This window comes from Burkholderia sp. MSMB1498 (assembly GCF_001526245.1).
Taxonomy (GTDB): Bacteria; Pseudomonadota; Gammaproteobacteria; order Burkholderiales; family Burkholderiaceae; genus Burkholderia; species Burkholderia savannae.
Window position 1 is genome coordinate 1 of the sequence record NZ_LOYJ01000016.1, and the last position, 54,833, is coordinate 54,833.

Consider the following 54,833-nt stretch of genomic DNA (forward strand, 5'->3'; position numbering starts at 1 on the left):
TGTCTCGTGTCTCGTGTCTCGTGTCTCGTGTCTCGTGTCTCGTGTCTCGTGTCTCGTGTCTCGTGTCTCGTGTCTCGCGCATTGAGCATCGAGCTTCAAACTTCAAACTTCAAACTTCGATGCATCGAACATCGTGACGCTCCACGCGGTTTACGCATTTTTTGCGTCGCACCACGGACTCTATACGCCGAATCTTCGCGCCGCTTTCTAGAATGCCCTTCATGTTCCAGACGAGATCTCCGCGACTCGAGCCGCACCGCGGCGCGGGGGCCAACGCATGAAGCCGCTCAGATTCCATTCCGATTCGATCGCCCTGCCTGCCTTCCACGCATCGCGCGCGACCGTTCATGATCGATCCGCGCCGATTCGCCCGCGCACCGCGCAGGCGGACTATCGCGTCCTGATGTCGATACGCGTCGGCACCGACAATCTGACCACCGTGCGGCGCGAGCTGCATCGGGTGCTCGGCTCCGCGCTCGACCTCTACACGGCGGTCATCGACAACAAAACCGGACAGGCGTGCCTCGAGCTGGAACTGGCGAGCACGCGCGTGCAGGATGCAATGTCGTCGATCATGCGCATCCTGCCCGAAGCCGAGTTCGGCAAGATCCGCCGCTCGGCGCGCGACCCCGCATCCCGCGCGCCCACGGCGCGCATGCGGACGTCGGATTGATCGTCGGCTGCCGGTCCCGCATCGCGACGGGACACCGCATTTTCACGGCAGCGGCAATTCGATACGTGGATTCGACATCGCGCGGCGGCAATCCAACGATTCGCGCCGCGCCGTCGATTCGCGTGTTTTGCTCCGGCGAGCGCGGGCAGCGCCGACGAGGCCGCCTCGAACATCGACGCGGCGCGTCGGGCGCCGTCCACGCTCGACGGTCGTCGTCTCCTTTCATCTCCCGAAACCCCCTATGAAGAAACGCATCACCCGCACGGTTTGCGCCGCGCTGCTCGGCGCAACCGCGAGCGCACACGCACAAAGCAGCGTCACGCTCTACGGCCTGCTCGACACGGGCATCGTCTACACGAACAATCAATCGGGCCACCCGGCATGGCAGCAAGGCAGCGGCCTGCTGTCGAACACGGTGTTCGGCCTGAGCGGCGCCGAGGATCTGGGCGGCGCATTGCACGCGATCTTCCGCCTCGAAAGCGGATTCAACCTCGACAACGGTTCGACATCCTACAAGAACGCCATGTTCGGACGCCGGGCCTACGTCGGCCTGCAGCACGACGATTACGGCACGTTGACGCTCGGCCGGCAGTACGATTCGGTCGTCGATTTTCTCGGGCCGATCGCGCTCGCGAACAACGGCGACGGCAACAATCTGGCGGCCCACCCGTTCGACAACGACAACGTCGACGATTCGTTCTACATCGACAACGCGCTCAAGTACGCGAGCCCCACGATCGCCGGGATGCAGTTCGGCGCGCTGTACGGATTCAGCAACCAGACGGGCTTTGCGAACAACCGCGCGTATAGCGTCGGCGTGTCGTACGGCAACGGGCCCGTCAATCTGGCCGCGGCTTACCTGCAGTTGAACCGCGGCGGCACGACGGCGAACGGCGCGCTGTCGGCCAACGACGGGCCGAACTTTCCCGCCGCGCGCCAACGCGTGATGGGCGCGGGCGGCAGCTATTCGTTCGGCCCGGCGACCGTCGGCGCCCTGTGGACCCACACGATGCTCGACGATACCGCGTCCGCGTCGGCGCCGGGCGCGACGCGCGCGCTGCGTTTCGACAACTACGAAATCAACGCGCGCTACGCACTGACGCCCGCGATTTCGTTCGCCGGCGCCTATACGTTCACCGACGGTCGCTACGACGGTGCCGCCGCGGGCCGCCCCAAGTGGCATCAGGTCACGCTGCTGGCCGATTACGCGTTGAGCAAGCGCACGGACGTATACGCGCAAGGCGTGTACCAGCATCAATTCGGCGTGCCGCCGGATGCGGCGCTCGGCTTCGCGTCGATCAACGGCCTCGACGCATCGTCGACGAACACGCAAGTCGCGGCGACCGTGGGGATTCGGCATCGGTTCTGACGTTGCGCCGACGGCGCAACGTCGTCCATGGCCGGCACGCATGCTCGCGCACGGCCGCTGCGTCGAATCGCGCCGCGCTTGCGCGACGCATCGGCGTCACGCATCCGGCAAGCGGCTTCGCTTGCCGGACGACGCGCGTGCGTCGCGGCGAGCAAGCATCCGGTGCATCGCATCTCGTTCGCAGCCGGCGGCAGGCACGGCGCGACGTGAAAGCGCAGCGCCGGCGCGCCATTGGACGATCGCCGGAGAACGCACCGTGCGCCGGCATCCGCCGCCGGCATCGCAAACGCATCGAACGCGGCAACGCGCCGTCGAATCGCCGGCGCGGCTTGCCGGTGCGCAGCGCCGGCTCGCGTTCGATGCAGTCGCCCCGAAACGCGATCGCGGCCCGAATCGCGCGATTCCTTCGCACGTCGCGATGCGTCGCGAGCCACGGCCCCGGCTTGGGCGAACTCGATCCGACGATCGCCGCGTAAGAAGCGGCGATGCCGACGCGACGTCTCTTACCGATACACTTCGGCGGTCAAGTACCTCAATCCCGAATCGATTGCGACGGTCGCGACCGTCGCCTCGGGCCCGAGGCGCTCGGCGACGCGCAACGCCGCGATGACGTTGAGCCCGGACGACGTGCCGGCGAAGATCCCTTCGTCGCGCGCCAAGCGCCTGCACATCTGCATCGACGCCTCGGTCGCGACCGACTGGACATCGTCGACTTCATTCGGCCGCCATCGAGGCGGCGCAAAGCCGATGCCTTCGATCCGATGCGAGCCTTTCGGCCCGCCGGACAGCACCGCCGACTCAGCCGGCTCCGCGGCGACGACGAGAAGCCCCGGGTTGCGCGCCCGCAGCCCATCGGCCACGCCGTGAAGCGAGTGCCCCGTGGAGCGCATCGCCGAGCAGGTCGGCTACGCGGACAGCGTCACGTTGCGCACGCCGCTGCGCAGGCGCTTGGGCAAAGGCGTGCGCGAGCCGCGCGGCGCGTAAGAGAAATGAGGCATCGGGACCTGGGCTGCGCCGCCGCATCCGGTCTCCGGCCGCGAGTCTCGCGCAGAATGGGTTCGATTCGGCCATCGTGCGGCCGCTTGCGCTCGCGGGAACGAAGACGTCCGGCAAACGCTTGCGGTTTCGAGGCGCGGCGGGCGAACTCGGTGCCGCCCAAAGGCGGGATGGTGCCGGGGACCGGAATCTAGAAGCGTGCCGAATCAAATACTTACGGCAGCATGGTGCGGATTTGTAGCAGGGAGAGAAATGCGATGCGCCGGACGCGCGGGAATCGAACCGGCGCGCATCATCATACCGGAACGCCGGATGACGGAACGATGGTCAGCGCCGCGATCACCCGCGCGATCGCATGATCCGTCACGTTCGGAAAAGGAAACGCCGCGCGGCCAATCTGCTGGATTGCGCCGGCGTGATGCCAGTCCGGCGGCAGATCCGGCACGATGTCGTTGCCGTTCTTGTACAGGCTGAGCGATACTTTCGCGAGCAGCGCCGCGACATCGCCGTTCGTACACACCCGCGGCGGCTCGAATCCGTAGACGGCCGCCGGCGGGTTGCCGCCGGCCACCATCGCCGAGGCGGCCATGATCGCGATCGCGGCGCCGAGCGAGTGGCCGACGAGCGTCACCGGCCGGCCGTCGATGGCGGCCAGCACCGGCACGGCGATGGCGCCCCACGCCGCCCAGAAACCGCGATGCACCTGGCCGACGCCGGGCACGTCGACTGGCATCACGTCCAGGTCCGCGCCGACGCTGTCGAGGTTGTCCGTACCCGGGAACGCGACGACCAGCCCGCCGGCCGTCTGCCGCACGATCGCGCGTGAGGCGCTGTCCGCCTTGCCGATGTCCGGCTTCGCGGAATACGCCTCCTGGGCGAGCAGTGCGAACTCTCGCGGGCTCATTTCAGTGGCTCACCCGCGAGCGGCGTCGACGCGGCCGCCGGTGCCGCCGCCGTCAGGAGCTGGTCGATGAGAGCCTGAACCATCGGACCGAACGTCTGGAGCCCGAGCAGGATGGCCTGCTGCTGCGGCAGCGCGGGCACCGCCTGCACGATCGTGATCGCGGCCGGCAGTAGCGAATCGTGGAGCGCTTTCAGGTCGGCGACGTACAGCTGCGCACCGACCTTGCAGATGGCCTGATTGGCCGGCAGGATCGTTTTCGAGATCGTGGCCTGCTGGTCGGCATTCAGCAGCGGCGACGTTGCGAGGATGGCGAGATCGCCGTTGACGATCGTGCAGCCGGTCTGGAACTGCTGTTGGACGGTCGGGAGGGAGTTGCAGGCGACGATGGCGACGGACGCGACGATGCCTGCCGCGAGCAGCATGAGCTTCTTCATGGGGGGATCCTTCGGGTGACGCCGCGGCGCGCGGCGGGAGGGTTACTGCTGGACGGCCTTGGCGGCCGCGCGTGCGACGAGCGCGTTGTAGGCCGCATGCAAGCCGGCGACGATCAGCGTCGCGACGAGCGACGACGCGCTGGTCGGCACGGCGCCGTGGAAGCCGCCGAGCGCCCAGTCGACGGTCGGAATGAGGTCGGTGACGCCGAGCGTGATGCCACCGCTGACGAGGCTGGATTTCATGGGCATGGCTTACTCCTGGTTGTGGTGGATGACTTCGACGTCGGAGAACTGGTAGCCCTCCTTCGCGTACTTCTGTGCTATCCACAGAGGGAACGGCATGGTGTGTAATCCCTCGTCCTTCCCGATGTGGTGCGCCTTGCAAAGCAACATGCCGTTCACGGTCATGTCGTCGACGAACTGGGTCCAATCGGTGAAGCTGGCCCAGTCGAATGCCTTGATGTGCTCGCCCCAGAAACCGGCCTGCGCGTCGAACTTGAAGCGCTCCCAGTCGATCAGCTCGGCGAGCGAGCGCTCAATCGGATGGTGGTGAGCCTCGAGCGGATGGCCGGATTCCTCGGCCGTCGCGTTGCAGATGAAGCAGCGGCCGCCCTCGCGCGCGATCAACTCCTTGCGCGTGCGCTCGAACAGCGCAGTCGTTTTCCGCTCGGCGTGCTCCGGAATGTTGACGGCCACCGAGAGCGTTTCCTTCTCGGTATGCGCGCGCGTCACGTGCGCGAGCCCCTCGGCCGTGCAGTGTTCGCACGGATGCTCGAGCGGCACGTCATGGCTGCATCGGGTCATGTCTGGTTCCAGAAACGAAAAAGCCCGGCGCGCGGCCGGGCGGGATTGTGGTGTGCGCGCATCAGGCGATGCCGAGCGCCTTCTTCGCCGCGCCGTACAGGTAAAGGCGCTGCGAATAGCCGTTCAGACCACCGTTGATCACGCGTGTGATCTGCTGGAATTGGCCGGCGTCGGCCAGTGCATTCAGGCCGTGCGCAGCCCACCACCAGGCAGCCGACGCGGCGGCATTCGCCGGCTCGACGAGCAGGTCGGGCTGCTGCACGAGCGGCAGGCCGAGCGCCACGGCGCACAGCTGGTAGTTGTCGTGGAACGTGATCTGCATCAGGCCGCGGCCGCGATACCGCCAGCCGTCACCGCTCGCCTCGTCACCGTTCCCGTACCGTCCGGCATAGACGCGATTCGCGATGGCCGGCGGCCGCCGCGCGTACTGCTGCGCCTCGGCCTCGGTGAAGTACTTCGGAAACGTCGCGAGCAGCCCCTCCGCGCTGTAGTTCAGGTTCTCGGCGATGGCGGACAGACGCGCGCTCTCGACGCCGACCTGCGCCAGAAACGCGGCCGCGCGCAGCGGCGTGCTGATCTGTTGTGCATCGCAGGCGGCCTGCAGCGGCCCGACCCACTGCGCCGCACGCGCTGGCGCAGCGCCGCACCCGGCGGCGACGATGGCTGCGGTCAGGTTCACTTGAAAAGCACCTCGAGCAGCTTCATCGCATTGGCCGGCCCGACCAGCACCGCAGCGGCGAGGAAGTACAGGATGTATTCGATGCGCTGCATCCGCTTGTCGCCGCGCTGGAGGCGATCCTGGATGCCCGCATAACGCTCCGCGCATACGGCCTCGTGGACCGCGATGCGCTGTTCGTTCTCAGCGATGTCTGCTTGCATATCGTCGTGACTCGTCACAGGTGATCCCCGAATTGAAAAAGCCGCCTCGACGGGCGGCTGGTCATAAAACGCACGTTTTCCCGGGAGGTGTAATATCCCGATCCATGCTTTTTCACTTATTCATTACAAAATGAAAAAAATCGTTGCAGTCGCACTGATGTGTCTGTCGGCCAGCGCATTCGCAGCCGAAGATCAATGCTTCATTCCGAATCCGAAATCGCCGCAAAGCTGCGTCGTAGATGCCGAAGCGCTAAACCGCTCGGTCCTGCAATACGGCGATGATTCGCGACTCTGGAAGGTGTTCAAAAAAGCCGAAGCCGGGAAACCGATCGTCATCGCAGCGATCGGCGGATCGATCACGCAAGGCGCATGGGCGACCTCGCCCGACAAGACCTATGTCGGCCGTGTCTTCGGCTGGTGGCAAGCCACCTTCCCGAAGAGCAAGATGAAACTCATCAACGCCGGTATCGGGCAGACCGATTCGAAGTTCGGGGAAAAGCGACTTCAGCGCGATCTGCTGAAATACAAACCCGATTTCGTCATCACCGAATGGGCGAATAACGACGCAGGCACGCCCGAAATGCGGGCGAGTTACAAGCGAGTCGTCGAGCGCATTCTGGCGGCGCCGAATCACCCCGCCGTGCTGATGCTTTTCACGATGGGCCGGGACTGGTCGAACTCCGAAGATAATCAAATTCCGATCGGACGAGAGTTGAATGTCCCGATGATCGCATTGCGCGAATCGATCATGCCTCTCGAAAAAGCAGGTAAATTCAACCCCGTCGACCGAACAGCCGACCCGGTTCACCCGAATGACCTCGGCCACCAGATCATTGCGCAGCTCGTCGCATATCGCCTGCAGTCCGGACTGAACAACATGCACGATTCGACGCAGGCGAGCGCGAAGTAATCAGCGCACGCGGCGCGCGCGCAAGAACCCGGCGGCGGAAACCGAGCCGCCGCTGAATACCGCTTCGCCGACCAGATAGACTGTCGTCGTGCTCGACACGTTGATGCGCGTGACAGGCGGAATCGCCGTGGCGGCGCCAGTCGCCGTGATCGATCCGCCGCTCTGAAAGTAGTTCCCCAGAGACGGCAGCGTCGCCGACGTCGTATTCACGCCGGCGATCCAGATCGTCGACGTCGCGCCGCTGCCCGACGTATATGTCGCGGCACCAGTCACATCCCAATCCCCGGCAGTCAGGCTGATGCTGGTCAGGTTCTGTGCTGTCCCGCTCGTCGTCATGTTGACGCTCGAGAAGGTCGAATTGACGAATTCGCCCACGCTGCCCGCGTTCGCGTTGTCCGCCGCCGCCGTGCCCTTGATCCCGGCGGTCGTCGATGGCGTGATCAGGCCGCTCGCGCTGAGCGTCGTGAAGCTGCCTGCGGCGGCCGTCGTCTGCCCGATCGCCGTACCATTGAGGCCCGTGCTGGTGATGTTCGCCGCCGTGCCGCCGTTGATGATGAAGTTGTACTGGCCGCCGCTCGGCTCGATGAAATTGAGCACGCCTGCGCTCGGCGAATACATCGCAACCGAGTACGTCGAGGCCGCTGAATACCACGTGAAGCCGGTCATCAACGGCATCGAGATCACATTCGCCTGACGCGTGCCGCCACCGGTATCAAGCGCCCCGTTCCCGATGACAATTCCGTTCTGGAACGTCTGCGGGTTCGGGACGATGTCGATCGCCGTCGTACAGCCACTCAGACCCGCCGTCGTCGATTGCCCTGTACCGCAATCGTAACGATGGGCGACCGTCTGGTTCGTCGCGTTGATGTTGAACGGATCTTCACCAGGCGGCGAACCCCACAGGCTGTTAATGGATTGCTCCATCTGGATATGCGGTCCAAAGCCAGCCGTCGCCGCTGCGAGGTTGTCCTGCAGATAAACGTTCTCAGCGGGATACCCAGTGTTGCCCCAGGAATCCAGGTACAAGAAACTCTGCAGCGGGAACGCAGCAGCCCCGCTCGTCGCGTCGGATGACCGCGCGCCAAGCGTCAGCGCGTAGCCGCCGGTCGGCGGCGATACGATCTGCGCGGCACTCGTAAGGCGGAAGTCCTGTCCAGCCGAAACTTGATTCAGCCATGCAGCCGAATTTCCCTGCGATGCTGAACCAACCTTCAGCGTCTGTGTGCCGACGTCGTTCGCGATCACCGATGATGTCGTACTGTAGCGCTGCTGACCGAATTGCACTGCTACAGCCGTCGAGTTCGTAGCGGTTGCCGGGCAGTTCATAGTGACCGTCGTACCTGAAATTGCGGTCACATAGGCTTTCGAATATGCGGCATTCGGCGTCGAGCATTCGTTGACGAACGACGCGTAGATCCCCATGCCGACCGCGATTCCGGTCGCGCTCGTGACCGTGATGCTCGTCGAGCCGTTTGTCGTCGTGGCAGTCGTGCTGATCGGCGCGACGATGGTCGGGAATACCGACGTACCGATGCTGGTCGGCGTGCCGAGGCCAGTCGTGCCAGTCGAAGAAAGCGTTGTGAATGAACCAGTGCTCGGCGTCACGTTGCCGACAGGGGTACTGTTAATGCCTCCGGCTGTTGACAAACTGCCCGAATCGGTAAGCGTCAGAATAGCAGTGCTATATCCGCTGTTGACTACTTGCAATTGGCCATTCTGCGAACGGATCGATTTGTTCGGTGTGGTCGCACCATTCCCATTCAAGCTGATGTTGGCGCCGTTTCCACCGGTATCCGTTACGACGAGCGTCCCGGTAGAACCTGACGTGGTGGCCGAAAGCGACGTGAACGCGCCGGTGCTTGGCGTTACCGCGCCAATCGGTGACGCGTCGAGGCCGGGCGAAATTGCCACTCTGCCGCCGCTCGCGCCGATGGTCGGATTCCCACCGTTCGAACCCGTGAGTGTGAGATAGCGAGTGGCTCCGGCAGTGTTGGAAACGACGGCCTGGGTGCCACCGCCGGTGTTCATCACGACCGCGCCAGTGCCTTTCGCGTTGGCATTCAGGTTGACGTTTGTGTCGCTACCCTGTGCAGAGATCGTGACACCATTGTTGGTCGGCGCCCCGGTCACTTGAAGATAGTTCACGGCGCCCGGCGTGTCCACGATAGACATTTGTGCGCGCGTAAGACTGCCTGTATAGAACCCGATCCCGTTCGTCCCTTTCGAACTGAGATTCAAGTTGACATTGGCATCGCTACCTGCCGCCGAAACACTAGCACCGTTGCCAGTTATATTGCCCTGCACTTGCACCCAATTGACTGCACTTGCGGTCGTTACTGCGCGCAGCGCTTCAGCACCTGCTGTGCCGCCGAGGCTAACCTGACCAGAAAATACGCCTGCCCCAGCAGTCACCGAACCGCCCGTGACCGTGAGGTTGCTCAACGTCGGCGACGGATACGACTGCGCCAGCGCGACCAGCGGAACAAGAAGAAAGGAAATCAGCAGTTTTTTCATCACGATTTCGAGAGAACCCCGCCGTTGTTCCAGAGGACGCCTGCGCTTGCCGGGAGCGTCGTCGGCAGGCTGTTGAACCATGCGAGGTAGAGCGTGCCGAAGGTCGACGTCGACATGCCCGTGATCGAGCTGTTCACGAACGCGGTAGTCGCGATCTGCGTCGTGTTCGTGCCGGTGGTTGCCGTCGGTGCGGCAGGCGTGCCGGTGAATGTGGGCGATGCGAGTGACGCGAGGCCCGTTGCACATGTGAAGCCCGTCCCGCTCGTATAGGTCAGCGCGTTGCCGGCCGCGCTACACGAAGGCATCGCGAACGCCGTCACGCCGGCCGTTGCCGATGTGACGTTCGCGAGCACGGTATTCGCCGCGATGTTCGCGAGACTGCTGATCGCGATGCCGCCCGGAAATGACGGCGGATTCGTGAACGTCGCGTTCGTGATCGTGGCCGTGCCGTTGACGGTCATGTTGTTGAACGTCGGGCTCGGGTACGTCTGGGCGAGCGCCACCAGCGGCGCGCAGAGCGCCGCGACGAGCAGTCGTTTCATTGTGGGAGACCTTTACGAAATGGCGACGACGCCTGCGTCGTTCCAGAGCTGGCCGGCGGTTGACGGCTTGTCGGTGGGAAGCGATGCCGCGAATGCGGACATCAGTTGGATCAGCGCGGCGAGCGGCATCGTGCATTCCGCCCAGTTGCCGTTCTGCATCTGTTTGATCGTCACCAGCTCGTTGCCGGTGAGCGGTTGCGGGAGTCCGTAGATCCCGCTCATCACGAGTACTCGTAGACGAGGACGATGCCGTTGAAGCCGGTGTTCCCCGCAGTTGCAGCAGCCCCTACGATTGCGACGCCAGCAGCACCCGCGCCCGGGCCGACGCCACCACCCGCAATCGGCGAGCCGCCGCCCGGACCACCGATCGCATTTGCCTGCCCCGACGGACCGAAGGTCGAACCGCCAATGCTCATCGAGCCAGGCTCGCCAGAGACATTCAGGATGTTCCCGCCCGTTGCCGTCGGCGGCGATTGCACACCCGATCCCGGAACGCCGAACACGGTTGATCCATTGGGGCCGAAGCCTTGTGTGCCGAAACCGCCTTGCGCCGTCATCAAAGAGCCGAAAGACGAATTTCCACCGTTGCCGCCGAGGCTGTTACCCACTGCGCCAGCCAGGCCGCCCGCGCCGACGGTGATCAGTTGCGACGATCCGATCGTTGCGGCTACGAACCGACCGACCGCCAGAGCCCCCGAGCAAGCTCCGCCCGAGATCGAAATTTGCGTTGCGCTCGCGGCCGACACGCCGCCCGTACCGCCGCCCGCTGCCTGGCAGGAAGCGATCACGAAGCTCATCCCCGGCGTCGGCGTGTATGTCGTCGAGCCGACCGTCGTGAACGTCTGAATCCCGATCAGCCGCCCCGGGTTGATCGATTGCATCTGCCCCGCCGTCGGCCCACTGAAGGCGAAATCGTTCGTCGACCATGCCTGCGCGGTCGTGCCCTCTTGCCCGCGCAATAGACCGCTGAGCGTCGCGCCCGAGATCGACGTCGCGTAGATGATTTCGAACTGTTGCTGCGTCGCGCGGTCGTTGAGCGTGATGACGAGCGCCGTGCTCGCCGGAATCGATGACGGCAAGTTCGCCGCGCTCGAGAGCGTCAGCGATGTTGCGGTGGACGAGATCGCCCCCGCCAACGTCGTTGCCACATTGTTGGCGAATGTGAAAATGGTCATGGTCGAGTGGTCAGTGCTACGAGATCGCGATCAAGCCGCCGTCGTTCCAGAGCTGGCCCGAGCCGTCGGTGCGCGGCGTCAGCGGGAGATTCCCGCCGCCCAATGCGAGCAGCTCAGGCGGGAAGGTGGTGCCGAAATACAGCGGGGGTGCCGTCGGATCGGGCGTCACGCCAGGGATGACAGAGATCGTTCCGCCGTTCCACCACACCGCGCCCGGCGACAGGCCGACCGGACTCGTCGGATAGTTGAATGGGAACTGCATCGTCAGCAGCCCGTCAGTGTTCGCGAACCGGACGAAATCGAACTGCAGCTGATACTCGAACGGGAACTGGATCGCGCCGTTCGCATAGCAGAGCTGCAACGCCTCGAAGCCGACGCTGTCGAGCGCCGTCACCGTGAAAAGCGTGCCCGCCACCGTGATCGACGGCGGATCGTTCAGCACGGGGTAATCGCTCCCGTTCACGCCATTGATGAACCGCGAGATGCGATTCTTCAGCCACTGCATCGTGAACTGCATGCCGTCGCCGCGGTACAGATGCCACGTCAGCACGCGCTTGTAGATGTCATCGCTCGCGACTGACGTCGTCTCGTTCGTCGAATAGTACTGTGCGTCGTATGCAATGGTGTCGTACGGATTGGCGTTATAGCCGGCCCGCCGCACGGTCGATTGCGTCGCCAGCACGGGACGCCGGATGCCGTACACACCTCTACCGATCCAGTCGAGCAACGCCCCAGTGATGAACGGCGATGTGTACAGGCCGAGGGGCGCCTGGTTGAACCAGTCGAGATACCCCTGCGAGAGGCCGTTGAAGCTATTGACGAACGCCTGCAGCGACGGATCGTCTTCGTATTCCTTGTAGAGGTACGACGGAATGACCTGCTGCAGCGGTTGCATGCCGAATGACTCGATCTGCATGCGTCACCCCTGCGTTACGGTCACGCCCGTCGCCGAGCAGAAAAAGTAGCTTTCCGGGTCCGACGTGATGATGTCCGTGCCGGCCGCCGGCGACACCGGCGTTCCGTTGATCGTCACCGAGAATTCCAACGTCGTGATGTTCGGGCCATCGATCACAGATGACACGGCATCGCGGAACGTCGCCACCATCTCGTTCAGGTTGATCGGCTGACCCGAGAAGATCGAATTGATGTACGCCTGCAGCGCGGGCGCCGCCAGTTGGTTCACCGAGCTACCGGCCGTGAAGTTCGGCAGTGTTGTGTTCCATGTGACCGCGAGCGTCACGACCTGTTGCGGCGGATTGACGAACGGGATGTTGTACGTGTTCGGGTTCTGGAACAGCGACACATTGACGTTGCGCGGATTCGACGAGAACGTCGCGCCACCCGTGTACGTGCCGAATCCGGTACCGTTCGTGCTCGTCGTGATCGACGTGCCCGAGATCGCGGCGACGGTATACGTGCCGTTGAACGCGCTCGGCGTCGCGCCGGTCACGGTGAATGTCTGCCCGACCGTGTAACCGGCCGCCAAGTTCGTCTGGATCACGACCGGATTCGCGTTCGTCATGCCGGTGATGCCGAGCCTCGAACCCTGCAACAGCGCGATGTCGGCGACACCCTGCAGGATCGCCGCGGCGACCGCGTAAGCGTCACCGCCTCCGCATACCACCTGCCAGCCCCCCGTCACTTGGTTGATCGAAATCAAGCGCTGCTGCACGCCGTTGATCTTCCCCAGCAACGTTTTCAGGAATGCCGGAGTTCCGACCGATGCAACCTGTCCGGCCTGAAGAACCCGGCCGCGATAGGTCTGCGGGCTTTCCGCGCTCGTTGCCGCAACGCCGGCGCCCGGATTGTTCACCGAGATCAGCCCGACATACTCGCTCGGCAGAGACGTGACGATCTGGTTGACCGTGTTGGCCGGGATCGCGAACGTACCGTTGTTCGTGGCGACCGCGTAGAGCTGCGCCGACTGGCCGGTCGACTGGATCACGCCGCCGTCCTGCAGCGCGTATTGATTCGATCCGTCGCTCACGACGAATCCGGGCGGCAGCACGTAGCCGGCCGGCCCGCTGAAAACGACATACACGTTTCCGTTCGCACTCGTACCTTGCGGCACGCCGAACTGTGCGCCGAGTTGCGCGAGCACGAAGGCGTTTGCGCCGTATGGCGTCACGCTGTTGACCGCTTCCACGCGCGCCTGATCGATCGTCGTCAGCGCGCCGACATCCGTCGACGCGACATCCTCGATCAGGCTGCCCGGCAGATTGGCCGTGTAATCGGGTACCTCGGCGGCGACATCATTGACCAGGTTCTGCCGCAGCGTGGCCGGATCGGTCGCAACCGGGCCGGCCGCAGTCATGACGAGGGGAATCTGGCTCATATCGCTACGGTCGCGTTCAGAAGCGCGCCGCTATGCGCGACGGCCTGGATGTTGTAGACGGGCGGAAAACTGCCGGGAGCGCGCACGATCGCGAGCGATGCGAAGTACGGCGCGAACTGCTGCTGCGTGACCATCGCGTAATAGTCGGGGAACACCTGCGTGACGACGGTCTGCTGCGCCGGTATTCCGTAATTCGCATAGAACGGCGATTCGCCAAGGTTCAGCTTCAGCACCTGACAAAGGGTCGTCAGATAGACGTTGTCGTTGTAGCCGTTGGCGTCTGTCGTGACGGAGACCCAGCGATACGAGCCGTCCGCGTTGTAGATCCTGCCCCACGTGCGCACGTCGTCGCTCCCTTAATTGATGGGCGGGTCGGTCTGCGTCTTCGACCCGGTGCCCGGGAAGTACCCGTGCGTGTGGTTCTCATAACTGTTGCCGTCGATCGACAGGCCGCTCGCGTCGAGCGTGATCGTGTGGCCGCCGAAGCTCATGACGATTCCGGCGCCCGTCACGGACAGCGAGCCGGATTCGAACGTGAGCGTCACGCCGCTCTGGTTCACGACACACGATGATGTCGGTCCCTGCGTCGTGCGCGCGATCATCCCGTTCGGGCCACACACCTGCGCGGCATTGGAATCGTCGGGCGCAGAACTGGCGTTGCTGACCGGCACGAAGACCAGCGCCGACAGGTTGCCGCGGCGCCGGAAGTCGGCCGTGCCGCCGCCGAGCCCCGAAACACCGCCCAAGTACGCATCGGCCGGCATCGTCACGCCCTTGTCGCCGACCTGCGTCGGCATGCGAACCCACGGGCTTTCGGCCTTCGGGATCCTCACCGGCGGCAACGTCCACGTGCCCTGCATCTCGAACTCGACGGTCACGATCGCGCCTGTGACCTTCGTCACGCGGCACGGCAGCGCATTGCCCGTGTCTTCGATCGCCTTCTGCGCGCGGTCGATTGCCAGCCGATTCAGCGACTTCTGCAGCGGCAACTTTGCGTAGTTGTCAGCCATTGCTCATCACCGCGCAGTTCGCGATCGTCACCCAGGACGCGCCGTCGAGCGCGCGGAAGTTGCCGATGTGTCGCTGCTCGATCACCGAGAACTTGCCCTGGAAGGCGCTTTTGTATTTCAGATTCGATGGCAATGCGGCTGCCGACGTCAGCACAATGTCAGGCGTGTTCTGCAGCCCCTGCGGCATCAGCAGTTCGGTGCCGAGCTGGATATCCGCGCGCATCACGAGCTTGACCTGCATCACGTTCGGCGCGATCCACGTCGGCTGACCGACGAAATCCGTGAAAGCGAGCTGTACCGTGTTCGGTTGATACGTGCTGTCGTAGACGACGATCTGGCCGGCCTGAATCGTGACCTGCACGCCCGCATAATCGGCGCCAAGAAAGTTTCCCTGCGTGATCTCGGAGAGCAGCTGCGCGAGCTGCTCGAGCGTCGAGCACCGATGCACTTCATCGTGCGACTGCACCAGCTTGTCGCTGATGTTGATCAGCGCGGAAAGCGTCGGATAGGCGATCGACAGCGTCTGCTTCAGCGCCTGCGCCAGCGGCATGTTGGCGGTCCAGTTCAGGACGATGTTGCCGGGCTGGTCGAGCGTGTACACCGCCGGGTTCAGCACCAGGTCGAGCGTCATCTCGGTGCCTTCCCAGTTGCCGAAGGACTGCCATATCTGGCCGGCCGCGAGCAGCCCGGCCTGCTTCGGATTAGCGAGCGGCAGGCCGGCCTGCATGCCGCCCTTCATGGACAGGTTCATGCCAGCGAACTGCTGTGCCTGAAGCAGATCCTCGAGCGGGACGCCTTCGATCAGGATCGACTGGCCGCCCATCGGCGTGCCGTACGTCGCGACCGGAATGTCGAATTCAACGTTCAGTGCGCCAGGATCGAACACGCCATTCTGGTGCGATGTCCAGCGTCGGAACGGCTTCGTCCCGCCTTCCGGCGTGATGGTGATGTCGTAGTAGCGCATCGATCAGGGGTTGACTTCGAAGTTGCCGCTGTCCTCTCGGTACAGCAGCGTCGAGGTCGAGAAGGCGCCGGGCGCGAGAGGAATGTCGTAGCCGAGCGGCGAGCCGACCATTCCACCCGACCATGCGACGTTGCCGTTTTGGTCGGTCAGCGTGACGTACCAGCGTTGGCCGGCGATGTTCCACGTCACGGACAGCGAATACGAGACGCCGTCGAGCGAAACGGTCGCCTGGAACGGCGGTGTCGTGGCGTTCGACGGCAGGAAAGCGATGAGCGTCGTCATAGCACGGGCTGCGAAAGGAACTGATTCACGACACCGGCCATATTGCCGACGCCCTCGAGCGCGCCCTGCACTGCTGAGCCGGCCGCCGCGACGGCGCCGGACCATGCCGGCGACGTCACCTGCTGACCACCCGCCAGCTTGCTCATCAGCGCGCCGAACGCGCTGCTCGCCGCCTGCTGCGTCAACAGCGGCTGCACGAAATCGAGCTGCCACTGGATCTGCTGCTGCTTGCCCTCGCCGCTCGTGACGTCGGTCATCGACGTCAGGATGCAGTTCGTGTAGATCCGCGCGGGCGTGGCGACGTGAAATGTGCCGCCCGCCGCGCAGTGCGCTTCGAGCGAGCTTTGCAGCGACGTGAAGATCGCCAGCTTCGTCAGGTAGCCGCCGGTGTCCTTCACCGGCGCGATCATCAGCAGCGAGACGTTCTTCGGCTGCATCACGATCGCGTTGCCGGCGACCTGCTGGTTCGCGAACGGATACGTGCCGACCGCGTTGTTGATGATCGTGCCGCCGGGCAGCACCACGAACCGCGCGAAGAAGTTGTCGAGGCTTACGCTGCCGCTCGACAGGATGCTCTGCGCGAGCGCGCCGAGCTGACCGACGAGGCCGATGATCGGCATCATGCCGCCGAGTGTGTTCGCGACGATCCCGCCGTTCAGGATGATCGGCGAGACCTGAAATGACAGGTCGTACGCCGAGCGAAAGCCCGAAGAGAGGTCGAGTCCAGCCATGTCACATTCCCGGTGCTGCTGCGTTGGCCTGCACGGCGACGCGCGCGGACGTGTTGTTGCTCACCTCGACCTTCACCTTGACGCCGGTTCGCTTCGCCATCTCGGCGGTGATCGACGCGATGTACTTGCGCGTCTCGGCCGGCAGGCCTTGCTCCCACTGCGCGCCGTTCTTCGCGATGTCCTTGTCGAGGTTGCCCTGCCCCCAATTGTACGCAGCCAGCGCTTTGCGAATATCACCCCGATACTTGCGCATCAGGTCGCCCATCATTCGGGAATTCGCGTCTGCCGAGTCGTGCAGGTTGAACGGATCTTTCAGGCCGTACTGCTCGGCGGCCGCCGGCATGAACTGGAACGGCCCTTTCGCACCGCGCGGCGATACCGCGTTGATGTCGCCGCGCGATTCGACCATCTCCTGCGCGTACATCAGGCCTGCGGGCAAGCCTTGCGCCTTCTCCATGCCGGGGAAATAGTTCGGCTCGCCGGTCAACTTCTGCACGCCGCCAGCCAGCTTGTCGACCGTCGTCGGCTGCAGCGCAGCCCATGCGGCGGCTTTCTCTGCATCCGTTTCCGGTCCACCGCCGCCGAAGAACTTCCCCACCTTCCGGATCGCGCCGACGATGTCGGCGATGCCATCCGCGAAGTCCTTCAGATCCTGCTTGAAGCCCGGCGAACCGAGGTAGGTCGTCAGGCTCGTGATGCCGTCCGACACCGCCTTCAGGTTCTTCGGCGTGAAGATATCGTTGATCAGCTGGTCGGCGTCCTTCGTCAGCGTCGTCACGAACGCGCGCAGCGACGGCGCGAGCTCGACCAGCCGATTCGTCAGCGACGTCTCGAGCGTGCGGCCGGCGAGCGTGATCTGGCGATCGAACTCGTACCACGCCTGCGTCGTGCCGTTGCTGACGTTCAGCGACCGCTGATCGCGGCTATATTGCGAGCGCGCGGCGTTCAGTTCCGACAGCGGCGTATTGCCGAGCCGGCGCATGTCTTCGAGTGTCAGGCCAGACTGCGTGAAGCCGGCAGCCGAGAGGTTCTCGGCGGTGCGCTGCGAGGCCGGTGTCTTCGTCCACCAGTCATGCGCGCGCGTGGCGAGCCGGATTGCGAGCTGATCGGGGCCCTGATTCGCGACGGCCTGCGACCCGAGGCCAGTCGCAAGACCGAGCCATACGCGGCCCTGGTAGCTGTTCTGCGCGTCGGCGACGTGCGACAAAATGCTCGGGTCGAGGAAGCGCCCGAAATCCATCCCGAACGCCTTGTACTGGCCCGGCGTCAGGCCGACGCCGCGCGCGCCGCGCTGCTCGGTCACAGCCGAATGCGCGAGATCGCGCAGGCTGATCGCGCCGAGGATGCCGCCCAGACCGGCGATCCCGCCACCGATGGCGCCGAACTTCAGCAGCCACTTGCCGATGTCGAAAACGGCCTTGCCGACGTTGCTGGCCTCCTTCGCCATCTTCGACATCGTATGCAGGCCTTCGCGCGCCATGACGTTGAATTGGCGCTGCGCCTCGGTCGACGACTGAATGCCGCTCGCGAGCGATTTCGCGGTGGCCGCGTTCCGGCGCATCGACGAATCGATCTGCTGCCACTCCTTCGGCATGCCTTGGATCTTCGACTCGAACTGTTCGAACAGTTCGTAGAACGCTTTGAATTGCGCGTCGTTGATCTCGATCGGAATGATCGACTTGTTAGCCACTGGCGCCTCTCAGGATGCGGATCAGTTCGATGAGGTTGCGGTCGCGGAAGTCGCGCGCGCTGCGGTGCGGGGAATCATGGCGCTCGAACGTCTCCCGAAACCCCTCACCTGCGACGAACTTCAGGACGGAACCGACGACACCACCGCCGGCGCCGAAGTCGCGCCCTTCGTCGAGGTCGGCAAGGAAGCGCTGAATTCCAAAGGCGGCAAGGACGTGATCGACCCCTTCAGCAGGGAAGCTGTGCGATTCGCGTGATTCTTCCGCTCCGCTTTGCTTGCCAGCGCATAGATGCAGGTAAAAAAAACGACTGCAGACTCGACCTCCGCCTGATCTTCATCATCGATCTTGCCGGCAGATACGGCGCTTTCGAGCGGCAGCAAATCCCAACCGGCGGCCGTCGGCACGAGCACCATCGTGAGGCGACGGATTTCGGCGAGGAGCGCCGGTGTCGCGAGATCGACCGGGGCGCCATCCTTATCGACGAGCCCGCGCGCAGCAGCCTCGCGCAGGCCTTCATCGCGCAGCGTGAGCGCCGCGATGAGGGGGCCAGCGTCCATCATGTACATGGCGCCCTTGCTCGTCAGCGACGCCTTCGTCGCCGCGAGCACCCGGTAGTTCGCCTCGAACACCGCGCGCGAGATCGGCGTGTGGTAGCCCCACACGCGTACACCGGCCTCGTCCGTCACGACCGGCACGACGAGGTTCATCGCCTCGTTGATCTGGATCACGTCATGCTCCACAGGTCATTGTTGGTGTAGTACGTGCCGCGCAGCACGAGCATACAGACTGCGTCCATGCCGTCGAACGCGTTCGGGTCGAAGTGACGGATCGCGGTGTCATACAGCGTGAACGAGTCGAACGCGGCGGAATCGCTGTTGATCTTGACCTGGCCGAGCACGCTATTCGCTTCCCACTGCGCGCGCCACGCCATCGACAGCGCCTGCGTGCGCAGGATGCCGACCGTGATCGTCGCCGGCACGTACGGCGCCGGCGAGTTCACGAGTCCCGTGCCGGTGCCGGTCTGATCGGTGAAGTCACCCTCGAACGCGATGCGCGCGAACGATTTCCCCATGTACGGCGCCGTGATGTTCAGAGACGTGAAGGCCGGTACGATGACCGAGCACCGAACGCGGTTCAGGGTGCCTTGGCTGACAAGCGGGTTTGCCATTTGTGGCTCTCCTTAGAACTGGACCGCGTCGACGTTGAAGGTGATCGTCAGGAACCCGTTCTGACCGACGACCGTCGCCGCGAGGCCGTTGTAAATGCCGGCCGCGTAATCGCCCGGGTTCTGCGTCGTGTACTGCTGGAAGCTCGTGGCCGTGATCGATACCGACTGCGCGCAGCCGAACGTGACCGCGCTCGAGCCGGCGCCTTCGGCAACCGATTCGACCGTGTTGATACCGGGCTGATCGTAGAGTAGCGGCGGATTGCTGTTCGAGCCGTTGATGATCGCGGCCGCGATGCGCTGCTTCGCCTGGATCTGGAACCAGTCGATCCCATACCACCAGCTCGCCTGATCGCCGCTCATCAGCGTGCCCTTGAACACGCATGCCGTCGAAATTCCGCCCTCCGCGCCCGTCAGCACGAGATTGCCGTAACCGCTCAGGATCGACGTGATCTGCGCGTTGTAGCCCTGCGCCGGCCACGCCGTGACGCCGAACAGGTAGCGGTAGGCCATCGGCGCGAGCTTGTTCGACGCGCCCGGCTGGTTCACCAGCCACTGGTAGAAGAACGCGGCCGCCGTGAATTCCGTCGACGGCGCGAGCGGGCTCGGCACCACTGCGAACACCGATTTCAGCGTCGAGTAGTTCGCGAGGTTCGTCGAGCTCGTCGTGACGAAGAAGTACGTCTTGCTGGTCGGCGACGAGTACAGGCTCGCGAGGATGTTCAGTGCCGATGCGAGGTTCGCCGTGGCGACCGCGCCGGTACCGCCGCCGCCCGAGAACGATACGGTCGGCGCCGCGGTATAGCCCGAGCCGGGATTCGTGATCGTGACTGCCGCGACCTTGCCGTTCTGGATGATGGCCGTGCCGGTCGCGGTCGTGCCCGACGTCGGCGCGGAGAACGTGACCGTCGGCGCGGACGTGTAGCCCGAACCGCCGTTCGTCACGACGACGCTGCCGACCTCGTCCTTCGAGTAGTCCCATGCCGCCGGCACGAGGTACGCGTAGAAGATGCCCGGGTTGTTCGAGATCCACGTCTGCAGCAGGCCGATGCCTTGATCGACGCCCGTTTCGACGCCGAGCTCGAGCACGTAGAAGCCGATGGCCGAGCCCTGCGCAAAGTGCGTCGCGGCCATGTTCGCGAGCTCGGTCGAGTTACCAGCGCCGCTCTGGATTGCCGTCAGATCGGACTGCAGTCCGATGTACTGATACGTGCCGGCCGTGAGGTTCGTGCCGCCCACCGAGACGATCGCACCGCTGCGCTGAAGCTGCGACGGCACGGGCGCCCGGGTGACGGTGACGTTCAGATTGACGATCGTCGAGGTGATGGTTTGCGCCATGGTGGGCGGTCTCCGAAGTTATGCCCAGGAAACGGACACGGTCCCGCCGGTCGGCGGAACGATGACGATCCCGGTTGAGGTCGGCATGCCATAGAACTGATACGTGCCGATGGCTTGCGGAATCACGCCGACTTGGTTGGCCGCCGCATTGCCGCTCGTCGCGGTGTTGTCGTAGACGCCGCCCGCCGCGCTACCGGCCGCGACGACGGAGACGGTGTAGATGCGCCCGGGCGCGCTCTTGATGACGGTCGTCGTCGTAATGTCGAGCGACGTGATATTGCCGCCGGGTTGCGGCGGGAAATACTGGGGCATGGCTTTACTCCTGGATGGTGGTGGTGATGCTGGCCGACAGGATCAGCCGCCGCGCGATCGCGTCAGCGGTTCCCTGGTAGTACGACGCGAGGATCGTCAGGGTCTTCTTCATCGCAAGCGCCGCAATCTCAACCTGCATGCGCTTCTCGTCGCGGATCGCCGGCGAATTGCAAAATCCGAAGTCGTCGGTGTTCAGCGAGTAGTCGACCAGCGCCGCGTAGAACTGGATCGCGCGCTGGTTCGTGAAGCCGTAAAACGTGAGCCGCACGGTATCGCGCATGAGCTGCGCGCTCGCCATCTGCTGCAGCGCCGTCGGCGGCGTCGGCGTGCCCGGCCACGTGTAGGTCGGGAACGACTGGATCGCGATCGTCTCGCCCGGCTCGATGTGCGCCGTCACATATGGCGGTTCGACGTTGTCCGGCACGAGAAACGACGGATACACCGGCGCGCCGGCGAGGCTCGCCAGCGATAGCCAGATCGGCAGGCTGTTCGATACGATCGGCTCGACCGGCAGGTCGGCCGCGCTCGCGACGAGCTGTGACGCCAGCGCCGGATACACCGCGAAGCCGCGGTAATGCCACAGGCCGGCCTGCTGGTAGTTCAGCCCGGTTTCGGAGAATGCGACCTGCAGCGTCGCACCGTCGACCTGCCACGTGCCGATCCACATCGTCCCCGGGGCGATTGTATTGAGCTGCGAAATCTCCTGCTCGGCCGTGAACAGCAGCTTGTTCGCGGCGATCGTCTGGTCTTCTTCCTGCCGACGGTCGGTCAGGATGTGCAGCGAGCCGCTGAACTGCTGCGCGGTGCCGGTCGCCACCCAGAACACGTAGCCATCCGTGGGAAGCGTCGATTTCGTGTATTGCTGGAACGTGACCGACTGGTTGCGCGAGAGCTGCTCGACGCCGGCCTCGAGCGCCGCGGCGAGATCGCCCGGCGCGGCCGCTGCTTCATCGATCAGTCCCATCAGTCAGTCACCCATGCACGAAACGACGCTTGGTAGAGGCCCGTGTCGACGAATTCCGGCCGCGCCGGGTTCTCGGCGGCGTACGGCCGCTTCTTCCGATGGTTCACGCCTTCGTCAGCGGCCGCGACCGATTGCGCGCTGGTCTGCTTCCATTCACGCGCATCGAGGAAGTCCCGAAACAGCTCACCGATCTTTCCCGTCGATATGTCGACCGACAGGCGGCCGACCGGCTTGCCCTGCGCGATGCTTTCGATTTCGCCGGCGATGTCGTTCGCCAGCAGCTCGCCGATCTCCTCCTCGTACATCTCGAGGAACACGCGCATCACGTGGTACTCGTCCTCGATGAACGTCGCGACGTCGCCCGTGGTGACACCGGGCTTCGCGTCCGGCCCGGTATAGGCGACGTCGATCACGCCGAGGTGGAGAGTAGGCATCAGGAAACTCCGACGACGTCGGGACCGAACTGCTGCGCATATGAGAGATATTCCCTTCCCCATGGCGTCTTCAGCAGGTCGAGATCCTGCATCGTCAGGTTCTTCATGAAATCCGGGACGACGAGACTGTTCGACGTGCCGTTGTCCGCCGACGACTGCACGACGCCCCCAACGAACGCCATCAGCTTGAACGCCGTGCGTTGCTGCGAGAAGAACGTCGACGGAGGAATGTCCTGCGCGACCTTCAGCAGCCGGTGCATGCCGAGGTTGTACACGGCTAGCACGTAGACGATCGACGGCACGCTGCAGGGCGGCACGAGCGCGAGATTCATCGCCATCGTGTACGCCCACTGCAGGTACTGCGAGTCCGTCGGCAGGTCAGCCTGCGGCACGCCCTGGTTGTAGACGAACGTCGTGAAGTCCGCGAGATTCGGCTGCGTCGGGTCGACGAAGGCCATATCAGACGGGGAGCTTGGTATCGGCGCGGCCGTCCGGCGCCACCGACAGAGAGAAATTCACTTCGTCACCGGTCGGCTTCTGGCCGGGCGGGACATCCTGCTTCACTTCCACCGAGGTCACGCTCGCCATGCGCCGGCCCTTGCCACCGCCCTTCTTGTCGCGCGTGGCGCTGTCGAAGGCGAGCGCGCTGCGCGTCGCTTCTTGCGCGGAGCGATGCTCCTGCGTGTCGACGAGCTGATCGTGGCCGGTGACGATGTGCGTTTCGGTAACGGGCTTGCCGACGCGGTAGAGGTAGCCCGAGAACTCGCTGATCTTGCCGTTCACCTCGGCCGCGTTGCGGAAGCCGAATTGCTCGAGGTGACGCACCAGCGCTTCGATGACGGCACTCGACGCGCCGCGCGCGATCTCGCGCTGCTGGCCCGACGGGATATGCACGACCTGCGCCTTGCCGGCGTGTTCGGGCGAACGGAAGTGGTGATCGAGATGCTGCTTCGTGCAGTTGGCGATGAAAATCGACATGTCGTCCTCGGGAAAAAGAAAGGGGCGCCACGCGGGCGCCCCTTCAGGGTGGTGATACAGACTCTCGCTACGGTGCTGCTCAGTGCGGCATCGACAGGATCGTGATGCCTTCCGGACGGACGCCCCAGCCGGACGTCACGCGCAGTTCCTGCACTTCGGTGATGCCGCCATCGGGGATCGGCGTCGGGATCTTGATCGGCGCCGCGGCGTCCGCGTACATCAGGTTGACCGCCTTCATGTTCGGCGTGATGTCCGCCGCCACGTTGGTGTTGATGCCCGCGATGTCCGGCTTCTCGATCTCGGGGATCGTCAGGATCACCGCGTCCGAGCCGCCGGCGCCCTTGCCGATCAGCGTGTCGTCGAAGTACCACTCGATCTCGTCGCCCATTTCCTCGACGACATTCTGCACCACCTGGCCGACCGTGGCCGTACCGGCGCCGGGGCGCTGATATTGCACGACCTGCACGATCGAGCCATACGACAGCTGCAGGAATACGCGCTGCGGGCTGACGATGCGGATCTTGCTGCGCACGTTGCCGCCCGACTGGAACATGCGCGTCTTCAGCGCGACGATCTGCGCGAGGATCCACAGCGCCATCTCGCCATTGTCGTAGGTCGACACCGTCGTGTTGCCGTAGCTGTCGGGCGGCAGCGTCACCGCCGTGGCGCCGACCGTGTTCACCAGACCTTCGCCGTTCGCCGGGTTGAAGCCGTACAGCAGGCCCGTGCGCATCTGCTGGAAGATGCCCTGACGCTGTGCGAGATCCTGCGCGGCCGGCAGGCCAACCGAGTATGCAGCCGCGGCGGCCGTATCGTGGTGGTCCCACTGAGCGCGCGTGCGGATCAGATACGTCGCCGTGCCGTAGAACGTCGCGGTCAGCGATGCCGACGGCAGCAGGTTCGGCGCGCCCTGCGATGCCTGCGTTTCGGTGCGCAGGTCGAGCGCGTTGATGTAGACGAAGAGGTCTTCGCTACCGATCTTCACGCGCGGCTTGCCGCCCGGGAGAGCGTTGAACGCGCCGGAGGCCTGCGCGTAGGTGACGATCAGCTCGGGCTCCGAGAAGCTCGGCGCGACCTTGGCCTGAGCCGGGAAGTAATTTGCCATTTCGGAGGCTCCTTAGATCTGGATGATCGCGGCCGCACCCTCGGTCCAGGTGAGTGCACCTGTGCCCGAGTTGTAGCTGACGATCTTGCTTTTCGTGTTGACAGACAGCACCTTGCACGCGAGCGCGCCGGCGCCCGAGCTGTATGCGACCAGCTTCTGGTTCGTGAAATCCCACGAGACCTGTTGGTTGATCGCGCCCGTGTCGAGGTTGCCGGCCAGCGTCGCGTCGCACTGCACCGCGATGCGCGCGTTCGAGCCGAGGCGATAGAACATCGCCGTCATGCCAGCCGTGAGCTGCGGCACGTTGTTGCCCGGCGTCAGGATCGCGTTGTACGACCGGTTGATGACGGTGAAGCCCGTCACGCCGGCGTTGTTCGCGGCGATCACCAGCGAGTTGCCGAGACCATTCTGGTTCGGCGCGGCGACGTTCTCGGTGATGGCCATGCCGCCCCAGACCGGGCCGGTGACCGACGCAGCGATGATCGCGCTCGCCAGCCACATGTTCGACGACGGATCGTCCATGACGGCGCCCTGGACATAGCCCTCCGTATCGATGCGGAAGGTGCCAGTCGGCGAGCTCGTCACCATCGGGTTGAACGAAATCGACATGGCTTATGCCCCCTTGTCTTGGCGGTTGAGCTTGCAGACGACGCCCGGCGACGTGAAGTGCTGCATCCACGTTGCGATGTCGCCCGCAAAGCGGGTGATCTGGCGGCCCGCTTCGTCACGCGAGACGATCGGGATGAGGCGGCCGGCCGGGGCCGATGCCGGGTTACGCGCGGCGACTTGCGCATCGGCGTAGATCTTGTCCTCGACCACCTTGAACGCGGCGCCGTCGAGCGCGTCGAGTTTCACGCCCTTCATGTCCGGGCTGTGCGATGCGAGCTTCGAAGCGAGGCGCTTGCGATAGTCGATCGGGCTTTCGCCGTGCAGCGGCGCGGTCGCGTTCTGGCCGAACATCTGCATGACCGAATCGGCGCGCATCTGGGCGGATGCCAGTGCGTCGCGGTCCTCGACCGACAGCGGCTTGACCAGCGTCGACAGCGTGCCGTCCATGCGCTGGATCTGGGCACGCAGTTCGGCATTCTCGCGGGCGAGGCGTTGCGAGTCGGCACGTGCGGCAGAATCCGCGCGTTCCTTCTCATCCTCGTCCTTCTTCTCGGCCGAGTCGGCGCGCTCTTCCTCGCGATGCTCCGCTTCGCCTTCCTTGATGGCCGCGGCGATTTCGCCCTCGGCCTTCTTTTCGAGGCCCATTTCCTTCTCGCCTTCGCGCTCGGCTTCCTTCTCTGCCGAATCCGCCGTGAGCGGCTTGGCCGGCATTTCGTCGCCACCCTTGTTTTCGATGGCGTCCATGCGCGAGCAGACGCTGTCCATGCGCTTCATCAGCGCATCGGCCCATGCCGGGGCCTGTTCTTCCATACCATCCATTTCAGGATCTCCTGTGTTGACTCCGCTGGGCTCGCCGCCTTTGTCCCACACGCCCTCTTCGCAGATTGCGAGGTGGTCGAGATAGGACGGCTTGCCTTCAATGAGGACCGATTTACCGTCGACCTCGACGGCTTCGGCTGAGCCCGCGTCGCGGAAGATCACCGCGGGACTGGTCGACGCGTGCGACGTCGGCATCAGCCGGGCCGCGTCGTCGTCGAATACTTTTGCGACGCCCCGCACTTCCGTTTCGGTCAGATACGGCAGGAAGATCGTGCCGATCGACCGATCGCGGTACTCGTCGCTGTTGAGGATCGTCTTCTTCGGGTGCTCGAAGATCACCGGCAGGCCGTTGCACCGCTGCCGGAATTCCTCGGTCAGGAAGTTCTCAGGCGGCCGATACACGAACTCGTCGTGCTCGGTGCGGTAGCTGGTGCCGGTGCCGGTGATGCGTAGGTCGAATAGCCAGACATTTTCGTAGCGCTGCGGCGACAGCAGCTCGCCGGCCGCCATGCGCTTCGCGATATCCAGCTCGTTGCCGGTCAGCAACTCGATCGTCTGCGCGACCGCCGGGTGCATCTTCTCCGGCAGGCTGGCGGGCGCGGCCCACTGCCAAGCCGTGTGCTCGTCGTTCAGGACGGGCTTGAACGGCTCGGGAACGTTCTGCAGGAAGCACGTGTATTCGCCCACGCCCCCGGAAATTGCGTTGCGCCGCGCGGCCCAGCGCAGCCCTTCCGGGCATCCGCCGATTTCCTCAACCGTTTCGCGCACCGCGGCCTGCTCGGGCGTTTCGTCGCCCTCGGCATGGCCGCCGGGCTGTTCCCACTCGCCGGTGTCGCTGCGCTGCACGAGCAGGAACAGCGGGCCCGGCGCGCGGAACAGGATGCCGGCGCAGTCGGCCGACGTCTGCGCATCCGCGCGCGCCTTGTCGGCGTTCACGAATTCCTCACCGACCGACTTCGGAATGCCGAGCGTGCTGTGGCCGTGCGCCGCGGCTTCCATCGCGCGGTGCTGCTTCTCGCTCACAGTCGGCATTTCAGGGTTTCCGGATTCGGGTTTCTTCCAGCGCCCGCCGACCTTTCTCAGTCAGCATCTCGGGCGGCAGATCGCGCAGGTTGTTCATGTACACGCCATAGCAGCGGCAGAAAGGCTCCTCGGCCGGCTGCGTGATCTCGTCGAGATAGCCGTCGCCCTTCGTAATCAGCCCCTGCTGAAGCGCCCACGAGCCGCGCACGACGTAAAAGCGCTTGTCGCGCTCCTTGTGGTCTGGCCGATAGTCGTAGCCGGCCTGCCGCCAGTGCGAGCGCCACATCATCGCGATCGCCTGCGTCTGCTCAGCGATGACCGCATTGATCGACGACATGAGCTTGTGCCCCTGGTCGATCGACACGCGGCGTTCCTCGTAGCGCAGCTGCCGGATCGGCTTGGCGATGCTCTCGCGCACCTCTGGCTTGTCCACCGCGCGCGAGCCGCCGGCGGGCACCGATGACACCCATCCGGCGAGACGCTGCAGCGACTGCTCGACCGCGCGCTCGCGGTTCAGCTTGATCAGGTCGACGCTCGCGCGCACGCGCTTGTCGAGCTCCGGGCGCAGCGACGGCGTGATGCGCTCGATCGTGAAGCGCGGCACGCCCGGGTGATAGCGCAGCGCGCCGGTCTTCGACAGCGCGCGGTGGAACACAGCATCCATCGCGCTCTGCATCCGATTGCGCATTTCGGCGTCGGTCGGCAGATCGGCCATCGCGGCGAAGCGCAGCCGGCGCAGCCATTCCTGCAGCCGGGCCGGATCGTCGTAACCGTGCTCGCTGATGTCGCGGATGGCCTCGGTCAGCACGTCATGAAACGTGCGGTTAATTGCGGGGCGGACGCTCATCGGCTACTCATGCGACGATTCGACTTCTGGATGCGGCTCGGTGGGCAGCAGCGGCGGCTCGTACGATTTCAGCGCCTCGAGATCGATCTCGAGCGGCGCCGAGAACATGAGCTTGCGCTCGTTCATAACCTCGGCCAACCATCCGATCGCCATCGCCTTATTCTCCGGATCCAGCTCGGGGAGCATCACCTCGACGCACGCGATCGCCGCCTTCGTGATTACGTCGTCGGTCTTGATCTTCTCGCTGTCCGGCTCGACCAGCAGGTTCGGCCATGTGGCGGTGAAAGCGTTCTTCCACTCCATGAACGCCGTCGCATATGGCATGTTTCCGTACAAGCTCGGGTGCTTGCGCTGCATCGATGCATAGAACTCGGGACTCCATGCGCGGCGCATCACGATCGGGTCGAGAAAGTCGTATGCCGGCCCCATCTCGATCCGCACTCGGTCGATGAACCGAGCGATCAGCTTCGCGTCCTCGGTGCCCTCGCCGAACCCTTCGGTCAGCGTGTCCTGCGCGATCATCACGGCCGGCATCTTCGCGGACGTCGCGATGTTCTTAATGACGTTCATGCGCGCGAACTCCGCGGCGTCGCGGATGTTCTTCAGGTCAATCGACTCAATGCTTTCCTCGATGCCGATCGACATCACGTTGCCCGTCTTCGCGCCCTTCAGCATGCGGCGCTTCAGGCCTCCCCAGGCGAGCGCAACCTTGTCGAGCACCGCGCCCGGCGACTTCATCTTGTAGACCAGTAGCCCCGATTTCTCGATGATCGCGTTGTCCGTGATCATCGCCTGCACGTATGACTTCAGCGGGTATAGCGCGCGCTGGTAGACCGAGCGGCCGACAAAGCCGAATGCGCTGTTCGTCCATTCGATGTAGATCGGTGCTTCGTTCAGCGCGATCACCGCGCGCGACGGGTGGTAGTCGTGGTTCGCGACGCGCAGGAACTGCGGCTTCTGGAAGTCCGGCGCATTCGGATTCTGGTTCAGCACCAGCGAGCCGGCCGTGTTCAGCGGATCGAGGATGTTGAAGTATAGGTCGAGCTCGTGCAGGCGCTCGACCGGCAGCGGCTCATCCGTCGGGAAATCCCGGGCGCCGACGATCAGCGAGGCGATGCCGTAGACGCGCTTCAACGTCATGAAGCTCTTGATGATCTCGTCCGCGCCGACGCCGCCCAGCTTCTTCCATTCCTTCCGGAACGCAGCGATCAGATCGTCCTCGGGCGTACCCGGAATCGTGATCTCGCGTTCCTGCGACAGCGCTTCCTCGTAAGGCGCCTCGGCCATCTTCGCGCCCAGCGGGTGGTAGCTGTAGATGACCTTGCACATCTCGTACGACGGGGGCGACCCGGGTTGCAGGTCATCAGCGCCCAGTAGCCGCATGAGCTCGGCGGACATCGCCGTGCCGACGTTCAGACTCGCTTGCGAGCCTTCGTCAGCATCGCCGTAGTAACCGCCCATTTAATAGCCCTCAGAATCGCCGAGGCTGATCGCCACGCCGTAGGTGAATGTGTCCAACAAGTCCTGATGGTGTGGCGTTTTCGTCCCGAGACGGAAGCCGCACACCTGCGAGATCAGGTGATTGCGCGTCTGGCCCTTGTAGTTCGTGACCTTGTCGTGCGCGTAGCGGCTGATCTTCACCTCGCCGCGGTGCACGTAGCCACTCACCGACAGCGCGCGCCCTTCCTTGCCGAGGTCGACCAGCTTTTCCTCGATCGGATGGAACGGCAGGCTACGGCGCTTGGCCTGCTGCAGCAGCACGATGCCGCTCGCCTTGTCTTCGATCCAGCCGCCGAGACTGCCCTGACGCGCGCCGACCTGCGCCGCGAGTTCTTCGCAGCGCTGCGCCACCGTCGGCAGCCACGATTCGAGCAGCGCGCCCTCGATCTGCAATACGTCCCAATCGAGGATGGTCAGCGGCGTGCCGGTGATGATGTTGCGCGCGTAGTAGGTGACAGCCGTGCCGTCGTGTTCGAGGCCATCCTTCAGCGCGGTGTCGACCACCGCGAAGACCTGGTCGCAACGGGTTGGATACGGGAAGAACGGCTCGAAGTGGAAGACCATTCCGCAACTGATGCTGATGTACCGCAGCGCGGGCTGGATGATCAACACGGCCGCGCCGGAAATCTCGATGGGCCTGCCGACGCAGGAAGAACTGCACGACATCATCGACGTGCGCCCGGACGGCACTGTGTCGTTCGGCGGTGTCGAGGAAGGCAGCGTACGCGCGCCGGCCGCCGTCGAAGTGCCGCAGCCGAAATCGAAAAGCGAACGAGCCGCCGAACCGCCGGCAATCGCTCAGGCGGATGCAGACGGCGTGATCGAAATGGCCGCCACGCAGAAGCAGCCCGAACCGGTCCAGCAAAGCCGCTCGACGCGCCGCACCGCTGCCGACAACACGCAACCGGCTGCGGGCGCCGCGCGCGAGCCCGGCGCCGACGATGAATCATTCGAACTCGGCGCGCGGGCAGGCGGCGAACCCGTCAGCGACAGCGTGCTGAAGATCCTGAAAACGAAGATGGAACAGGCCGCGCTCGGCGAGGCAGATCTGCGCAAGCGCTTCGGTTTCGGCTACGAGGGCGTGACCAAGACGAACTATCACGCCGCAGTTGCCTGGATCGAAAACCCGATGGGCGAATGATGGCCGCGCTTCTTTTCGATCCTGTTGAGCACGCTTACACCGTCGAGGGCCGGCGTGTGCCGAGCGTGACGCAGGTTCTCGCCCCGCTCGTCGACTACTCGATGGTGCCGCGCGAGACGCTCGAACGCGCGCGACAGCTCGGGCAGGCCGTGCACCGCATGACCGAGCTGTACGACCTCGACGATCTCGACATGGATTCCCTCGCGGACGAACTCCGGCCGTACCTCACGGCCTGGATCAAGTTTCGCGCGGAAACCGGATTCGTGCCCGAGACGATCGAACAGCGGATGTTTCATCCCGCGCTGCACTTCGCCGGCACGCCGGACCGGTCGGGCCTGATCAGCGGCCGCCGCGCGGTGATCGACATCAAGAAGATGCTGACGCTCGGTCCCTCGATTGGCCTGCAGCTCGCCGCGTACCGAGAGCTGTTCGCGAAGAACGGCACTGTCATCGAAGACCGCTACGGCCTCGGCCTACGCGCCGACGGCAGCTATCGGCTCGTGCCGTACACCGACAAAGGCGAGGCGAAGCGCAAAGGCATCACGCAACCGATCGACGCTGCGAAGAAAGCCGTGATGGATCTGTTTCGCGCGCCGACCGACTACCTCGAGCAGGCCGAAGCGCTGCTGAAGAAGGCGATTCAGGGCTACGACCGCGAACAGGAACGTCTGCGCATCGCCGAGCAGGCGCGCCTCGAAGAGGCCGCACGTCAGGAGCGCGCACGCCTGGAACAGGAGGCGGCGGCGCGCGAAGCCGCGGCGCAGGCAGAGGCGCAGGCCATCCAGCGCCAGGCAGAACAGGCTGCGGCAGCCGGCGATGTCGAATCGGCTGCGCGCCTGAATGCAGAAGCGGAAAGCCGTGTCGAGCAAGGCGCGGCCGAGGTTGCCACGCTACAGACGACGGCGACGCTCGTCACGGCGCCCGTCGTAGCCGCGCCAGTTCGCACGGCCGGCGTCTCGACGCGCAAGGTCTGGAAGGCCGAAGTCAGCGACAAGCTCGCGTTGATCCGCTACGTGGCCGCCCATCCGGAATACGTCGACCTGCTCGACGCGAACATGCCGGCCGTCAACAAAATCGCGCTCGCGCTGAAGAAGAACTGCCCGCTCGATGGCGTGCACGTGTTCGAAGACGATGTGATCGCTGCACGCGCTGCATAAACCCTTCTCTCCATTGATCAGGACGATCCGACCATGACCGATAAAAACGTTCTCCAGATGACCGCCGACACCATCGGCAAAGACCTGCTGTCTGCGCTCGTGACCGAGCTGAAGCTGCTGCCCGACGTCTGGGTGAAGTTGTCCGAGAAGAAGCAGAACGACGTCATCGACCGCCTGCGCTCGCGCGTCGAGCACAACGTGAAGATGGCGACGCACCTGATCGCGAGCAACGGCCGCACGGTCGTGGCCGGTGATCTCGAACAGATCACGATCAAGGATGGCGTGAAGGCGGTCGTGAAATTCAGTGGCGCCGCGCCGAACCTGCACGAGCTGTACGACGCGAGCGGGAAAGCGGTGCTGGTCGTCGTGGCGAATCCGGACGAGCACACCGGCGGCATGAATGACGTGCGCGGCGAATCGGATCAGCGCGGGTTCGATCTCGGTCGCGAATACACCGATGACGATGGCGACGGCATGGATGGTCCGGGCGACATCGTCGATGTCGACGCGCGCGAGGTGCCGCAGCTCGGCGACGGGCCGCTGCAGTCCGAGATCGACGAGCAGTTCGCGGCCGGGCGCCGTGCTGCCGAGGAAGGCAAGCCCGAAAGCGAATGCCCGGTCATGGGCGGCGAGCTGTGCATCGCATGGGTCAAGGGCTGGAAGTCGTGGCACGAGGAACATCCGGCCAACGAGGCGGAGGAAGCATGAGATCCGAAATCGAAACCTATCTCGGCACCGTCGTCGATTCGACCGCGAAGAAGATTTCGATCAACGTCGGACTGCCGCAGCTCGACGTCGCCAAGGAACTGAATCGGATGCATACCGAGGGCGTCGTCGAGCGCGAGAAACGCGCCGGAGGCGGCAACGAGTATGCGTACTGGCTCGTGCGCGGCAAGCAGGCGGCACCGGCCGCTGCTGAGAACGTGCCGATGGCGGTCGGGATCGTCGAACAGACTGTCGATCAGGATGCGAAGGTGATCAAGCCGACGCAGATCGAGGCTCAGTCGACCATGGCGAGACTCGCGGCCGAAATGATTTCGTCGGATGTGCTCGATTTGCTGAAGATTCTCGATCTGCCGTCGTCGCTGACAATCGCGATCGAGGTGGCGCGCGAGCGCGCCCAAGCCGCCCAGGAAGGACGCGACAAGCAGAAAGGGCTCATCTCCGAGATCGAGTCGTTGAAGGACGTGAATGCCCGCCTGAAAGCCAACAATGCCGACCTCGAAAAACGCATCGACGCGCTCAGTGGCGACGTGCGGCCGCTCGGGTCGGTGTTCGTCACCATGGGCCGCGAAGCGAAGCCGAAGCGCCACACGACAATCGAGAAGGCACAGCGCCGTGCATCGGCGCTCATCCGCTCCGAGCGAGAATCGGAAGTGCTTGTGCTCGAACCCATCGGTCGCATGGTGCGCGGCAGCGAGTGGCGCGCGCGATAAGCATCCACGGGCCGACCGCGCCGGCCCTCTTTTCTCTTCCCTAGGTCTCAATGGTGGGCGCTCGGTGTGACGGGTGGGCGCCGTCACTGCCCCGACTCGACTCCCGGCGCTTTCATGCTAACCCGCTGCCTCATGCGAGCCGAGCGTCCATCGTTGCGACCAGTTGTTCTACATCATCCAGGAGAAACCATGCAACAGATCCAACTTCCCCCGCTCGCCGAAGGCGAGGTCTATCTCGGCGGTTTCGTCAACGCCACCGGCGACGTCGAGCACGTCATCCTCCTGCCCGGCGACATCCGCGCGACGTGGCACAAGGCCAAGGAATGGGCCGAGAGCCTCGGCGGCGACCTGCTGAACCGCTACGAGCAAGCATTCGCATTCTCCAAGCATCCCGACCTGTTCGAGAAGGCCGCGTACTGGTCGAACACCGAAGACGCTGAAGATCCCGGCTGGGCCTGGTGTCAGCTCTTCACCAACGGCACCCAGCACTACAGCCGCCAGTACAACGAGTTCCGCGCCCGCGCCGTCCGCAGATTGTCGATTTAACCCTTCATCCATTCACAACGGAGCATCGCAATGACGATCACGCTTCAAGCAATCGAGAACGAGCATGCGCGCATCAGCGCCATGATCGAGACATTCAAGACGCAGTCGCAGGCGACGGAATATCGCGTCGACGCGGCCATCATCCCGCTCGCGGCCGGCGAACGTTTCGCAGGTGCGATCCTGAACGACGATGGCACGCTGAGCCATTACCTGATCCTATTGCCCGGTCAGGCCGAGGACGTGAACTGGAAGGGTGCGATCGCATGGGCGGCCGAGCATGGCGGTGAACTGCCGACGCGACGCGAGCAGTCGCTGCTCTTCGCGAACCTGAAGCACGAGTTCGACGAGCGCTATTACTGGTCCTGCGAGCAGCACGAAGAAAACTCCGGCTGGGCCTGGTCTCAGGGCTTCCACTACGGCAGCCAGACCTGCCACTACCAGCTCTACGAGTTCCGCGCCCGCGCCGTCCGCAGATTTATTCCTTCGGTAATTTGATCATTTAGACCATCATGGCCCTGCACACTCAACTCCCGATTTATCGAGCGGCCTACGCGCTGCTCGACGTCGTCACTGACCTGGTCAAGAACATGCCCCGCGACTTCAAGCGCAGCATCGGCGAGAAGATCAGCGGGGAATGCATCGAGATCATGGTGTTGGTGTTTCGCGCCAATGTGGCGACTGACAAGTCGCCTCACCTTACCGAGCTGCTCGAACGCCTGCAGGTGATCGAGTTGCTTCTCCGGCTCGGCATGGATAAACGTCTGATCTTGCGTCCGGCGGATGCGCGTGCAATCGAACAGACGACCAGTATCGGGAAGCAGGCCACCGGGTGGAAGAAGTCCGCAGACCGTCGCCCGCTCCATGGAGGTCAAGGCTTCCATGGCTGAGCGATATTTCAATCTGGTCGTGCCGCTGGCTCACGAGGCCACCGCCATGCGCAATGAGGAAACCGACCGCCGGCGTGCGGGAAGGTCCAGCGCAGTTTCTCCGCTGATCGGCGAGGACCTTCAGCAGAGCGACGTAGATAGCACGATACTTCCGGCTGGGCCTGGTATCAGAACTTCAACAACGGCAACCAGAACTACAACAACCAGAACAACGAGTTCCGCGCCCGCGCCGTCCGCAGATTGGGAAAATCGATTCACGTTCGCCGAGCTGGTCGAGGCCTATCTCGACTGCCGGCGCACGAAACGAAACAGCAATACCGCGCTCGCGTTCGAGATCGGCCTCGAACGCAACCTGCGATTACTGCACGACGAGCTGGCCGACGGCAGCTATCGGCCCGGCCGCTCGATCTGCTTCGTCATCACGCGACCGAAGCCGCGCGAAGTTTGGGCGGCCGAGTTCCGCGATCGCATCGTGCACCACCTGCTCTACAACCGGATCGGCCCTCGCTTCGAGCGGTCGTTCATCGTCGACTCGTGCGCCTGTATCGAGGGGCGCGGCACCCTGTACGCCGCGCAGCGCCTCGAATCGAAGGTGCGTTCGATCACGCAGAACTGGTCGCGACCCGCGCATTATCTGAAGTGCGATCTCGCGAATTTCTTCGTCAGCATCGACAAGCGCATCCTGCGCGAGTTGCTGGTCGCGAAGATCCACGAGCCATTCTGGCGCAAGCTGACCGAGCTCGTGCTGATGCACGATCCACGGGCCGACTACGTCTACCGCGGCGACCCGGCGATGATGGAGCGCGTGCCGCCGCACAAGCGCCTGATGGAGCAATCGCCGGATCTCGGGCTGCCGATCGGAAACCTGTCGAGCCAGTTCTTCGCGAACGTGTACCTCGACGTGCTCGATCAGCGCGCGAAGCACATGCTCGGCGCGCGGCACTACATCCGGTACGTCGACGATTTCGTGTTCCTGCACGAGTCGCCGGCGCGCCTGAACGCGATCCTCGCCGATGTCACCGCCTTTCTGCCGGCACGGCTCGGCGCGCGTATCAACCCGCGCAAGACCATTTTGCAGCCGATCGACCGCGGCATCGACTTCGTCGGTCAGGTCATCAAGCCCTGGCGCCGTGAAACGCGGAAACGCACGCGCAACGAAGCGCTACGGCGCGTTGCCGAGACGCCGGCCGCCGACCTAATGCCCGTCGCGAATTCGTATTTCGGGCTGCTCCGCCAGGCAACCGCCAGCCATCAGGACCGCGCGAGCCTCGCAAACCGCCTGCGTTCGCTCGGTAAAGCCATAGATCGCGACCTCACCAAGACGTTCTGAATCGGAATGCAAATGAGCCACCAGACCGACATCTTCGCTGCCGGCGCGCAGCGCCTGCAGATGACCGAATCCATCGAGCTAACGATCCAATCGATGCAGGTATACGGCCCCGATCATGACCACTGGGGTATTGCGTGGTCCGGTGGGAAGGACAGCACCGCGACACTCACGATCATCTGCTGGTTGATCGACACGGGCAAGATCGCCGCGCCGAAGACGCTCACGGTGTTCTATGCCGACACGCGGCAGGAGCTTCCACCACTCGCGATTTCCGCGCTGCACATCATGGACGAGCTGCACGAGCGCGGCATCCAGGTGGACGTCGTGCGAGCGCCGCTCGACAAGCGATTCATGGTCTACATCCTCGGCCGCGGCGTGCCGCCGCCGAACAACAACACGCTTCGCTGGTGTACGCGGCAGATCAAGATCGACCCGATGGAAGAGGCGCTTCGCAAACGACTCGACGGCATCGACGGCTCGATCCTCATGATCACCGGCGTCCGTCAGGGCGAAAGCGCAATCCGCGATCGTCGGATCGAGATGAGCTGCGGCAAGGATGGCGCCGAGTGTGGTCAGGGCTGGTATCAGCAGGTGCTACCGAACGCACGCGGCCTGCGCGGCCGGATCGCGACGCTCGCCCCGCTGCTGCATTGGCGCGTCTGCCACGTGTGGGAATGGCTGCGCCACTGGGCGCCGGCGGCTGAGTTCGGCGATTGGTCGACGGCCGCAATCGCGGACGCGTACGGCGGCGACGAGGCCGAGGAGATTAACGCGCGCACGGGCTGTATCGGATGCGCACTTGCCCAGGAGGAAAAGGCTCTCGAAACGGTGCTTGCGACACCGCAGTGGGCCTATCTCACACCCCTGCGCGGCATCAAGCCGCTATGGCGCGAACTGCGCGAGCCGCAGCATCGCCTGCGCAAACCGGGGCTCGAGAAGCTGAAAAGCGGCGGCGTCGCGAAGAATCCGCAGCGCCTCGGACCGCTGACGTTCGAAGCGCGATTGATGGCGCTCGATCGGATCCTTTCGATCCAGGCCGAATGCAACCACATCGCGCGCGCCACTGGGCGTCCGTCGATCGACCTGATCGATGCCGAAGAAGAGGCCCGGATCCGCGAGCTGATCGCCGCGGGGACGTGGCCGCAGGGATGGGAAGGCGACGAGCCGACAGGAGACGTCGTGCTCGACGTCGTATATGCAAATGGCGCGATCCAGCCGCGCCTCTTCAGCGAGGAGGAATCAGCATGACCACCACCGACACCCCGCGCGACGCCGCGCCGGCCGACCTCCAAGGGCTGCGCCGTGCGATCCTCACGACGCGCGCGATCGTGCGCGACCAGTACGGGATGCTCAGTCATCCGGCGATCCCGTACCTCGATGAGGACGTGAACTACCAGACGTTCTTCAGCGCGTTCGGCCTCGAATCGACGTTCGTCAACATGGAAACCGACGTCGATGGCGATGCGTACGACCAGTACGTCGAATCGAATGATCCGAACTGCAGCTTCTGGACGCCGAGTGCGCCGGCCGGTGATGGCTGGCTGCTGCTCGAAATCTTCGACACTGAGAACGGCCCGGTCGCGCTGTATGTACGCGAGAAGAAGCACGAATCGCTGCGCGAGCGCTGGAAACGAGAAGAACGGGAGACGGACGCCGCGCGCGACGTGCTCGCCGAGCGCCGCCGGCAGGTTGAAGCCGAAGGATGGACGCCGAAGCACGACGACGCACATTCGACCGGCGACATGGCGCTTGCTGCGGCGTGCTATGCCGTGGCCGATAACGAGAACTACCCGCCGACCGAGCCGCCCGATCTCTGGCCCTGGGATCTGGATTGGTGGAAGCCAACAGACGAGCGCCGCAATCTGGTGAAGGCTGGCGCGCTCATCCTCGCGGAGATCGAACGGCTTGATCGTGCTGCCTTCCAAGCGGGAGGCAGCCAATGAAGCTCGATGAACTGATTCAGCGTGTCGGCGTGGATAACGTCGGCGTGCAATTCCTGGCCGAGTCGATCACGGGCGGCAAGCAGAGACGCGGCTACGTGGAAGTTTCTTTCGGCACGGATTGCATCTCGATGCGCGACATCGCCACCGGCGAATGGGAAAACGTGGTTTTCGTCATCATCATCAAACGTCAAGCGTTCGAGCTGGCCCGCGATGCCTCATACGCAGGAGATGCATCATGACCAGCCGTCGCATCAACAGCGAAGCCGTCGCCGGCGTACTGCGCGCCGGCACGCATACCGTCGGCCAGATCGCGAACGAGCTACGCACGTCGACCGTTGTCGTCCAGCACTTCATCGACATGCTGTTCTATGCCGGGAAGATCCGGATCGATCGGCGCGTGCAGCGCGACACCGGCTACGAGCTGGCGCCGGTCGCTGTTCCGCGCGCGGCGCTCGACACGCCGGCCGCCGGGCCGCGCCTCGCCCCCAACCTGCAATCCACGCTCGCCGGCTACGATCGCGAGATCAGCCGCCGCGTCGACCTTGCCATGACCACGAGGGCACGATGACCGAACTCTCTCAACTCGCACAGGAAATTGCCGCGCGCCTGACGCCGCACGCGCTTTGGGATCTGGCCGAGCTGGCCGCATACCTGCATCGAAGCGAGCAGCACACGCGCCAGTGGATCATCACGCAGGACGGGTTCCCGCGGCCGATCCGCATCCCGTCAGGGAAAAGTGCGGTCGAGCGCGCGCGGCCGCTCTGGCGCGCGAAGGATGTGATCGCGTGGGCCGAGTCTCACGTCGAAGCCTGATGGAGCTTGTCGGCAAGATCAGCGGCGTGCGGCGCGTAGTACACCGCCTGTAGGATGCGCAGGTCTTGGTGGCCGCTGATCTTCGCCAGTTCCATCACGCTGAATATCTTCGACAGTCGCGTCAGCGCCTCGCGGCGCGCATCGTGGAAATGCAGGTCGTCCAGCATCACCGCCTTCTTCGCCTTCGCGAACAGCGTACTCCGTAGCGCTGCTTCGACGCCGAACACACTCCCTCCAAATTCCTTCCTGAGCGGTTCGAATTGCTTCAGCAGCGCGAGCGCGCGCGGCGACAATGGCACGTCGCGCGCGACACCTGTTTTCGTGCGCGGCAAATGCACGTACCGCTTCTTAAAATCGACTTCATCCCACCTCATTCCCTCAATCTCGCCGGCGCGCATCGCCGTCTCGATCGCGAAAACGAGCATCGCGCCGATCCGCGCCGATTTCGTGGTCGGAGTCTCGTCATCGCGATAGCCGAGCCGCGCGAGCAGCAGCGCGATCTCTTCGTCGGTAATGCGCCGTTTGCGCGGCTCTGGCTCGGTCGGACGGCGCATCCCGGTGAGCGGGCTTTCGCTGATCCACTTCCATTCATCACGCGCGGTCGTGAACACGTGCGATAGCAGGTTGATCTCCCGCAGCACCGTCGCCGTGCCGACCTTGCCGCGGCCGGCGGCCTCATCGCCAGCGAGCCGCGCGTCGCGCCATCGGCCCATGTGGTCGGCCGTAACGTCGGAGAGCGGCATAGCTGCGAGATCCGGGAAGTGCTTGACGAACGCGGCGAACCGGATCACTTCCCATCGCGCGGTGCGCTTCGTCGGACTGACGCGCTTCTCATACTCGCGCAGTGCATCCGCGAAAGTGTGCTTCGTGCCGGGCGTCAGCTTCCCGACGTTGATTTCGTGCTCGATCCGCGTCGCCCACGCGACCGCGTCGGCTTTGCTCGAGAACGTCTCCGACATGCTGACGCCCTTGCGGCGCACCTGCGCGCGCCATACGCCGCCCCGCTTCGTGTATGTAGCCATCGTGCCCCTGGTGCAAATCGTGGTGCATTTCTGGTGCACGCGGATGCAAAAACGACTTGTTTTCGCTACAACGCGGCTACCATCCCGAATCGGGACGATAGCACGGAAAGCCTTTACTGGATTGGAGTTACTACAGACAGGATAGCTTTCGCTACGGAATGTGATGGTGCCGGGGACCGGACTCGAACCGGCAAGCCAATCAAGGCGGCGGATTTTCGTCACACTGCTTCTTTCGAAGCCGGCGCCGCGCGGCGCCGTTCGTGCGCTGGACTATGCCTTCGCCGTCGCGCGCGAGCGTTGCTGCCGCTCGTGCGCCTTAGGCGCCCCCCGTCTAGTCTCTACACCTTCCCCGCCGCCGCTTTCGCGACCGCTTCGGGCTTGGCTCGGCGTTGCCTCGGCGCATCGCGCGCCAGGGGTTTCGCCGAATTTGAAGGGTTCTGCACCGGCCGTTTCCGGCCGGGCACTCAATCGTTTAAGTCCGCTATGTTTACCAATTTCATCACCCCGGCAAGGGCGGACCGCATTCTACCACCGCTGCGCCCTCCCCAATACGCTTTCGCCCCTCGATAGCCTGGCCCGCGGCGGCCCGTCGGCGCACCGCTCATCGCCGCGGTTCGCCTCGAATCCGCCGCCGCCAACGCATCAACGCCGGCGATCGATCGCTCGACGAACGGCCCTGCCCCTGCGTCATCAGTTCTTCATCGACGCCGCCGATAATCCCGACGACGAAAACGTTTACACGCATCCGCCACACGCTTCATGACGCCGACCATCAAAGACGTCGCCGCGCTCGCCGGCGTGTCGATCGCGACCGTGTCGCGCGCGATCAACGCGCCGCACACGGTCAATCCCGCGACGCTCGAACGCATCCGCGCCGCGATCGGCACGCTGCGCTTTCGCCCGAACCCGCTCGGCCGGCAATTGCGCAGCGACCGCACGCAACTGATCGGCGTCGTGCTGCCGACGCTGTCGAACCCCGTCTTCGCCGAATGCCTGCAAGGCGTCGACGAGCTCGCGACGCGCGCCGGCTTCAAGCTGATCGTGATGTCGACCGAATACGACGCCGCACGCGAGCGCCACGCGATCGAGACGCTGCGCGCGCAGCGCGTCGAAGGCCTGATGCTGACCGTCGCCGACGCCGACGCGCATCCGCTCCTCGACGAGCTCGACCGCGACGGCCCGCTCTACGTGCTGATGCACAACGACACGCCGCATCGCCCGTCGGTCGCGGTCGACAATCGCCGCGCCGCGTACGACGGCGTGCGGATGCTGATCGAGCGAGGCCATCGGCGCGTGCTGATGCTCGCGGGCTCGCTCGACGCGTCGGACCGCGCGCGGCTGCGCGTGCGCGGCTACGCGCAGGCGCTCGACGAGCACGGGCTCGAGCCGCTGCCCGCGCTCGAAATCGACTTCAACGCGCCGACGCTGCCGCACGCGATGCTCGCGCATCTGAGCGCGCGCGCGACGCGGCCGACCGCGCTTTTTTGCAGCAACGACTGGCTCGCGATGGTCGTGATGCGCGGCCTGCGCGATGCGCGCCTCGCCGTGCCCGACGACATGTCGGTGCTCGGCTTCGACGGCCTCGCGGTCGGCGCGCTGCTCGCGCCGCCGCTCGCGAGCGTCGCGACGCCGAATCGCGAGATCGGCCGCGCCGCGTGGCGGCGTCTTGCCGAACGCATCGCCGGCGAGCGTCACGCGCAGCCGTGGCTCACGCTGCCGCACACGGTGCGCGAAGGCGCGACCGTCGCGCCGCCGCGCGATGCGCGCATGCCGCGGCGAGCCGTATGAATGCGCGCCGAACGCGCGCCGCGTTCGCGCCCGATTCGCGTCGGATTCGTTCCAGATTTGTTCTGGATTCGTGCCGCGTTCGTGCCCGATTCGCGTCGGGTTCGTTCCCCTCTCGCTTCGGATTCATGCCGGATTCGCGCCGCGTTCGCCTCGCCCCCGCCGTCGATGCGCATCGAACCCGCCCTGACTTCATTCGTTTCGCCCGCCCAAGGAGACCCGCCGTGACCGTCCGCCGCTCTTTCTTCCCGCGCTCGCCGCTCGCCGCCGTGCGTCGCGCGTGCGCCGCCGCGCTCATCCCGCTCGCGTCGCTCGCGCTGTCGCTCGGCGCGCGCGCCGCGCACGCGCAAGACACCGCGATCTGCTACAACTGCCCGCCCGAATGGGCCGACTGGGCTTCGCAGATCGCCGCGATCAAGCAGAAGACCGGCATCCGCGTGCCGTTCGACAACAAGAACTCGGGCCAGGCGATCGCGCAGCTCATCGCCGAGCAGAAGAGCCCCGTCGCGGACGTCGTCTATCTCGGCGTGTCGTCGGCGTTCCAGGCGAAGGACAAGGGCGTGACCGCGCCGTACCGGCCCGCGCACTGGAACGATATCCCCGCCAACCTGAAGGACCCGCAGGGCTACTGGTTCGCGATCCATTCGGGCACGCTCGGCTTCTTCGTCAACAAGGACGCGCTCGACGGCAAGCCGGTGCCGCGCTCGTGGGCCGATCTGCTGAAGCCCGAGTACAAGGGCATGGTCGGCTATCTCGATCCGTCGAGCGCGTTCGTCGGCTACGCGGGCGCGGTCGCGGTGAACGAGGCGCTCGGCGGCGGCTTCGAGAACTTCCAGCCCGCGCTCGACTGGTTCCGCAAGCTGAAGGCGAACCAGCCGATCGTGCCGAAGCAGACCGCGTACGCGCGCGTGCTGTCGGGCGAAATCCCGATCCTGCTCGACTACGACTTCGACGCGTATCGCGCGAAATACAAGGACCACGCGAACGTCGAATTCGTGATTCCGAAGGAAGGCACGATCGCGGTGCCGTACGTGATGAGCCTCGTGAAAGGCGCGCCGCACGACGCGAACGGCAAGAAGGTGCTCGACTTCGTGCTGTCCGACGAAGGCCAGAAGCTGTGGGCGAACGCATATCTGCGCCCGGTGCGCGCGCCGGCGCTCACGGCCGACGTCGCCGCGAAATTCCTGCCCGCGAGCGAATACGCGCGCGCGAAGAGCGTCGATTTCGGCAAGCTCGCGGCCGGCCAGCAGGCGTTCGGCAAGCAGTATCTGCAAGTGATGCAATGAACGTGCGGCGCGCCGCGCCGCTCTCCCCCTGTCCGCACGAGTCGATATCACGATGTCCGATCTCACGTTCCCGTCGCGTTGGCGCATCGCGCTCGTCGCGCCCGCGCTCGCCGTGTTCGTCGCGTTCTGGCTGCTGCCGATGGTCTCGCTCGTGCGGGTGTCGGCGGACGGCGCGTTCGTCGACGCCTATGCCGCGCTGCTGTCGAACGCGCGCTACATGAAGAGTCTCGCGTCGACGGTCGCGCTGTCCGCCGCCGTCACGCTCGCGACGCTCGCGCTGTCGACGATCTCGGGCCTGCTGCTCGCGCGGCGCGAATTCGCGGGCAAGCGCACGCTGATCGCGCTGCTCACGTTTCCGCTCGCATTTCCGGGCGTCGTCGTCGGCTTCATGGTGATCATGCTCGCCGGACGGCAGGGCTTGATCGGCATGCTGTCGCAACGGTTCATCGGCGATCGCTGGGTGTTCGCGTATTCGGTCGCGGGCCTGTTCGTCGGCTATCTGTACTTCTCGATTCCGCGCGTGATCGTCACCGTGATCGCCGCGGCGTCGAAGCTCGACCCGTCGCTCGAGGAAGCCGCGCGCTCGCTCGGCGCGTCGCCGTGGCACGTGCTGCGCGACATCGTGCTGCCCGCGCTCGCGCCGGGCCTGGTCGCCGCGGGCGCGATCTGCTTCGCGACCGCGATGGGCGCGTTCGGCACCGCGTTCACGCTCGCGACCGATCTCGACGTGCTGCCGATGACGATCTACACCGAGTTCACGCTGAACGCGAACATCGCGACGGCGGCCGGTTTGTCGATCTTGCTCGGAATCGTCACGTGGGCGGTGCTTGCGCTCGCGCGCAACCTGACGGGGCAGGCGACGGCGGCTTCCGCGTGAAGCGGGCGCGACGGCGAACGAATCGTCGCTGCAATGGAAAGGAAAGGGAGGGAAAGAAGATCCGACGCCGGACCGCTCGAATCGGGACGCCGGGAAAGCGCGTCCTTGCCGGCCGCGTCGGATCGACGCGCCGCGGCCGCGAGCCCGGATGCGGGCGTCGGCCGCGCGTCGCGCCGGCGCTTACGCCTTCGCCGACGACAATTGCCCCTTCGGGTTGGTCAACCAGTTGTTCGCATTGACGACGAGCGTATTGGCATTGGTGAGCAGCGTGCTCAACGCGCTGCTGTTGATCGTGAACGTGCCGCCCAGCAGATTGAACGTGCCGTTGATCAGGTTATCGCCGCCGTGAATGCGCCGGCATTGCTCCATCGATATCGTTTGCATCGATTACTCCCTCCTCGTAGACAACAAAAAAGAGCGGGGTCGCCACTCTCGTTCCTGGTCATCAACAATCGCCCCGCAACGTGCCGCATGACACGCCGGCCGAAGCATGCCGTCGTACGACGCGCCTGGTGCTCGGCCCGTTTGCCCGGAGTCCTCAACACCATTCGGCGATTCAATATAGCGTAACGGCATGCGCGGCGACATCGGGGGAACCGGCAATTAGACGGATTGCTCGGCGTCGTTCCCGGCGATGCGCGCGGGCGTTCCGGCGGTCGCGCGCGCCTGCGCTTCCCTGTCGCGCTTCGCATGCGCTTCGAAACGGCTCGCGCGCGTTTCGCTCGCGTGATTCGACGCGGCGGCGGCACGGCGAAGGCCCAGCCTCGAATCGCCGCGCTCGCCACATTCGACGAATGCGGCACGGGTCGCGCCCCCCGCTCTTCGTTCAAACGTTTAAAACTGTCGCGCCGCGATGTGCGTTCAATCGATCGTGCAAGCGGGCATCGTGTGCGCTTGGTCTGCGCTGGGTCTGCTCTCGGCATGCGCTTGGCGTGCGCACAGCGCGCCCATCGTCTGTCCGGCTCGCCGCCCCGCGCGCGCGCCGACGGCTCCCGTCGCGCCGTCATCAGTTCTTCATCGACGCCCTCGATAATCCCCTCGACGAAAACGTTTACATCGCTTCCGCACGCATCATGACGCCGACCTTCAAGGACGCCGCCGCGCTCGCCCGCCCCGCCGCCGCCGTGACCGATTCCGACGAGCCGCCGACGGCCCGCCGCCCGCGCCGCGCCGCGTTCGACTGGCTCGCCGCCGCGCAATGGGCGGTCACGCTCGCGCTCTGCGCGTTCCTCATCGTGCCCGTCGCGATGTCGGTGCTGGCCGGGCTCACGGTCAACTATTTCCGCGGGCCGTCGAGCGGGCTCACGCTGCGCTGGCTCGGCGAAGTGTGGACGCAATATCACGGCTCCGTGTTTCTGTCGCTCGAGGTCGCGGCCGCGACGCTCGCGATCACGCTCGTCGCGGGCGTGCCGGCGGGCTATGCGCTCGCGCGCAGCCGCAGCCGCGTGTCGCGCGTGATCGAAGAGGCGCTCGTGCTGCCCGTCGCGTTGCCGGGCCTCGCGTCCGCGCTCGCGCTCCTCTCGGTCTACGGCGGCTTCGCCGCGTTCCGCACGAGCGTGTGGTTCATCGTCGTCGGCCACGTCGTGTTCACGCTGCCGTTCATGGTCCGCGCGGTCGCGGCCGTCGCCGCGCGCGCCGGCCTGCGCACGCTCGAGGAAGGCGCGGCGAGCCTCGGCGCATCGTTCGTCACGCGCTTCGCGACGATCGTGCTGCCGAACCTGCGCTCCGGCATCGTCGCGGGCGCGCTCGCGGTGCTCACGCTGTCGATCGGCGAATTCAACCTCACGTGGATGCTGCACACGCCCGACACGAAAACGCTGCCCGTCGGCCTCGCCGACACGTACGCGTCGCTGCGCCTCGAGATCGGCAGCGCATACACGATCCTGTTCCTGCTGATGACGCTGCCGCTGCTCGTCGCGATGCAGCGCCTCGGCGTCGATCCGTCCGGCGCGCGCCGCGATGCGCGCAAGCGCCGCTGATTTGATGCCGTCATCGCGCGGCGCGTTCGCCGCTCAATGTGCCGCTCAATTTGCCGCTCAATTCGCGTTTCATTTCACCGCCTCTTTCTCCGCCTTCTCGCCGCCCCGCCGATGAAACTCGAATCCGTACCGATCACCCTGACCCGTTGCGCGAAGACCTTCCACGGCGCGCGCGTGCTGGAGCCGCTCGACCTCGCGATCGGCGCGGGCGAGACGCTCGTGCTGCTCGGCCCGTCCGGCTGCGGCAAGACGACCACGCTGCGCCTCATCGCGGGGCTCGACGTGCCCGACGCGGGCGGCGCGATCGCGTTCGGCGCCGACGACGTGACCGCGCTGCCGATCGAAAAGCGCGGCGTCGGCATGGTGTTCCAGAACTACGCGCTGTTCCCCAACCTGTCGGTGCGCGGCAACGTCGGCTACGGGCTGCGGATTCGCCGCACCGATCCGCGCGCGCTGCGCGAGCGCGTCGACGAGCTGCTCGCGATGATGCGGCTCACCGCGCACGCGGACAAGCCGATCGACGCGTTGTCGGGCGGCCAGCGGCAGCGCGTCGCGCTCGCGCGCGCACTCGCGGTGCGCCCGCGCGTGCTGCTGCTCGACGAGCCGCTCACCGCGCTCGACGCGCAGCTGCGCGACGCGCTGCGCCGCGAGATGAACGCGCTGCTGCGCGAGCTCGGCGTGACGACGGTCTACGTGACGCACGACCAGGCCGAGGCGATGGAGCTCGGCGACCGGATCGTCGTGATGAGCGCGGGGAAGATCGAGCAGATCGGCGCGCCGCGCGACGTCTACTATCGGCCGGCGACCCGCGCGGTCGCGCGCTTCATCGGCACGCTCAACCGCATCGAAGGCGTGTGGCGCGACGGCGCGCTCGTGACGACGGGCGGCAAGCTCGCCGCCGCGTCGCCGGCAAACGAGCTATTCTTTCGACCGGAGGACGCGCGCCTCGTCGATCCGTCCGGCGCCACGCTGCGCGGAGCGGTCGCGCACTGCGCGTTCCTCGGCGAGCGCACGCGCGTGACGGTCGAGCAGGCGGCGCCCGATGCCCTCGTCATCGACATGCCGGGCCGCGTCGACCTCGCGCGCGGCACCGCGGTCGGCGTCGCGATCGCGGCCGAGGGCCTCATCGCGCTCGCGTGACGGACGCCCCGCGCTCGATTCGAAACATTCAAGCGACGACGAACACAACGAGGAAGACGATGCTGCTTGCCCACATCAGCGATCTGCACATCAAGCGGCCCGGCATGCTCGCGTATCGGCGCGTCGACACGGCCGCGCATCTCGCGCGCTGCGTCGCGCGGCTGAACGCGCTCGAGCCGCGCCCGGACGCGGTGCTCGTCACGGGCGACCTGACCGATTTCGGCGACGACGACGAATACGCGCATCTGAAATCGCTGCTCGCGCCGCTCGCGATTCCGTACTACCTGCTCGTCGGCAATCACGACGACCGCGCGGCGCTGCGACGCGCGTTCCCCGATCGCGCGGAGCTGCAATCGGGCGAGTTCGTCCAGTACGGGCTCGATCTCGGTCCGCTGCGCGTGATCGCGCTCGATTCGCAGATTCCGGGCGCGAGCGGCGGCACGCTGTGCGACGCGCGGCTCGCGTGGCTCGCCGGCCAGCTCGACGCCGCGCGCGAACGCCCGGTGATCGTCGCGCTCCATCATCCGCCGTTCGCGTGCGGCATCGGCCACATGGACGCGATGCGGCTCGAGCCGGCCTCGTCGGGCCGGCTCGACGCGCTGCTGCTGCGCTTTCCGAACGTCGAGCGCGTGCTGTGCGGGCACGTGCACCGGACGATGTTCGCGCGCTTCGGCGGCACGATCGCGTCGGCGGTGCCCGCCCCCGCGCATCAGGTCACGTTCGACCTGCGCGACGACGGGCCGTCGTCGTTCTCGATGGAGCCGCCCGCGTTCGCCGTGCATCGCTATGCGCCGGACGCGGGGCTCGCGTCGCATCACGTGTATGTCGATGCGAGCGACGGGCCGCATCCGTTCTTCGAGACGACGGGGGCGTTGATCGATTGAGCGACCGGGTGCGGGGTGATCCGTTCGGCGGTTCGGCGGTTGGCGGTTGGCGGTTGGCGGTTGAACGATTCAGCGATTCAGCGATTCAGCGATCGGCAATCGACTGGTCGGATCACCGATTGATCGCCTGAGCGATGCCATTACGCGCAGCAAGCGCGTCGCCGCGCATGTGCGCGCTTCTGCCGGGCCGCGCAGAACGGTGCCGCGACATCGGGCCGCATAGGCCGCCGTACATCCCGTCCAGCAACCCACATCGCACACATCGCACTTCGCATAGCGTGCGGCATACGGTTTGCGACATGCTCATACGGAATGCGATGTGCGATGTGCGGTCTGCGGTCTGCGGTCTGCGGTCTGCGGTCTGCGGTCTGCGGCGTGCGGCGTGCGGCGTGCGGCGGCATCATGATCACCCACGCGACAAACACCGGGGGCACGCACGCTCACGTGTAGGCTGACGTGTACGCCGTCGTCCACGCGGCGAACATCCGGGCAATACCGTCTACCGCTCATCGCTCTTCACCCCTCACCCACCGCCCTTCACTCCAGCCGGCCGGCATCGCGCCCCCGCACGAGCCGGCCGTTTCATGCCGAAGCCGCTATCAGCGCGCCCCGCTCGTCCGGTCGATGACGGCGAGCAATTCGGCGAGCGCCTGCTTGCACGCGCCGGCCTGCGGCCGGTCGGCGCGCAGCGCGGCGAGCGCGCGATCGATCGCCTTGTCGACCGCGTGCCAATCCGCCGCCGCGCGCGGCTTGAGCGACGGCTCCGCGTCGTCCCACGACGTTTCCAGATCCTTGATGCGCGCCTTCGCGCCGGCGAGATCGCCCTTGTCGACGAGCTTCGCGGTGTCGACGGCGATCGCGCGGAACGGCGACAGATCGCCGAGCTTCGAGACGGTCGCGGCTTCGGCCGCGCTCGGCGCGACGCCTGCGGGCGACACGGCGCCGATGCCGAATGCGGCGGCCGCCAGCGCGGGCGCGACGGCGAATGCGATGAGCTTGCGCTTGATCATGTTCAATCTCCTGGTGGTGAATGTGAACGAAACGGATGAATGCGACGCCGGCCTCGGTTGCGAAAGCGACATCGACATCGACAGCGACATCGACATCGACATCGACATCGACATCGACAACGACTGCGACTGCGACGGCGACGACGACAGCAACAACATCACCGTCCGCGCGCCGGCGCCCCGAGCCGATCCGCGCGCGCCGCGGCGACGCTCAGCCCCGCGACGAGCACGACGATCACCGCGAGAAACATGGCGCTCGTCTTGATCGTGCCGAGCCCGAGGCCGCCGTACGCTTGCGCCTGCGACAGGAAATCGCCGAGCGACGCGCCGAGCGGGCGCGTGAGGATGTACGCGAGCCAGAACGCGAGCACGCGGTTCATCCCGCCGAGGGCGGCCGCCGCGACGAGCGCGATCGCGCCGCCGAACGCGACGATCCCGAGCCGGAATCCGAGGCCGAGCGCCTCGGTCGCGAGATCGCCCGCCGCCGTGCCAAGCGCGAACGTCAGCAGGATCGCGGCCCAGTAGAACCCTTCGCGGCGCGGCGTGACGATCGTATGGATCGACAGCGTCCGCTCGCTGCGATACCAGAGCGCGAATGTCGCCGCGAGCGCGGCCGCGAACAGCGGCGTGCTGACGTAGAGGCTGACGCCGAGGCCGTCGGTCAGCGCGTCGGTGATCTGCGTGCCGACGACGCTGACGAGCACGATGGTCAGCCAGTAGATCCACGGCACGTAAGCGCGCGCGCGCCATTGCAGCGCGAGCGCGCAGATCAGCAGGCCGGACATCAGCGCGCCCGTGACGGCGGCGCCGAGCCCGACGTGCACGGCGAGATAGTCGGCGCCGGTCTCCCCGACCGTCGTCGACATGATCTTGACGATCCAGAACGCGAGCGTGACTTCCGGGACTTTGTTGAGCATGCCTGCGGCTGCAGGCGGACGCGCTGGCTGGTTCAATCGGATTCTCCTGGTCGCGCCGGTTGCGCAGAGCGAGCCGGATTCCGGCAACGGCGGCGCGGCGAATGACGAACGCTCCCACGGCTCGCTCGGACGCCACTATGCAGGCCGGCCGCTTAAGGCGACATTAACGAGGCGGCGGGCGGCCGCCGGGCCGCGAACGCGCCGCCCGCCAGCAGAGTTTCGGGACGTCCGGTATGATCGGCGCTCGCGGCATTTCGCCTCCCCTGTTTCGATCGACGACGCGGTCCGCGCGCGCCGTGCGCGCCGCGTTTCGCCCACACGCACCATGCCCTCGCAGCCCCGCCCTCGCGCCGACGCGCCCGACCGCTATTCGCGCAGCCTGTTGCTGCTGCTCGCGACGATCGCGGGCGTGTCCGTCGCCAACATCTATTACAACCAGCCGCTCCTCGACGCATTCCGCGCGTCGTTTCCGGGCAGCGCGTCGTGGATAGGCGTCGTGCCGACCGCGACGCAGCTCGGCTACGCCACCGGCATGTTCTTGCTCGCGCCGCTCGGCGACCGCTTCGACCGGCGCAAGCTGATCCTGCTGCAGATCGCCGGGCTCTCGGCCGCGCTCGTGATCGCCGCGGCCGCGCCGACGCTCGCCGTGCTCGCCGCCGCGAGCCTCGCGATCGGCATCCTCGCGACGATCGCGCAGCAGGCGGTGCCGTTCGCCGCCGAGATCGCGCCGCCCGCCGCGCGCGGGCAGGCGGTCGGCACCGTGATGAGCGGGCTCCTGCTCGGCATCCTGCTCGCGCGCACGGCGGCGGGCTTCGTCGCCGAATATTTCGGCTGGCGCGCGGTGTTCGCCGCGTCGGTCGCGGCGCTCGCCGCGCTCGCGGCCGTGATCGTCGCGCGCCTGCCGCGCAGTTCGCCGACGTCGACGCTGCCGTACGGCAAGCTGCTCGCGTCGATGTGGCAACTCGCGCGCGAGTTGCGCGGACTGCGCGACGCGTCGATGACGGGCGCGGCGATCTTCGCGGCGTTCAGCGCGTTCTGGCCCGTGCTCACGCTGCTGCTCGCGGGCGAGCCGTTCCATCTGGGGCCGCAGGCGGCGGGCCTGTTCGGAATCGTCGGCGCGGCGGGCGCGCTCGCCGCGCCGTATGCGGGCCGCTTCGCCGACAAGCGCGGGCCGCGCGCGATCATCACGCTCGCGATCGCGCTGATGGCCGTGGCGTTCGTGATCTTCGCGATGTCGGGCCGCAGCCTCGTCGGCCTCGTGATCGGCGTGATCGTGCTCGACGTCGGCGTGCAGGCCGCGCAGATCTCGAACCAGTCGCGCATCTACGCGCTGAAGCCCGATGCGCGCAGCCGCGTGAACACGGTCTACATGGCCTGCTATTTCATCGGCGGCGCGATCGGCTCGTCGGCGGGCGTCGCCGCATGGCGCGCGATGGGCTGGATCGGAATGTGCGCGGTCGGCCTGCTGTTCTCGGCCGTCGCGGCGATCGTGCATTACCGCGGCCGCGCGAGCGGGCAGTAACCGCCCGGCGCGGCGGCGCACGGCCGCCGCATGCCGCATGCCGCACGACTCAGGGATTCACGGATTCACGGGTTCACGAGTTCACGAGTTCACGAGTTCACGAGTTCACAGGTTCACGATGCACGCCACACGAAGCATGACGCACGACGCCTCGCGCCGCTTTCGCCTCGTGCTCCGCGCCGCGCATCGTCGCGACGCTACCCGCGGCGTTATTGCATCCGCTTGCGCGCCGGATCGAACGCGAACGACAACCCGACGCTGCCGAGAATCGCGACGGTCGCGATCACGGTCGCGAGCGTGACGGGCTCGCCGAGCAGCAGCGCGCCGAGCGCGACCGCGACGACCGGATTCACGTACATGCAGCTGCTCGCGATGATCGGGCTCGTGTGGCGGATCAGGTAGCCGTACGCGACGTACGCGGCCATCGTGCCCGCGAGCATCAGGTAGACGAACGCGACGCCGGGCACAAACGCGACGTGCTCGATGCGCTCGCCGAGCACCCATGCGATGCAGGTGGACGCCGCGCCGCCGAGGCCGATCTGCAGCGCGGTCGACAGGAACAGGTCGTGCGGCAGCGCGAGCCGCGCGGCGAGATGCGCGCCGCCCGCCCAGAAGAGCGCGCCCGCGAGCACGGTGATGCTGCCGAGCGTCGAGCCGGGCGACGACGGCCCGCCCGAATTCAGCACGACGATCCCGACCATCCCGAGCGCGACGGCCGCCCATTCGCCGCCCGTCACGCGCCGCCCCGCGACCGATGCGATCACCGTCGCGAAGAGCGGCACGGTCGCGACCATCACGGCGGCCGAGCCGCTGCTGACAGTGCGCATCCCGAGCGCGATGAGGCCGGACGACATCGTGACGAGCATCGTGCCGACGAGCGCCGCGTTGCGGATCTCGACGAGCGTCGGCCGCACCGGGCGCCGCCGCATCGCGAAGATGAAGAGCCCGATTCCCGCGAGCAGGTTGCGCAAGCCGGACAGCAGCAGCGGCGGAAACGATTCGAGCGCGACGTGCAGCGCGAGATACGTCGAGCCCCACGCGAAATAGATGAACGTGAGCGCGAGCGCGACGCGGCCGCCGCGGCTTTGCGGCAAACGGAGCGGACGGCGTGCGAGGAACGCGAGGGGGCGATCGAACGGCGTCATCGGTCAGCGTGCCCGCACGGAGTGACGCGTGCCGCTTCGCGCGTTCGCGCGCGAAGCGGCACGACTGCCGGCGAGCGGCCCCGATATATCCGGAATGACGAGAGACGGCGGCGTGCGAAACGACGAATCGGAGCGTGCGGCGGCGAACATGACCGAAGAAGGCGAACGGACTCGAATGAATATGTGCGCGGCCGGACGGCCGCATACCGCCAGCATTATGCATTAAGGAATGGAAAACGAATGCCGGCGCGAATCGAACGCGCGCTCGGTGACGCGTCGGCGCGACATTTCATTCGCGGCACACCGGCGTTTTCGTTTTTCGACCGTCGAGACGAAGCCGCAAAAACACGAGCGGCGCGAGCCGCGCGCGGACGAGCGCCACGCATCGCCCCGCCCGCGCGGCGTCGCCCGAGCGCGTCACGACCCGCCGAACCAGTTGTAGCCCTGGTCGACCCAATATCCGCCCGGATACGTATTGGTGACGAATATCTCCATGATGTGCTTCGGATTCTTGTAGCCGAGCTTGGTCGGCATGCGCAGCTTCATCGGAAAACCGTATTCGGGCGGCAGGCGCTTGCCGTCGTATTCGAACGTCAGCAGCGTTTGCGGATGCAATGCGGTCGGCATGTCGATGCTCTCGTAATAATCGTCCGCGCATTTGAAGCCGACGTATTTCGCGGTCGTGTCCGCGCCGGCGCGGCGCAGGAATTCGCGAAACGGCGTGCCGCCCCAGCGCCCGATCGCGCTCCAGCCCTCGACGCAGATGTGCCGCGTGATCTGCTCCGCGTGCGGCAGCGCGTACAGCTCCGGCAGCGTCCAGCTGCGCTTGCCCGTGACGAGCCCCGACACGGCGAGCCGAAAATCGTCGGCGCTGACGCGCGGCACGTCGTCGATGCCGTAGAACGCGTTGAACGGGAACGGGCGCGTGATGTCGGCTTCGGCGTACGTCGGCGCGAGCCGCGTCGGGCCGAACAGCCACGCCTGCACGCGATCGTTCGCGCGCGACACCTTCTCGAGAAAATCGTCGACCGACGCGTCGTCGCGCAGCGTGCAGCCCGTGAGCATCGCGAGGCCGCCGAGCGTCAGCACGCGCTTGCCGAAGAGGCGCCGCGACGGCAGCGCGAGCTCCTTGCGCACGTCGATCAAGAGCGACGCGCGATCGATCCGCGCAAGGTCGCCCGCCGGCTTTTTCCTGTCGCTTTCGGACATGATGAGTGACTCCTTTTAGTGTCCGCGCAGCATCGCGACGAGCGAGCGCGGAACGAGCGCCGCCATCGCGACGTGCACGACGAAGAACGCGACGAGAAACGCCATCGCCCAGAAGTGCACGACGCGGGCGTTGTCGTAGCCGCCGAGCAGCTCGCGCAGCAGCGGAAACTGCACCGATTTCCAGATCACGAGCCCGGACAGCACGAGCAGCACGAGATCGGCGATCGCCGCGACGTACGCCGCGCGCTGGACCGCGTTGTAGACGGACAGATCGTCGTGCGACAGCCGGCCGCGCAGCGCATCGCGCAGATCGCGCGCGACGCCCGTCGCGCTGAGCGGCAGGAACTTGCGCTTGAAGCGCCCGGTCGCCGCGCTCATCGTCAGATAGAACACGCCGTTGAAGAACAGCAGCCACATCGCGGCGAAGTGCCATTGCAGCGCGCCGCCGAGCCAGCCGCCGAGCGTCGCGCCGCGCGGGAACGTGAAGCCCGCGTAGATCGGCGACGCGTCGTAGATCCGCCAGCCCGACAGCGCCAACGTCACGGCCGCGATCGCGTTGAGCCAGTGGCTCGCGCGCACCCACAGCGGATGAATCGGGCGGCGCGGGCGGGAAGCGGACGTTGCCGCGTCCGTCGCTTGCGCGTCCGTCGGTGCCGGGTTCGCCGCGCGGGGCGGCGCGTGGTGCATGGCGTGTGGCATTGCGCCGGCCGCTCCGCGGGCCATCGCGGGGGCCGCGGCATCGGTCATTGCGCCGGGCGTTGCATCGGCCTTCGCGTCGCCGGTTGCGCCGGCCACCGCGCGCACCTTCGCACGCACCTTCGCGCGCACCTCCGCGTCAGCCGCCGCGCTCGTCGACGCGCCGGTCGACTCACCCGCCCCCGCGTCCGCCCGCGCGCCGGTCGCGGCCCTGGTCCACGCGCCCTTCGCGCCCTTCGCGCCCTTCGTCGTTATTGCGTTCATTGGCGATGCCCTCCTTCGTTGGTCGATGGCGCGCGCACGTCGCTCACCCGCACAGCGGCAGATCGAGCGCCTGCAGCACGTCGCCCGTCGCGTGATCCTCGACGAACGCGGCGACGCCGTAGCGCGCGGCGTCCTGCGCGCGCAGGTTCGCGGGCAGCGGCAGCGTGCGCCGCACGTCGAGCGGCGCGACCGCGCCGGCCGTCGACGCGAGCGGCCCGAATGAGAGCGGCCCGATCCACTGCCGCACGACGCGCTCGTGGCGCAGCGTCGCGCCGCGGTTCTCGCCCGCGCGCACCGGCGATTCGATGCCGTTCTCGTACAGCGCGAGATACGCGTCGAGCGCGCGCGGCGCGCCGGCGCGCGGCGTCACGGACAGCTCGACGTCGAGGGCGTCCGCGCGCCGCGCGGCGGACAGCGCGATGCCGACGCGCGCGGGCTCGCCCGCCGTCGCGACGACGCGCCGCTCGAACGCGCTCGCATCGCGCCAGTCGCGCAGCTCGCGGCCCGCGACCGCGACTTCCGGCGTATAGACGAAGC

At 65.8% G+C, this 54,833-nt stretch carries 63 protein-coding genes and 2 pseudogenes (1 of these 65 running past the window's edge); 24 read left to right on the plus strand and 41 right to left on the minus strand.

What is annotated here, in order from left to right:
- The first annotated feature begins 403 nt into the window (after positions 1–403).
- Positions 404–673, plus strand: a complete 270-nt coding sequence (locus WS91_RS03385) for a hypothetical protein (RefSeq protein WP_059575486.1) — start codon at positions 404–406, stop codon at positions 671–673.
- A gap of 241 nt (positions 674–914) precedes the next feature.
- Positions 915–2,042: a porin gene (locus WS91_RS03390; protein WP_059575465.1), complete on the plus strand. Its 1,128-nt coding sequence runs from the start codon at positions 915–917 to the stop codon at positions 2,040–2,042.
- Between the two features lie 503 nt (positions 2,043–2,545).
- On the opposite strand, the gene WS91_RS03400 is transcribed toward WS91_RS03390, so the two are convergent.
- The gene (locus WS91_RS03400; protein WP_059575461.1) at positions 2,546–2,902 is read right to left on the minus strand and encodes a pyridoxal-phosphate dependent enzyme; all 357 of its coding nucleotides are present in this window, start codon (positions 2,900–2,902) and stop codon (positions 2,546–2,548) included.
- 7 nt (positions 2,903–2,909) lie between these two features.
- Here WS91_RS03400 and WS91_RS35440 point away from each other — a divergent pair.
- A pseudogene (locus WS91_RS35440) lies at positions 2,910–3,026 on the plus strand (AraC family transcriptional regulator); the annotation flags it as partial.
- Between the two features lie 307 nt (positions 3,027–3,333).
- On the opposite strand, the gene WS91_RS03405 reads toward WS91_RS35440, so the two are convergent.
- The 6 genes from WS91_RS03405 to WS91_RS03430 form a co-directional block, all read right to left on the minus strand.
- Complete coding sequence (locus tag WS91_RS03405) at positions 3,334–3,942, minus strand: alpha/beta fold hydrolase (RefSeq protein ID WP_059575459.1); 609 nt, start codon at positions 3,940–3,942, stop codon at positions 3,334–3,336.
- Positions 3,939–4,376, minus strand: a complete 438-nt coding sequence (locus WS91_RS03410) for a hypothetical protein (protein WP_059575457.1) — start codon at positions 4,374–4,376, stop codon at positions 3,939–3,941. The genes WS91_RS03405 and WS91_RS03410 overlap by 4 nt, the downstream gene beginning before the upstream one ends.
- A 42-nt stretch (positions 4,377–4,418) precedes the next feature.
- Positions 4,419–4,625: a hypothetical protein gene (locus WS91_RS03415; RefSeq protein ID WP_059575455.1), complete on the minus strand. Its 207-nt coding sequence runs from the start codon at positions 4,623–4,625 to the stop codon at positions 4,419–4,421.
- A 3-nt stretch (positions 4,626–4,628) separates the two neighbouring features.
- On the minus strand, positions 4,629–5,180 hold the full coding sequence (locus WS91_RS03420) for a hypothetical protein (RefSeq protein ID WP_226377138.1): 552 nt from the start codon (positions 5,178–5,180) through the stop codon (positions 4,629–4,631).
- Positions 5,181–5,241: 61 nt separating this feature from the next.
- Positions 5,242–5,859 carry a glycoside hydrolase family 19 protein gene (locus tag WS91_RS03425; RefSeq protein ID WP_059575454.1) on the minus strand — a complete coding sequence of 206 codons (618 nt, stop codon included), beginning with the start codon at positions 5,857–5,859 and terminating at the stop codon, positions 5,242–5,244.
- A complete protein-coding gene (locus WS91_RS03430) occupies positions 5,856–6,077 on the minus strand; it encodes a hypothetical protein (protein WP_156432273.1) in 222 nt (73 codons plus the stop codon). Before WS91_RS03430 ends, WS91_RS03425 begins: the two co-directional genes overlap by 4 nt.
- A gap of 112 nt (positions 6,078–6,189) precedes the next feature.
- Between WS91_RS03430 and WS91_RS03435 the strand changes: the two genes are divergently transcribed.
- Positions 6,190–6,969 carry an SGNH/GDSL hydrolase family protein gene (locus WS91_RS03435; RefSeq protein WP_226377139.1) on the plus strand — a complete coding sequence of 260 codons (780 nt, stop codon included), beginning with the start codon at positions 6,190–6,192 and terminating at the stop codon, positions 6,967–6,969.
- On the opposite strand, the gene WS91_RS35445 is transcribed toward WS91_RS03435, so the two are convergent.
- From WS91_RS35445 to WS91_RS03570, 26 genes are all read right to left on the minus strand, one after another.
- Positions 6,970–9,483, minus strand: coding sequence for a beta strand repeat-containing protein (locus tag WS91_RS35445; protein WP_156432274.1), 2,514 nt, complete (start codon positions 9,481–9,483; stop codon positions 6,970–6,972).
- Positions 9,483–10,025, minus strand: a complete 543-nt coding sequence (locus tag WS91_RS37140) for a hypothetical protein (protein ID WP_059575447.1) — start codon at positions 10,023–10,025, stop codon at positions 9,483–9,485. Before WS91_RS37140 ends, WS91_RS35445 begins: the two co-directional genes overlap by 1 nt.
- A gap of 12 nt (positions 10,026–10,037) precedes the next feature.
- Positions 10,038–10,247 carry a hypothetical protein gene (locus WS91_RS03455; RefSeq protein ID WP_059575445.1) on the minus strand — a complete coding sequence of 70 codons (210 nt, stop codon included), beginning with the start codon at positions 10,245–10,247 and terminating at the stop codon, positions 10,038–10,040.
- Complete coding sequence (locus WS91_RS03460) at positions 10,247–11,200, minus strand: hypothetical protein (RefSeq protein WP_156432275.1); 954 nt, start codon at positions 11,198–11,200, stop codon at positions 10,247–10,249. Before WS91_RS03460 ends, WS91_RS03455 begins: the two co-directional genes overlap by 1 nt.
- A 16-nt stretch (positions 11,201–11,216) precedes the next feature.
- Entirely contained in the window at positions 11,217–12,095 is an 879-nt protein-coding gene (locus WS91_RS03465; RefSeq protein WP_226377140.1) for a hypothetical protein, read from the minus strand.
- A 24-nt stretch (positions 12,096–12,119) separates the two neighbouring features.
- Complete coding sequence (locus WS91_RS03470; protein ID WP_063889417.1) at positions 12,120–13,535, minus strand: hypothetical protein; 1,416 nt, start codon at positions 13,533–13,535, stop codon at positions 12,120–12,122.
- On the minus strand, positions 13,532–13,879 hold the full coding sequence (locus tag WS91_RS03475) for a hypothetical protein (protein ID WP_059575438.1): 348 nt from the start codon (positions 13,877–13,879) through the stop codon (positions 13,532–13,534). Before WS91_RS03475 ends, WS91_RS03470 begins: the two co-directional genes overlap by 4 nt.
- Before the next feature lie 12 nt (positions 13,880–13,891).
- The gene (locus WS91_RS03480) at positions 13,892–14,545 is read right to left on the minus strand and encodes a hypothetical protein (protein WP_059575436.1); all 654 of its coding nucleotides are present in this window, start codon (positions 14,543–14,545) and stop codon (positions 13,892–13,894) included.
- Positions 14,538–15,509, minus strand: coding sequence for a hypothetical protein (locus WS91_RS03485; RefSeq protein ID WP_226377141.1), 972 nt, complete (start codon positions 15,507–15,509; stop codon positions 14,538–14,540). The genes WS91_RS03480 and WS91_RS03485 overlap by 8 nt, the downstream gene beginning before the upstream one ends.
- Before the next feature lie 3 nt (positions 15,510–15,512).
- Complete coding sequence (locus WS91_RS03490; protein ID WP_059575434.1) at positions 15,513–15,791, minus strand: phage baseplate plug family protein; 279 nt, start codon at positions 15,789–15,791, stop codon at positions 15,513–15,515.
- Positions 15,788–16,522 carry a hypothetical protein gene (locus tag WS91_RS03495; RefSeq protein WP_059575433.1) on the minus strand — a complete coding sequence of 245 codons (735 nt, stop codon included), beginning with the start codon at positions 16,520–16,522 and terminating at the stop codon, positions 15,788–15,790. The genes WS91_RS03490 and WS91_RS03495 overlap by 4 nt, the downstream gene beginning before the upstream one ends.
- Before the next feature lies 1 nt (position 16,523).
- Positions 16,524–18,212, minus strand: coding sequence for a lytic transglycosylase domain-containing protein (locus tag WS91_RS03500; RefSeq protein ID WP_059575431.1), 1,689 nt, complete (start codon positions 18,210–18,212; stop codon positions 16,524–16,526).
- A 120-nt stretch (positions 18,213–18,332) separates the two neighbouring features.
- Positions 18,333–18,941: a hypothetical protein gene (locus WS91_RS03505; protein WP_059575429.1), complete on the minus strand. Its 609-nt coding sequence runs from the start codon at positions 18,939–18,941 to the stop codon at positions 18,333–18,335.
- The gene (locus tag WS91_RS35450) at positions 18,938–19,381 is read right to left on the minus strand and encodes a hypothetical protein (RefSeq protein ID WP_065494859.1); all 444 of its coding nucleotides are present in this window, start codon (positions 19,379–19,381) and stop codon (positions 18,938–18,940) included. The genes WS91_RS03505 and WS91_RS35450 overlap by 4 nt, the downstream gene beginning before the upstream one ends.
- A 12-nt stretch (positions 19,382–19,393) precedes the next feature.
- Positions 19,394–20,716: a hypothetical protein gene (locus WS91_RS03515; RefSeq protein WP_059575425.1), complete on the minus strand. Its 1,323-nt coding sequence runs from the start codon at positions 20,714–20,716 to the stop codon at positions 19,394–19,396.
- An 18-nt stretch (positions 20,717–20,734) separates the two neighbouring features.
- The gene (locus WS91_RS03520; RefSeq protein WP_059575423.1) at positions 20,735–21,028 is read right to left on the minus strand and encodes a hypothetical protein; all 294 of its coding nucleotides are present in this window, start codon (positions 21,026–21,028) and stop codon (positions 20,735–20,737) included.
- Positions 21,029–21,032: 4 nt separating this feature from the next.
- Positions 21,033–21,992: a hypothetical protein gene (locus WS91_RS03525; RefSeq protein WP_059575421.1), complete on the minus strand. Its 960-nt coding sequence runs from the start codon at positions 21,990–21,992 to the stop codon at positions 21,033–21,035.
- A complete protein-coding gene (locus tag WS91_RS03530; RefSeq protein WP_226377142.1) occupies positions 21,992–22,426 on the minus strand; it encodes a hypothetical protein in 435 nt (144 codons plus the stop codon). The genes WS91_RS03525 and WS91_RS03530 overlap by 1 nt, the downstream gene beginning before the upstream one ends.
- Positions 22,426–22,884 carry a hypothetical protein gene (locus WS91_RS03535; protein WP_059575419.1) on the minus strand — a complete coding sequence of 153 codons (459 nt, stop codon included), beginning with the start codon at positions 22,882–22,884 and terminating at the stop codon, positions 22,426–22,428. The genes WS91_RS03530 and WS91_RS03535 overlap by 1 nt, the downstream gene beginning before the upstream one ends.
- Position 22,885: 1 nt before the next feature.
- Positions 22,886–23,404, minus strand: coding sequence for a hypothetical protein (locus tag WS91_RS03540; protein ID WP_059575417.1), 519 nt, complete (start codon positions 23,402–23,404; stop codon positions 22,886–22,888).
- Positions 23,405–23,483: 79 nt separating this feature from the next.
- Positions 23,484–24,509 carry a hypothetical protein gene (locus WS91_RS03545; protein WP_059575415.1) on the minus strand — a complete coding sequence of 342 codons (1,026 nt, stop codon included), beginning with the start codon at positions 24,507–24,509 and terminating at the stop codon, positions 23,484–23,486.
- A 12-nt stretch (positions 24,510–24,521) separates the two neighbouring features.
- On the minus strand, positions 24,522–25,118 hold the full coding sequence (locus WS91_RS03550) for a hypothetical protein (protein WP_059575413.1): 597 nt from the start codon (positions 25,116–25,118) through the stop codon (positions 24,522–24,524).
- Positions 25,119–25,121: 3 nt separating this feature from the next.
- The gene (locus WS91_RS03555; RefSeq protein WP_059669754.1) at positions 25,122–26,969 is read right to left on the minus strand and encodes an NUDIX domain-containing protein; all 1,848 of its coding nucleotides are present in this window, start codon (positions 26,967–26,969) and stop codon (positions 25,122–25,124) included.
- A 1-nt stretch (position 26,970) separates the two neighbouring features.
- The gene (locus WS91_RS03560; RefSeq protein ID WP_059575409.1) at positions 26,971–27,807 is read right to left on the minus strand and encodes a hypothetical protein; all 837 of its coding nucleotides are present in this window, start codon (positions 27,805–27,807) and stop codon (positions 26,971–26,973) included.
- 3 nt (positions 27,808–27,810) lie between these two features.
- Positions 27,811–29,268, minus strand: a complete 1,458-nt coding sequence (locus WS91_RS03565; RefSeq protein WP_226377143.1) for an anti-CBASS protein Acb1 family protein — start codon at positions 29,266–29,268, stop codon at positions 27,811–27,813.
- A complete protein-coding gene (locus WS91_RS03570) occupies positions 29,269–29,919 on the minus strand; it encodes a hypothetical protein (RefSeq protein WP_231751966.1) in 651 nt (216 codons plus the stop codon).
- A gap of 19 nt (positions 29,920–29,938) precedes the next feature.
- On the opposite strand from WS91_RS03570, the gene WS91_RS03575 reads away from it, so the two are divergent.
- The 13 genes from WS91_RS03575 to WS91_RS03635 all read left to right on the plus strand — a co-directional run bounded on the left by WS91_RS03575 (position 29,939) and on the right by WS91_RS03635 (position 38,560).
- Positions 29,939–30,448 (plus strand): hypothetical protein, encoded by a 510-nt coding sequence (locus WS91_RS03575; RefSeq protein ID WP_156432276.1) that lies wholly within the window; start codon positions 29,939–29,941, stop codon positions 30,446–30,448.
- Positions 30,445–31,605 (plus strand): hypothetical protein, encoded by a 1,161-nt coding sequence (locus WS91_RS37145; protein ID WP_059669756.1) that lies wholly within the window; start codon positions 30,445–30,447, stop codon positions 31,603–31,605. Before WS91_RS03575 ends, WS91_RS37145 begins: the two co-directional genes overlap by 4 nt.
- Positions 31,606–31,638: 33 nt before the next feature.
- Positions 31,639–32,313, plus strand: coding sequence for a hypothetical protein (locus tag WS91_RS03585; RefSeq protein ID WP_059575375.1), 675 nt, complete (start codon positions 31,639–31,641; stop codon positions 32,311–32,313).
- Positions 32,250–33,041 (plus strand): 1-pyrroline-5-carboxylate dehydrogenase, encoded by a 792-nt coding sequence (locus WS91_RS03590; RefSeq protein WP_156432277.1) that lies wholly within the window; start codon positions 32,250–32,252, stop codon positions 33,039–33,041. Before WS91_RS03585 ends, WS91_RS03590 begins: the two co-directional genes overlap by 64 nt.
- Before the next feature lie 189 nt (positions 33,042–33,230).
- On the plus strand, positions 33,231–33,587 hold the full coding sequence (locus WS91_RS03595; RefSeq protein ID WP_059575372.1) for a DUF1566 domain-containing protein: 357 nt from the start codon (positions 33,231–33,233) through the stop codon (positions 33,585–33,587).
- 30 nt (positions 33,588–33,617) lie between these two features.
- Positions 33,618–34,082, plus strand: a complete 465-nt coding sequence (locus WS91_RS03600) for a DUF1566 domain-containing protein (protein ID WP_059575370.1) — start codon at positions 33,618–33,620, stop codon at positions 34,080–34,082.
- Positions 34,083–34,096: 14 nt separating this feature from the next.
- Positions 34,097–34,474 carry a four helix bundle protein gene (locus tag WS91_RS03605; RefSeq protein WP_059669757.1) on the plus strand — a complete coding sequence of 126 codons (378 nt, stop codon included), beginning with the start codon at positions 34,097–34,099 and terminating at the stop codon, positions 34,472–34,474.
- Between the two features lie 334 nt (positions 34,475–34,808).
- The gene (locus WS91_RS03610; protein WP_059575469.1) at positions 34,809–35,804 is read left to right on the plus strand and encodes an RNA-directed DNA polymerase; all 996 of its coding nucleotides are present in this window, start codon (positions 34,809–34,811) and stop codon (positions 35,802–35,804) included.
- A gap of 12 nt (positions 35,805–35,816) precedes the next feature.
- Positions 35,817–37,052: a phosphoadenosine phosphosulfate reductase domain-containing protein gene (locus WS91_RS03615; RefSeq protein WP_059575470.1), complete on the plus strand. Its 1,236-nt coding sequence runs from the start codon at positions 35,817–35,819 to the stop codon at positions 37,050–37,052.
- A complete protein-coding gene (locus WS91_RS03620) occupies positions 37,049–37,747 on the plus strand; it encodes a hypothetical protein (RefSeq protein WP_059575366.1) in 699 nt (232 codons plus the stop codon). Before WS91_RS03615 ends, WS91_RS03620 begins: the two co-directional genes overlap by 4 nt.
- Positions 37,744–37,986, plus strand: coding sequence for a hypothetical protein (locus WS91_RS03625; protein WP_059575364.1), 243 nt, complete (start codon positions 37,744–37,746; stop codon positions 37,984–37,986). The genes WS91_RS03620 and WS91_RS03625 overlap by 4 nt, the downstream gene beginning before the upstream one ends.
- Positions 37,983–38,315 carry a hypothetical protein gene (locus WS91_RS03630; protein ID WP_059575361.1) on the plus strand — a complete coding sequence of 111 codons (333 nt, stop codon included), beginning with the start codon at positions 37,983–37,985 and terminating at the stop codon, positions 38,313–38,315. The genes WS91_RS03625 and WS91_RS03630 overlap by 4 nt, the downstream gene beginning before the upstream one ends.
- Positions 38,312–38,560 (plus strand): helix-turn-helix transcriptional regulator, encoded by a 249-nt coding sequence (locus WS91_RS03635; RefSeq protein WP_059575359.1) that lies wholly within the window; start codon positions 38,312–38,314, stop codon positions 38,558–38,560. Before WS91_RS03630 ends, WS91_RS03635 begins: the two co-directional genes overlap by 4 nt.
- Here the strand turns inward: WS91_RS03635 and WS91_RS03640 are convergent.
- Entirely contained in the window at positions 38,545–39,804 is a 1,260-nt protein-coding gene (locus WS91_RS03640) for a tyrosine-type recombinase/integrase (protein WP_226377147.1), read from the minus strand. The genes WS91_RS03635 and WS91_RS03640 overlap by 16 nt on opposite strands.
- Before the next feature lie 537 nt (positions 39,805–40,341).
- On the opposite strand from WS91_RS03640, the gene WS91_RS03645 reads away from it, so the two are divergent.
- The 3 genes from WS91_RS03645 (at position 40,342) to WS91_RS03655 (ending at position 43,530) form a co-directional block, all read left to right on the plus strand.
- Complete coding sequence (locus tag WS91_RS03645) at positions 40,342–41,370, plus strand: LacI family DNA-binding transcriptional regulator (RefSeq protein WP_038744805.1); 1,029 nt, start codon at positions 40,342–40,344, stop codon at positions 41,368–41,370.
- A gap of 221 nt (positions 41,371–41,591) precedes the next feature.
- The gene (locus WS91_RS03650) at positions 41,592–42,653 is read left to right on the plus strand and encodes an ABC transporter substrate-binding protein (RefSeq protein WP_059575352.1); all 1,062 of its coding nucleotides are present in this window, start codon (positions 41,592–41,594) and stop codon (positions 42,651–42,653) included.
- A 52-nt stretch (positions 42,654–42,705) separates the two neighbouring features.
- Complete coding sequence (locus WS91_RS03655) at positions 42,706–43,530, plus strand: ABC transporter permease (protein WP_059575350.1); 825 nt, start codon at positions 42,706–42,708, stop codon at positions 43,528–43,530.
- Positions 43,531–43,710: 180 nt separating this feature from the next.
- Here the strand turns inward: WS91_RS03655 and WS91_RS36665 are convergent, their stop codons facing one another.
- Positions 43,711–43,914 carry a hypothetical protein gene (locus WS91_RS36665; RefSeq protein ID WP_038744802.1) on the minus strand — a complete coding sequence of 68 codons (204 nt, stop codon included), beginning with the start codon at positions 43,912–43,914 and terminating at the stop codon, positions 43,711–43,713.
- Between the two features lie 645 nt (positions 43,915–44,559).
- On the opposite strand from WS91_RS36665, the pseudogene WS91_RS03665 reads away from it, so the two are divergent.
- From WS91_RS03665 to WS91_RS03675, 3 genes and pseudogenes are all read left to right on the plus strand, one after another.
- A pseudogene (locus WS91_RS03665) lies at positions 44,560–45,509 on the plus strand (ABC transporter permease).
- Between the two features lie 111 nt (positions 45,510–45,620).
- A complete protein-coding gene (locus WS91_RS03670; protein WP_038744799.1) occupies positions 45,621–46,649 on the plus strand; it encodes an ABC transporter ATP-binding protein in 1,029 nt (342 codons plus the stop codon).
- A 59-nt stretch (positions 46,650–46,708) separates the two neighbouring features.
- Positions 46,709–47,533: a phosphodiesterase gene (locus WS91_RS03675; protein WP_059669778.1), complete on the plus strand. Its 825-nt coding sequence runs from the start codon at positions 46,709–46,711 to the stop codon at positions 47,531–47,533.
- Positions 47,534–48,132: 599 nt separating this feature from the next.
- Here the strand turns inward: WS91_RS03675 and WS91_RS03680 are convergent.
- Entirely contained in the window at positions 48,133–48,543 is a 411-nt protein-coding gene (locus tag WS91_RS03680; RefSeq protein WP_038744838.1) for a hypothetical protein, read from the minus strand.
- Positions 48,544–48,701: 158 nt separating this feature from the next.
- Positions 48,702–49,460, minus strand: a complete 759-nt coding sequence (locus WS91_RS03685; protein ID WP_059669758.1) for a COG4705 family protein — start codon at positions 49,458–49,460, stop codon at positions 48,702–48,704.
- 325 nt (positions 49,461–49,785) lie between these two features.
- Between WS91_RS03685 and WS91_RS03690 the strand changes: the two genes are divergently transcribed.
- Positions 49,786–50,982: an MFS transporter gene (locus WS91_RS03690; protein ID WP_038744796.1), complete on the plus strand. Its 1,197-nt coding sequence runs from the start codon at positions 49,786–49,788 to the stop codon at positions 50,980–50,982.
- A 209-nt stretch (positions 50,983–51,191) separates the two neighbouring features.
- On the opposite strand, the gene WS91_RS03695 is transcribed toward WS91_RS03690, so the two are convergent.
- The 4 genes from WS91_RS03695 to WS91_RS03720 form a co-directional block, all read right to left on the minus strand.
- Positions 51,192–52,127, minus strand: a complete 936-nt coding sequence (locus tag WS91_RS03695) for an EamA family transporter (protein ID WP_038744795.1) — start codon at positions 52,125–52,127, stop codon at positions 51,192–51,194.
- 417 nt (positions 52,128–52,544) lie between these two features.
- Positions 52,545–53,336 carry a molybdopterin-dependent oxidoreductase gene (locus WS91_RS03710; RefSeq protein ID WP_038744793.1) on the minus strand — a complete coding sequence of 264 codons (792 nt, stop codon included), beginning with the start codon at positions 53,334–53,336 and terminating at the stop codon, positions 52,545–52,547.
- 15 nt (positions 53,337–53,351) lie between these two features.
- On the minus strand, positions 53,352–54,296 hold the full coding sequence (locus WS91_RS03715) for a cytochrome b/b6 domain-containing protein (protein WP_059669760.1): 945 nt from the start codon (positions 54,294–54,296) through the stop codon (positions 53,352–53,354).
- 43 nt (positions 54,297–54,339) lie between these two features.
- Positions 54,340–54,833, minus strand: the 3' portion of a protein-coding gene (locus WS91_RS03720) for a DUF1223 domain-containing protein (protein WP_038744837.1). Its footprint extends 346 nt past the window's final position; the window shows 494 of its 840 coding nt (coding positions 347–840); its start codon lies beyond the right edge, outside the window — the gene reads right to left on this strand; its stop codon occupies positions 54,340–54,342.

What these genes read in the sequence shown, in the direction of transcription:
- WS91_RS03385 (WP_059575486.1), top strand. Translation starts at nt 404, where the DNA reads ATGTCGATACGCGTCGGCACCGACAATCTGACCACCGTGCGGCGCGAG.
- WS91_RS03390 (WP_059575465.1), top strand. Translation starts at nt 915, where the DNA reads ATGAAGAAACGCATCACCCGCACGGTTTGCGCCGCGCTGCTCGGCGCA.
- WS91_RS03405 (WP_059575459.1), bottom strand. Translation starts at nt 3,942, where the DNA reads ATGAGCCCGCGAGAGTTCGCACTGCTCGCCCAGGAGGCGTATTCCGCG.
- WS91_RS03410 (WP_059575457.1), bottom strand. Translation starts at nt 4,376, where the DNA reads ATGAAGAAGCTCATGCTGCTCGCGGCAGGCATCGTCGCGTCCGTCGCC.
- WS91_RS03415 (WP_059575455.1), bottom strand. Translation starts at nt 4,625, where the DNA reads ATGCCCATGAAATCCAGCCTCGTCAGCGGTGGCATCACGCTCGGCGTC.
- WS91_RS03420 (WP_226377138.1), bottom strand. Translation starts at nt 5,180, where the DNA reads ATGACCCGATGCAGCCATGACGTGCCGCTCGAGCATCCGTGCGAACAC.
- WS91_RS03435 (WP_226377139.1), top strand. Translation starts at nt 6,190, where the DNA reads ATGAAAAAAATCGTTGCAGTCGCACTGATGTGTCTGTCGGCCAGCGCA.
- WS91_RS35445 (WP_156432274.1), bottom strand. Translation starts at nt 9,483, where the DNA reads ATGAAAAAACTGCTGATTTCCTTTCTTCTTGTTCCGCTGGTCGCGCTG.
- WS91_RS37140 (WP_059575447.1), bottom strand. Translation starts at nt 10,025, where the DNA reads ATGAAACGACTGCTCGTCGCGGCGCTCTGCGCGCCGCTGGTGGCGCTC.
- WS91_RS03455 (WP_059575445.1), bottom strand. Translation starts at nt 10,247, where the DNA reads ATGAGCGGGATCTACGGACTCCCGCAACCGCTCACCGGCAACGAGCTG.
- WS91_RS03460 (WP_156432275.1), bottom strand. Translation starts at nt 11,200, where the DNA reads ATGACCATTTTCACATTCGCCAACAATGTGGCAACGACGTTGGCGGGG.
- WS91_RS03465 (WP_226377140.1), bottom strand. Translation starts at nt 12,095, where the DNA reads ATGCAACCGCTGCAGCAGGTCATTCCGTCGTACCTCTACAAGGAATAC.
- WS91_RS03470 (WP_063889417.1), bottom strand. Translation starts at nt 13,535, where the DNA reads ATGAGCCAGATTCCCCTCGTCATGACTGCGGCCGGCCCGGTTGCGACC.
- WS91_RS03480 (WP_059575436.1), bottom strand. Translation starts at nt 14,545, where the DNA reads ATGGCTGACAACTACGCAAAGTTGCCGCTGCAGAAGTCGCTGAATCGG.
- WS91_RS03485 (WP_226377141.1), bottom strand. Translation starts at nt 15,509, where the DNA reads ATGCGCTACTACGACATCACCATCACGCCGGAAGGCGGGACGAAGCCG.
- WS91_RS03490 (WP_059575434.1), bottom strand. Translation starts at nt 15,791, where the DNA reads ATGACGACGCTCATCGCTTTCCTGCCGTCGAACGCCACGACACCGCCG.
- WS91_RS03495 (WP_059575433.1), bottom strand. Translation starts at nt 16,522, where the DNA reads ATGGCTGGACTCGACCTCTCTTCGGGCTTTCGCTCGGCGTACGACCTG.
- WS91_RS35450 (WP_065494859.1), bottom strand. Translation starts at nt 19,381, where the DNA reads ATGGCAAACCCGCTTGTCAGCCAAGGCACCCTGAACCGCGTTCGGTGC.
- WS91_RS03515 (WP_059575425.1), bottom strand. Translation starts at nt 20,716, where the DNA reads ATGGCGCAAACCATCACCTCGACGATCGTCAATCTGAACGTCACCGTC.
- WS91_RS03520 (WP_059575423.1), bottom strand. Translation starts at nt 21,028, where the DNA reads ATGCCCCAGTATTTCCCGCCGCAACCCGGCGGCAATATCACGTCGCTC.
- WS91_RS03525 (WP_059575421.1), bottom strand. Translation starts at nt 21,992, where the DNA reads ATGGGACTGATCGATGAAGCAGCGGCCGCGCCGGGCGATCTCGCCGCG.
- WS91_RS03530 (WP_226377142.1), bottom strand. Translation starts at nt 22,426, where the DNA reads ATGCCTACTCTCCACCTCGGCGTGATCGACGTCGCCTATACCGGGCCG.
- WS91_RS03535 (WP_059575419.1), bottom strand. Translation starts at nt 22,884, where the DNA reads ATGGCCTTCGTCGACCCGACGCAGCCGAATCTCGCGGACTTCACGACG.
- WS91_RS03540 (WP_059575417.1), bottom strand. Translation starts at nt 23,404, where the DNA reads ATGTCGATTTTCATCGCCAACTGCACGAAGCAGCATCTCGATCACCAC.
- WS91_RS03545 (WP_059575415.1), bottom strand. Translation starts at nt 24,509, where the DNA reads ATGGCAAATTACTTCCCGGCTCAGGCCAAGGTCGCGCCGAGCTTCTCG.
- WS91_RS03550 (WP_059575413.1), bottom strand. Translation starts at nt 25,118, where the DNA reads ATGTCGATTTCGTTCAACCCGATGGTGACGAGCTCGCCGACTGGCACC.
- WS91_RS03555 (WP_059669754.1), bottom strand. Translation starts at nt 26,969, where the DNA reads ATGCCGACTGTGAGCGAGAAGCAGCACCGCGCGATGGAAGCCGCGGCG.
- WS91_RS03560 (WP_059575409.1), bottom strand. Translation starts at nt 27,807, where the DNA reads ATGAGCGTCCGCCCCGCAATTAACCGCACGTTTCATGACGTGCTGACC.
- WS91_RS03565 (WP_226377143.1), bottom strand. Translation starts at nt 29,268, where the DNA reads ATGGGCGGTTACTACGGCGATGCTGACGAAGGCTCGCAAGCGAGTCTG.
- WS91_RS03575 (WP_156432276.1), top strand. Translation starts at nt 29,939, where the DNA reads ATGGGCCTGCCGACGCAGGAAGAACTGCACGACATCATCGACGTGCGC.
- WS91_RS37145 (WP_059669756.1), top strand. Translation starts at nt 30,445, where the DNA reads ATGATGGCCGCGCTTCTTTTCGATCCTGTTGAGCACGCTTACACCGTC.
- WS91_RS03585 (WP_059575375.1), top strand. Translation starts at nt 31,639, where the DNA reads ATGACCGATAAAAACGTTCTCCAGATGACCGCCGACACCATCGGCAAA.
- WS91_RS03590 (WP_156432277.1), top strand. Translation starts at nt 32,250, where the DNA reads ATGGGTCAAGGGCTGGAAGTCGTGGCACGAGGAACATCCGGCCAACGA.
- WS91_RS03595 (WP_059575372.1), top strand. Translation starts at nt 33,231, where the DNA reads ATGCAACAGATCCAACTTCCCCCGCTCGCCGAAGGCGAGGTCTATCTC.
- WS91_RS03600 (WP_059575370.1), top strand. Translation starts at nt 33,618, where the DNA reads ATGACGATCACGCTTCAAGCAATCGAGAACGAGCATGCGCGCATCAGC.
- WS91_RS03605 (WP_059669757.1), top strand. Translation starts at nt 34,097, where the DNA reads ATGGCCCTGCACACTCAACTCCCGATTTATCGAGCGGCCTACGCGCTG.
- WS91_RS03615 (WP_059575470.1), top strand. Translation starts at nt 35,817, where the DNA reads ATGAGCCACCAGACCGACATCTTCGCTGCCGGCGCGCAGCGCCTGCAG.
- WS91_RS03620 (WP_059575366.1), top strand. Translation starts at nt 37,049, where the DNA reads ATGACCACCACCGACACCCCGCGCGACGCCGCGCCGGCCGACCTCCAA.
- WS91_RS03625 (WP_059575364.1), top strand. Translation starts at nt 37,744, where the DNA reads ATGAAGCTCGATGAACTGATTCAGCGTGTCGGCGTGGATAACGTCGGC.
- WS91_RS03630 (WP_059575361.1), top strand. Translation starts at nt 37,983, where the DNA reads ATGACCAGCCGTCGCATCAACAGCGAAGCCGTCGCCGGCGTACTGCGC.
- WS91_RS03635 (WP_059575359.1), top strand. Translation starts at nt 38,312, where the DNA reads ATGACCGAACTCTCTCAACTCGCACAGGAAATTGCCGCGCGCCTGACG.
- WS91_RS03645 (WP_038744805.1), top strand. Translation starts at nt 40,342, where the DNA reads ATGACGCCGACCATCAAAGACGTCGCCGCGCTCGCCGGCGTGTCGATC.
- WS91_RS03655 (WP_059575350.1), top strand. Translation starts at nt 42,706, where the DNA reads ATGTCCGATCTCACGTTCCCGTCGCGTTGGCGCATCGCGCTCGTCGCG.
- WS91_RS36665 (WP_038744802.1), bottom strand. Translation starts at nt 43,914, where the DNA reads ATGCAAACGATATCGATGGAGCAATGCCGGCGCATTCACGGCGGCGAT.
- WS91_RS03670 (WP_038744799.1), top strand. Translation starts at nt 45,621, where the DNA reads ATGAAACTCGAATCCGTACCGATCACCCTGACCCGTTGCGCGAAGACC.
- WS91_RS03675 (WP_059669778.1), top strand. Translation starts at nt 46,709, where the DNA reads ATGCTGCTTGCCCACATCAGCGATCTGCACATCAAGCGGCCCGGCATG.
- WS91_RS03680 (WP_038744838.1), bottom strand. Translation starts at nt 48,543, where the DNA reads ATGATCAAGCGCAAGCTCATCGCATTCGCCGTCGCGCCCGCGCTGGCG.
- WS91_RS03685 (WP_059669758.1), bottom strand. Translation starts at nt 49,460, where the DNA reads ATGCTCAACAAAGTCCCGGAAGTCACGCTCGCGTTCTGGATCGTCAAG.
- WS91_RS03690 (WP_038744796.1), top strand. Translation starts at nt 49,786, where the DNA reads ATGCCCTCGCAGCCCCGCCCTCGCGCCGACGCGCCCGACCGCTATTCG.
- WS91_RS03695 (WP_038744795.1), bottom strand. Translation starts at nt 52,127, where the DNA reads ATGACGCCGTTCGATCGCCCCCTCGCGTTCCTCGCACGCCGTCCGCTC.
- WS91_RS03710 (WP_038744793.1), bottom strand. Translation starts at nt 53,336, where the DNA reads ATGTCCGAAAGCGACAGGAAAAAGCCGGCGGGCGACCTTGCGCGGATC.
- WS91_RS03715 (WP_059669760.1), bottom strand. Translation starts at nt 54,296, where the DNA reads ATGAACGCAATAACGACGAAGGGCGCGAAGGGCGCGAAGGGCGCGTGG.